Here is a 57,671-nt window from a genome sequence, read left to right as displayed (position 1 = left end):
ATCCCGCCTTCATCCGGCACAAGGCCGCCATCATGGCCGAGATGCGCGAAGCCCAGAAGGAACACGCATGACCAACCCCCGGATCAGCTACCGCCTGTCCGACGCGCGGCCGGCGCTGCCCGACTTCCAGGGGCGCCGGATCATCGCCCATCTGGTTGTCAACGTGGAGAACTGGCGCTTCGACGAGGCGATGCCGCGCACCATCATCACCCCGCCCCACGGGCGGGAGACGGTGCCGGACGTGCCGAACTTCAGCTGGGCCGACTACGGCATGCGCAGCGGCCTGCCGCGCATCCTGAAGCTGTTCCGCGACCGTGGCGTGCCCGCCTCGACCAGCCTCAACGCCGGGGTCATCGACGCCTACCCGCAGGCGGCCGAGGCCATGCTCGCCGCCGGCTGGGAGTTCATCGGCCACGGCATGCACCAGAAGGCGATCAACCACGCCGGCGACGGCGAGGAGGCGCTGATCGAGGCGGCGCTGGACCGCATCCAGCGCTTCACCGGCAAGCGCCCGCGCGGCTGGCTGAGCCCCGGCCTGCGCGAGACGGTGCAGACTCCCGACCTGCTGCGCCGCCAGGGCATCGACCATGTGTTCGACTGGGTGGTGGACGACCTGCCGAGCTGGATGCGCACCGCGCACGGCCCGCTGCTCGCCATGCCCTACAACCTGGAGATCAACGACTCCATCGTCTACGCCATCGAGAAGCACGCGACGGGCGAGATGCTGAGCCGGCTCGGCCACACCCTGCGGCTGTTCGAGCGGGAATGCGCGGAACACCCGCGCGTCCTGGCCATCGGCCTGCACCCGCACCTGATCGCGGTGCCGCACCGCCTGCACGAGCTGGAAGCCATGCTGGACCTGTTGCAGGCCTCGCCCCACGTCGCCTTCGCCACCGGCCCGGAGATCGCCGACTGGTACGCGGCGGCGGAGCCGGCAGCGGAATCGGCAACGGAATCGGGGGAGGGCTGAGCGATGGATTTGAACCTGTCCGGCAAGCGGGTCCTCGTCACCGGGGGCTCCAAGGGGATCGGCCTCGCCTGCGCCGAGGCCTTCGCCGCCGAGGGCGCCCTGCCCGTCCTGGTCGCCCGCGACGCGGCGGCGCTGGAGGCGGCGGCAGCGGGCATCCGCGCGCGCCACGGGGTGGCGGTCGAGACCATGGCCGCCGACCTCGCCGACGGGGAGGCCCGCGAACGGCTCGCCGCGGCGCTTCCCGGAATCGACGTGCTGGTCAACAACGCCGGGGCGATCCCCGGCGGCAGCGTCCTCGACCTCGGCATGGCCGAATGGGAAGCGGCGTGGCAGCTGAAGGTCTTCGGCTACATCCACATGACGAAGCTGTTCGTCGAGGCGATGCGGCAGCGCGGTGGTGGCACCATCGTCAACGTCATCGGCATGATGGGCATGACGCCACGCTGGGACTACGCCTGCGGATCGGCGGGCAACGCCGCCCTCATCGCCTTCACCCAGGCGGTGGGCGCGCGCAGCACCGACTGGAACGTCCGCGTCTTCGGGGTGAATCCCTCGGCGACGCGCACCGACCGGGTCGCGGCCGTCTACCGCAAGCGGGCCAAGACGCGCTTCGACGACGAGGAGCGCTGGGCCGAGGCCCTGGGCGATCTTCCCTTCGGGCGCCTCGCCGAGCCGTCCGAGATCGCCTCCCTCGTCACGCTCCTCAGCTCGCCGCGCGTCGCCTACCTGTCGGGATCCGTGGTGGACATGGACGGCGGCGGACGGTTCCGCTGAACCGGATCCCGCGACGGCCCTCCCCGGTCACCCCGGACGGGCCGCGTGGGAACGCACACGCTCCGCCAGCGCCTCCGCCAGTTGGGCGACGGCCGGTTCCCAGTCGCCGGGGGCGGGCTGGTGGAACAGCCGGAGCGTCGGGTACCAGGGGCTGTCCTTTCGGTGTTCGAGCCAGCGCCAGCAGCCGGAAAAGCGCGACAGCACCCAGACCGGCAGGCCCAGCCCGCCCGCCAGATGGCAGACCGACGTGTCCACGGTGACGATCAGGTCCAGGCAGCGCATCAGCGCCGCCGTGTCCGCGAAATCCGTCACCGCGTCCATCGGGTCGATCAGCGCCATGCCGGGCGGCGGGTCCTTGGCCTGCTCGGCGGGGGTGCCCTTCTGCAAGCTGACGAACAGCGCGTCCCCGGCGGCGGCCAGCGGCGCCAGGGCGGCCAGGGTCAGGCTGCGCCGCCGGTCCACCGCGTTGGCCTTCGGGCTGTGCGGCCGCGGGTCGCCGGACCACACGAGCCCGACCTTGAGCCGCCCGTCCGCAGGCAGGCGCGCCCGCCACCGCTCCACCTCGGCCGGATCGGCGGAGAGGTAGGGGACGGCCGCGGGGATGCTGCCAAGCTCCGTTCCGAAGGCCCGCGGCAGGCTGAGCAGCGGGCAGTGGACCTCCGTTGCCGGCAACCCGCCATAGAGGTCGTACACGCCCTCCAGTCCGGGGATGCGCTGCATCAGGCGCCGCAAGCCGTTGTGGACGGCCAGATGGACCCGGCCGCCCCGCTCCGCCACCAGCGGGGCGTAGCGCACGAATTGCAGCGTGTCGCCATGGCCCTGCTCGGCGTGCAGCAGGATGCTGCGGCCCTCCAGCGGCTCGCCGGTCCACAGCCGGCCCGGCGCCTTGGGAACCGGAATCTCGCCGATCCGCCAGCGCTCCTCGTAATGCTCCCACCCCTCGCGCAGGCGGCCGCCGGTCAGCAGGACCAGCGACAGGTTGAAGCGGGCCTGGGCGCTCTCCGGGTCCCGCCCGATGAGGGTACGGAAACCGGCCTCCGCCTCCTCCAGGCGCCGCAGGTCCAGGCACAGCACGGACAGCGCGTTGAGGGCGGCGCCATGGTCCGGCACCAGCGTCAGGGCGCGGCGGCACAGCGCCTCCGCCGTCCGGAAATCCGCCAGCCCGGCCGCCGATGAGCGGATCGTCTCGCCCATGTTCGCGTAGGCCACGGGATGGTCGGGGGACAGCGCCACCGCGCGCCGGTAATGATCCAGGGCCAGGGCGGTGTCGCCGCGCTCCTGCAAGGCGCTGCCGGCGTTGTTCCAGGGGTCGGGATAGCCGGGGCGGAGCTGGATGGCCCGGCGGTACTGGCGCCCGGCCTCCTCGCGGCGCCGCAGCCCGAGCAGCGCGCCGCCGAGGTTGTTGAGCGCCTCCGGAAAATCGGGGGCGAGGGCGAGCGCCCGTTGCAGCATGGGCAGGGCGACGGCGTGCCCACCCCTCTTCAGACACAGATCGGCCCGCTCGCGCCACGCCGCCGCCGATTCCGGGGCGAGGCGCAGGACGCGCCCGAGCAGCCGCTCCGCCAGATCCCGGTCGCCGCGCCGTCCGGCCAGGCGCGCGGCGTGGCCCAGCGCTTCCCCATCGGTGGGCAGGAGCGCCAGCGTCCGTTGGGCGGCCCGTTCGGCCACCACGGCCTCGCCCTGCTCCAGAGCCGCATGGCCGAGGCTGCGCCACGCGTCCGGCAACAGGGGCGACAGGCGCACCGCGCGCCGGGCCTGCCGGGTTCCGGTCCCTGGCCGGCCGGCGGCCACCGACAGTTTGGCGAGGTTGACCTGCGGCTCGGCATAGGCGGGATCGAGCGCGACGGCCTGCCGGCAGGACCGCCCGGCGGCCTCCACCCGGTCGGCGGAGCGGTGGCACTCACCCAGCGAATTGCGGAAGACCGCGCGCCCCGGCTCGACGGCGACGGCGCGGTCGAGCCAGCGCCCGGCCCCGTCCTGTACGGCGCCGGCCAGCCCCGTCAGCCCGAGAAGATGCAGCGCGTCGCCCTTCGCCGGATCGGCGGCGAGCGCCCGGCGGTAGCCGGCGGCGGCCTCGCCCAGGCGTCCGGAGCGGTGGGCGGCGAGCGCCGCCGCCAGCCCGGCGCCCAGCGGGTCCGGCGCCGGTTCCGCAACCCGCCGGGTCTCCGGCCCAAGGGCGCGGCGGCCGGCGGACAGGGCGGTCAGCGCGGCGGCCAGCCGGGCGATGGGAGCCTCCCAGGCGCCCGGCTCCTCCTGGTAGAACAGGCGCATCGTCGGGTACCAGGGGCTGTCCTCGCGATGGCCGAGCCAGCGCCAGCAGGCGTCGAACCGCGACAGCACCCAGACCGGCTTGCCCAGCCCGCCCGCCAGATGGCAGACCGAGGTGTCCACCGTCACCACGAGGTCGAGTTCGGCGATGAAGGCCGCGGTGTCGGCGAAGTCGCGGATGTGGCCGGTCCAGTCGATGACCTCCATCCCCGGCGGCGGCGCCTTGGCCTGGGCGCCCGCCCCGCCGATCTGCAGGCTGTAGAAGACGGTCCCGGTCGCGGCGGCCAGCGGCGCGAGGGCGGCCAGCGTCAGGCTCCGCCGCCGGTCGACCGAGTTGGCCTTCATGTCCTCCTTGCGCGGCTCGCCCGCCCAGACCAGACCGACCTTCAGCCGCCGCTCCCCGGCCAGCCGCTCCCGCCACGCCGGGCGGTCGGCCTCGTCGGGCCGCAGATAGGGCATGGCGGCGGGAACGCTGTCCAGCCGGGTTCCGACGAGGCCGGGCAGGCTCAGCAGCGGCGCGCACAGGTCGCAGGCCGGTGGCTCCTCGTCCATCCCGTACACCGCCGCGACGCCGGGGGTGTTGGCGAGCAGGCGCTTCAGCAAGGGTTGGACGTGCAGGACGACGCGCCCGCCGCGCTCGGCCAGCAGGGTGGCGTAGCGCACGAACTGCAGCGTGTCGCCGTGCCCCTGCTCGGCGGTCAGCAGGATGCTCCGCCCGTTCAGCGGACCGCCGTCCCAGGCCGGGGCGTGGCGCGGAAAGGCGTTGCCCCACATCGACCAGCGCGCCTCGTAGAGCGCCCAGCCATGGCGGAAATCGCCGTGCCGGAGCAGAGTCAGCGACAGGTTGAAGCGCCCGACGCTGCTGTCCGGGTCCAGCCGCAGGGCGCGCTTGCTCCAGCGCAGGCTGGCCGCCCCGTCGTCCAGCGTGTGCCGGAACAGCGCCGCGTTGACCAGAATCCCGGAATTGCCGGGGTCGAGCGTGACGGCGCGCCGGATCGCCGCGTCGCCGCGCCGGAAGTCGCCCATCATCATCCAGGCCAGGGATTCCTGCGCGTCCGCCGCCGCCGCCATCGGGTCGATGCGGCGGCACCGCGACGACGCCAGCAGGGCCCCGTCGCAATCGCCGGCATGCATCAGGCCGTAGGCGAGGTGGCCCAGAGGCTCGGCCTCACCCGGAGCCAGCGCGACGGCGCGGTGCAGCGCCTCCACGGCGCGGCGGGTCTCCTTGATCTCGCACAGGGCGACGCCGTGGGCGGCCTGGACGCCGGTGTTGCCGGGATCGGACAGCGCCGCCCGGCGCATCAGCCGGACCACGGTGTCCGGCTGGTTCAGGGGTTGGAACAGCATCGCCAGATTCCGCCATCCCGTGGCGAAGGCCGGGTCGGCGATCAGGGCGCGGACGGCCAGACGGCGCGCCACGCCTCCCGTGCCCTGGTCCTGCATCATCATGGCGAAGGCCGTCAGCGCCTTCGGGTAGTCCGGACGGAGCCGCAAGGCCCGGCTGAAGGCGATGGACGCCCGTCCCTTCCGCCCGGTCAGGCGCAGCGCCTCGGCCAGATTGTGCATGGCCTGCGCCCGGTCAGGGGCGAGCAGCATGACGCGCGCGAAGCAGCGCGCGGCGCGGCTGTGACGCCCCTCCTTGAGCGCGAGGCCGCCCAGCCGGAGCCACGCCTCCTCGTTGCTGCCATCGACGGCCAGGATGCCGCGCAGCACGGCCTCCGCGCTTTGGGGGGCGGTTTGGGCGGCGGGATATCCGGGATCGGCGGGAGTCGGCATGGCGGCGACGAATCGGGACTCGCGGGGTTGGAGCGGCGGGTGGAGTACAGCACATCCGCCACCGCCAACGCACGCGACTTCGGGTCCGCGCCGACGCCCACCTCCACGACACCGCCCGTCAGGACGCGCCGTCCCTGCGGTCAGCCGCCGGAGCGGCGCTCCCGCCACAGCAGGGCCAGCGTCACCACCAGACCGGTGAACAGCACCGCCACCGCCGGCGACGGCGCCCACCCGAGCCATCCGGCCAGCCCCCGGATCCCCGTGGACACGTCCTGCGCCCGTTCGGCGAGGTCCTGCACCTGCTGGGTCACCTGCAGCACCGGCGCCAGCACCTCGGCCACCACGCCGAGAGACCCGCCGACCGCCAGCGTCCCCGCGGCGGCGCGGACGGCGCCGGCAGGAACGGAGGGCGCCGCCGGTTCGACCGTCTGCGCCATCGGCCCATCATCCAGGGCGCGCCGCCAGTCCGCCCCGCGGAACAGCAGCTCCTCGGCGCGCCGGCGCCGCACCAGACCGGGCAGCAGCCGGCCGCCACCATGGACCCACGCGCCGAATTCGCCGGCGGCGCCCTCAGCGTCACCGGCGTTCAGCTTGCGCAGCAGGGTGGAGGGCTTTCCGCTGCGCAGACGGACGAAGCCGTCCTTCCCCGGGTCCTTGCCCTTCCTGGCCCGCCCCGGCCCGACGTTGAAGACGAAATCGATCAGCGCGGCCCGCTGCCCGTCGGTCAGCGGCACGGTCACGGCGCCATTTACCACTGCGGCGGCCTCGGCCAGATCGTCGGCGAGCAGGCGCTCGGCCTGTTCGGTCGTGACGGTGTCGCCGGGGGTGACGGCCTGGGTGTGGCCGTAGCCGATGGTCCAGACTCCGGCGGGGCAGCGGTAGGCGGTTCGGGACAAGCCCTCGAAATGACGGGCCAGATCGAGCGCGGCGGGCGGCGGTGCCGCCCGGAGGGTGGTGGTCATGGTCGCTCCTGCGAAGGGTCGGGACGGGTGTCGCCGGCGGAGAACACGGCCGAAAACGACGACGCCCGCCACGGCGGAGCCGGGCGGGCGCAATTCGGGTGCTGACGCCAGTCAGTAAGGATTATTTTCCTTTTCTTGTAAAGCGCTTTCTTTCCCCGGAGCCGGGCTAAGCGAACACCATGTCCGGCACCGCCAGCGCGGCCAGCTCCGGCAGATCGCGCGAGCGGGCGTCGGTGACCAGCGTGTCGATGCCCTCCACCGGGCAGAAGCTGACGCGGCTGGCCTGCCCGATCTTGCTGTGGTCGGCCAGGATCACCGTGCGGCCGGCGTTGGCGACCATGGCGCGGGCCACCTCCGCCTCGCGCGGGTCGAAGCTGGTGGCGCCGTAGCGGGGGTGCAGCGCCACCGGCGACAGCAGCGCCATGTCGGCGCGGTAGCGGTGGATCTCCGCCACCGTGCCCTCGCCGAAGGTGGCGGGCAGCCCCTCGTCCACCCGGCCGCCCAGCAGGACCACCCGGCTGCGGTTCTGGTTGGCGACGGTCTGCGCCACGTCGAAGGAGTTGGTGACAATGGTCAGGCCGGGCAGGCTCGCCAGCTCCTCCGCCAGGGCCGACACCGTGCTGCCGAAGTCGAGGAACAGCGTCTGGCCGGGCGAGACCAGCCGCGCCGCCGCCTTGGCGATGGCCCGCTTCTCCTTCAGGCGGACCTGGCTGCGCACGGCGATGGGTGGTTCCGGCTCCGGCCCCACGGCGACGACGCCGCCATGGACCCGGCGCAGCTCGCCGCGCGATTCCAGCTCCACGATGTCGCGCCGCACCGTCTCGCGCGACACGCCGAGGTCCCCGGCAATGCGGTCGGTGGACACCCGGTGCAGCGCCGTCAGCAGGGCGCGGATGCGCTGGTGGCGTTCCTCCTGAAGCATCGCTCAGGCCGCCTTGCGCCGGGTCGCCAGCGACAGGGCGCCGCGCATCGCCAGCGCCGCCGCCGCGACCGCCGCCATGATGCAGGTGGAGAAGGCCGCCGCCTGCGACACGAACCCCGCCTCGTCCAGCCGCATCACCGTCACCGCGGCGAGGTTTGTCGAGGGGGTGACCAGGAAGATGATCGCCGACAGCGTGACCATGGAGCGCATGAACAGGAAGAAGAAGACCGACAGCAGCGTCGGCACCATCACCGGCACCACCACGTCGCCGAGCACCCGCAGGACGCCGCCGCCGAGGCAGCTCGCCGCCTCCTCCAGCGCCGGGGGCACGGCGCGCATTCCGGTGACCATCGTGAGGAAACCCTGCGTGTGGTAGTGGTAGAAGTTGCACAGCGCCAGCAGAAGCACCGTGCCATACAGCATGTGCAGCGGCGTTCCCGCAAGGTTGAAGGCGAAGATGTAGGACAGGCCGAGCACCAGTCCGGGCACGCCGACCGGCAGGACGGCCAGCAGATAGACCGCCTTCGCCACCCCCGGCGGCATCCGCCGCAGCCCCAGCACCAGGGCGAAGAGCAGCGCCGTGCCGATCGCCGCCGCCCCCGCCGACACGGCGAGCGAGGTCCACAGCGGGTCGTAGCCGCCGCTGAGCGTGATCGAGTAATGCTTGAGCGTGAGGTCCAGCCGGTAGGGCCACAGCCGGACGAAGCTGGCGAAGACGACCGTCGCCACCACCGCCACGATGGACAGCGCCAGCGTCATGGTGGCGAGGAACAGCGGGATGTCGCGCAGCGGCACGTAGTCGGGCACCGGCGGCAGGGCGCTTTCCGAGGCGGTGCCGAACTGGCGCTGGGCGGCCACCCGCTCGATGTAGACGGCGATGCCGGTGGGCAGCAGCAGCAGGATGCCGACCGCGGCGCCGATGCCGAACCTCATCTGGCCGGTGACCTGGTTGTAGATCTCGGTCGCCAGGACGGAGAAGTCGCCGCCGATGGTCACCGCGTTGCCGAAATCGGTGATCGTCACGGTGAACACCACGAAGCCGGCGCTGAGCAGGCCGAACTTCACGTTGGGCAGGGTGATGCCGAGGAATTGCTGCCAGCGCGTCGCCCCCATCACCTCCGCCGCGTCGTAGTAGCGGGCGTCGGACTGGCGCAGCGCCGCCTGGATGATCAGCACCGCCTGGGGCAGCGCATAGAGCACGTTGGCGATCAGCAGCCCGGGGAAGCCGTAGATGTTCAGCCGCGTGCCGATCAGATTGCTGACCAGCCCGTTGCGGCCCAGCAGGAAGATCAGGCCGAGACCCAGCACCAGCGAGGGCGCCAGCAGCGGCAGCGAGAGCGCCGCCGAGACGAAGCGCTTGCCCGGGATGCGGGTGCGCTGCACGGCGTAGGCGACCATGAAGCCGAGCAGCAGGCAGACCGCCGTGGTGGCAGCACCGACCAGCAGGCTGTTGCCGACCGCGCGCAGGATGCCCGGCGTCTGGAACAGGGCCAGATAGTTGGCGAGGCCGACGCCGCCCTCCTCCTCCAGGACGCTGCGCCAGACGATGGTGCCCAGCGGCAGCAGGAAGAACAGGGCCAGCGCCACCACCGGCACCAGCACGCAGGCGCCGTAGAGCAGCCGCTCGTCCAGCGGGCGGTGCAGGCGGCGGGGCCGGGCCGTGTTGGGCGTCTTGCCGGGAAGGGTCAGGGCGGGCATGGTCATGCGCGCACCCAGGCGCAGGCGTCCGCCGCCACCGACACGTCCACCGCCGCGCCCGGACCGACGCCGGGGTCCTGGTGGGTCTCGGCCAGCAGCTCCCGCCCCCGCCAGGACAGGCGCAGCCGCCGGATGTTGCCGAGGAAGGTCAGGTCGATCACCCGCCCCTCCCCCTCCGCCGCCGCGGCGACGGCGACCCGCTCCGGGCGGACGCAGGCCTCATAGGCGTTCTCCGCCCCGTCCGGACGGCCGGACAGCAGGTGGGGCATGGCGTCGCGCACCCAGCCGGTCGGCAACAGGTTGCTGCTGCCCATGAAGTCGGCCACGAAGCGGGTGCGCGGGCGCAGGTAGAGGTCCTGCGGCGTGCCGACCTGCTCGATCAGCCCGTGGTTCATGCAGACCACCTTGTCGGCCAGGGTCAGCGCCTCCTCCTGGTCGTGGGTGACCATGATGGTGGGGATGCCCAGCCGGCGCTGCACGTCGCGGATCTCCGCCCGCAGGTCGGCGCGCACGCGGGCGTCGAGCGCCGACAGCGGCTCGTCCAGCAGGATCAGCGACGGATCGACGGCCAGCGCGCGGGCCAGCGCCACGCGCTGCTGCTGCCCGCCGGAGAGCTGCCAGGGGTAGCGGTCGGCAACCTGCGGCAGCTTGATCAGTTCCAGAAGCTCCTTCACCCGCGCGGCGATGCGGCCGCCGGGCGCCTTGCGGATCTTCAGGCCGTAGCCGATGTTCTCGGCCACCGTCATGTTGGGAAACAGCGAATAGGACTGGAAGACGATGCCGAAACCGCGGTCGCGCGCCGGCACGGCGCCGAGGTCCCGTCCGCCCATCAGCAGCTCCCCCGTGTCGTAGGGCATCAGCCCGGCGACGATGCGCAGCAGCGTGGTCTTGCCGCAGCCGCTCGGCCCCAGCAGGCAGACGAATTCCCGCTCCTCCACGGTCAGGTTGATGCGGTCGAGGGCGACGAAGCCGTCGAAGGTCTTCAGGAGGTTCTTGATCTGCAAATCCATGGCGCGGCCATCTGGAGCGGGGGCGAAAGGCCCGTTTGTCTTTCCTCTCCCCTCCGGGGAGAGGGTCAGGGTGAGGGGGCAGCACAGGCACAGCCTGTGCCAGGGGATTGCCAAGGGGCAGCATGCCCCTTGGCGGTGCGCCTGTGGCGCACCGGCCCCCTCACCCTCCCCAGAGGGGCGAGGGAGAGGGAAACCGGGCCTCAGCGGCCGATGCTGCCCTGCCAGGTCTTCAGGATGGCGTCGCGCTCCGCCGCGGACTTGGCGAAGTCCATCGGGTAGAGGACCGTCCGGACGTCCGCCGGCAGGCCGGCCTCCTCAGCGGCCTTGGCGACCGGGGCGCCGGGGATCGTCACGATCTCCTTGTACTTGGTGTAGAGCGCGGCGGCCTTCGGCGACAGGGTCCAGTCGAGGAAGCGCTTGGCGTCCTCCTTGTTCTTCGACGTCTTCATCAGAGCCGACGCCTCAAGCTCGTAGCCGGCGCCGTCGGTCGGGATGACCATCTTGAGCGGGAAGCCCTCCTCGACCGACTTGATGGCCGCGAAGGCCAGCGAGGTGCCGATGGCGAACTCGCCCGAGCGGGCCGACTTGCAGGGCTTGGAGCCGGACTTGATGTACTGGGCGATGTTGCCGTCCAGCGTCTTCAGGAACTGCCAGCCCTTCTCGTTGCCCTGGCTCTGCAGGATGGCGGCGATCTGGAGATAGCCGGTGCCCGAGGAGACCGGGTTGGGCATCACCACCTCGCCCTTGTAGACCGGGTTGGTCAGGTCCTTCCAGGAGGTCGGGACCGGCAGGTTCTTGGCCTTCAGAAGCTCGGTGTTGACGCAGAAGGCGGCCATGTAGCCGGTGGCGGCGAACCAGCTCGCGTCCGCCCCCTTGTAGGCGGCCGGCAGCACGTCGGAGCCCTTGGCGGCGTAGGGCTCGACCAGCGCCATGACGCGCGGGTCGAGCATGTTGGTGACGGCCCAGCCCCAGATCACGTCGTGCTGCGGGTTGGACGCCTCGGCCAGCATGCGGGCGCCGAGGTCGCCGGTGGACAGGCGCAGCACCTTCAGGTCGATGTCCGGCAGGTCCTTCTTCGCCGCGGCCACATAGTCGGCGATCTCGTCCTCCTCCAGCGCCGTGTAGACGGTCAGCGTCCCGGCCTGCGCGACGGTCGGCAGCACCGCCGCGCCCATCAGGACCACGCCGGCCAGCAGCGACTTCCCAGCAAACTCCACCATCGCCAATCCCCTCTGTTCCGCATGCCCTTTCCCGGCGCCCCGGCCGGTGGCGAGCCCCTGCCCGCCGTGGATTTAAGTGGAGGTTTGCACTTCTGTGCGTTTGTGTCTACCATGATTGCACAGTTGGCGTGCATTTGCGCAGCCGCACAAAAATAAGGCAAATCATGAGCCCCATCACCAAGGACGCGACCATCGACCGTGCGGCGTTGACCGGGGACCCGGCCGGGGAGTTGGCCGGGGAACTGGCCAGCTTCGCCGCCGCCCTGGCGGACGAGGCGCGCGTCCTGTCCCGCCGCTGGTTCCGCACGCCGGTCGCCATCGACACCAAGCCCGACGACAGCCCGGTGACCATCGCCGACCGCGAGGTGGAGGCCGCCCTGCGCCGCCGCATCGCCGAGCGCTTCCCGGACCACGGAATCTTCGGGGAGGAGCATGGGCGCGACCGCCTCGACTCCGAGATCGTCTGGGTGATCGACCCCATCGACGGCACGCGCAGCTTCATCAGCGGCTGGCCGGTCTACGGCACGCTTCTGGCGGTGCTGGAGCGCGGGGTCCCGGCGGTCGGGGTGATCGACATGCCGGTGCTGGGCGAACGCTGGACGGGACGCGCCGGCGCCCCCACACTCTACAGCGACGGGACGGGAGCGGAGCGGCCCTGCCGCGCGCGCGACTGCCGCCGGCTGGCCGACGCCACGGTCTACACCACCTCGCCCGACGCCTTCGACGCGGCGGGGCTGCGGGTGTTCGAAACGGTCAGCCGGCAGGCGCGGACGCGGCGCTTCGGCGGCGACTGCTACATCTACGGGCTGGTCGCCGCCGGCCTCATCGATCTGGTGATCGAGGCCGGGCTCCAGCCCTATGATTATCTGGCCATGCAGCCGGTGATCGAGGGGGCCGGCGGGGTCATCACGGACTGGGAGGGCAAGCCGCTGACCATGGACTCCGACGGGCGCGTGGTCGCCGCCGCCACCGCCGACCTGCACGCCGAGACCATCGCCGCCATCGCGCGGGCGGCGGGTTGAGCGGACGAACCGAGGAGGGGGAGAGGGGACGCCATGGCATTCGCCCACACTCTGGCCGGGACGCGGTACGGGTTTCACGATCTGAAGACTCTGCTCGCCCGCGCCTCGCCGCCGCGCTCGGGCGACGCGCTGGCCGGGCTGATCGCCGCCAGCGCGGCGGAGCGGGTGGCCGCGCAGATGGCCCTGGCCGACCTGCCGCTGCGCCATTTCCTGAGCGAGGCGGTCGTCCCCTACGAGGCGGACGAGGTGACGCGGCTGATCGTCGACGGCCATGACGGCGCCGCCTTCGCCCCGGTCGCCCACCTGACCGTCGGCGGCTTCCGCGACTGGCTGCTGTCGGAAGCGGCGGACGCGGCGGCCCTGACGGCGCTCGCCCCCGGCCTGACGCCGGAGATGGCGGCGGCGGTGTCGAAGATCATGCGGCTGCAGGACCTGATCGCCGTCGCCGCCAAGACCCGCGTCGTCACGCGCTTCCGCAACACCATCGGCCTGCCGGGGCGCCTCTCCACCCGCCTGCAGCCCAACCACCCGGTGGACGACCCGCGCGGCATCGCCGCCAGCGTCCTCGACGGGCTGATGTACGGCAGCGGCGACGCGGTGATCGGCATCAACCCGGCCACCGACAGCGTCGAGGCGATGACCGCCCTGCTGGAGATGCTGGAGGAGCTTCGCCTGCGCACCGGCGCGCCGATCCAGTCCTGCGTGCTCGCCCATGTGACCACGGCGCTGCGGGCGATGGAGCGCGGGGCGCCGGTCGATCTGGTATTCCAGTCCATCGCCGGGACGGAGGCCGCCAACCGCGCCTTCGGCGTCTCGCTGGCCCTGCTGGACGAGGCGTGGGAGGCAGGAAAGGCGCTGAACCGCGGCACGGTCGGCGACAACCTGATGTATTTCGAGACCGGCCAGGGCAGCGAGCTGTCGTCCGGCGCGCATGAGGGGGTGGACCAGCAGACGGTGGAGGCGCGCTGCTACGCCGTCGCCCGCCGCTACCGGCCGCTGCTGGTCAACACGGTGGTCGGCTTCATCGGGCCGGAATACCTCTATGACGGCAAGCAGATCACCCGGGCCGGGCTGGAGGACCATTTCTGCGCCAAGCTGCTCGGCCTGCCGATGGGCTGCGACGTCTGCTACACCAACCACGCGGAGGCCGACCAGGACGACATGGACGCCCTGATGACCCTGCTGGGCGTCGCCGGCTGCACCTTCATCATGGGGGTGCCGGGGGCCGACGACATCATGCTGAACTACCAGAGCACCTCCTTCCACGACGCGCTGTATGTGCGCCAGGTGCTCGGCCGCCGCCCGGCGCCCGAGTTCGAGGCGTGGCAGCAGGCCGCCGGCATCGCCGATTCCGCCGGGCGGCTGCGCTTCGACCCCGCGGCCTCCTCCCTTCTGCCCGCCTTGCCCCTGCCGGAGGAGCAGCCATGACGGAGTTCGAACCGGTGCCCCTTCCCTCCCCGGCCCAACCGGACCCGGCCCAACCCGATCGCTGGGCGCATCTGCGCCGCTACACCGACGCGCGGATCGCGCTGGGCCACGCCGGGAGCGGCCTGCCGACCGCCGCCCACCTCGCCTTCCAGGCCGCCCACGCCCAGGCGCGCGACGCCGTGCACACCCCGCTCGACGCCGCGGCGCTGCTGGCGGCGCTGGAGGAGCGCGGCTGGCCGGCGGTCCCGGTGACCAGCGCGGCGCCCGACCGCGCCGCCTACCTGAAGCGCCCGGACCTCGGCCGGCAATTGTCGGAGGAGTCGCAGCGCCGCCTGTCGGAGCCGGTCCGCGCCCCCGACGTGGTGCTGGTGGTCGGCGACGGGCTGAGCGGCACCGCCGTGCAGGCCAACGCCGTCGCGGTGCTGGAATCCCTGATCCCGAAACTCCAGGCGGCCGGGCTGCGCGTCGGGCCGGTGGTGGTGGCGGAGCAGGCGCGGGTGGCGCTGGGCGATCCGGTCGGCGCGCTGCTCCAGGCGCGGGCGAGCGTCGTCCTGATCGGCGAGCGGCCGGGGCTGAGCGCCGCTGATTCGCTGGGCCTCTACCTGACCTGGGAGCCGCGGCCGGGACGGGTGGACAGCGAGCGCAACTGCATCTCCAACGTCCGAGTCGGCGGCCTCGCTCCCGCCGCCGCCGCCGCCCAGGCGGCCGCCCTGCTCGCCGCGATGTTCGCCCAGCGGCGGTCGGGCGTCATGCTCGACAGCGCGGCTCCCGCCACCCTGCCGGACCTGCCGGGCGGCGGCGCTCCGTAACCGATCCGCACCGGTGTGGCGACGGAATGTTCGCTTTCGTCTTAATCCCATTGCGACGATCGGCGATGCCAAGCACAATCCCCCGGCAAAACAACCGGGGGCTCGGGGTGGCTGCGATGGGAAAGACGCGTGTGCTGGTGCTGGGCGGCGGGCTTGGGGGCGTGTCCGCCGCGCTGACTCTCACGGCGACCGAGGCGTTGCGCGAGAAGTTCGACGTGACGCTGGTCAGCCACGGCTGGCGGCTGGGCGGCAAGGGGGCCAGCGGCCGCAACGCCAAGCAGGGCCAGCGCATCGAGGAGCACGGGCTGCACATCTTCCTGGGCTTCTACGACAACGCCTTCCGCATGGTGCGCGGCGCCTACGCGGAGTGGGACAAGCCCGCCGACTACGCCTTCCAGACCTGGCAGGACGCCTTCCGCCCGCTGTATCAGGTGACGCTGATGCAGGACATCCCGCGCTTCGGCAAGACCCGCTGGCACTCCTGGAACCTGAACTTTCCCGAGCGCTCCGGCACGCCCGGCGACCCGCGGTCGCTCGGCCCGAACGGCTTCGCGGCCTTCCTGATCGGCGCGCTGCAAAATCTGGTCGCCAAGCACGACCATCTGCCCGGCCATCTCACCGCGAAGCTCGGGCTGGACGCCCTTGAGAAGGCGCGCGCCCACATCGCGGAGGCCGACGACGGCGCCCTCGACCACGGGCTGATCGTCGATCTGCTCAAGATCGTCCAGAAGGGCTTCCAGACGGTCCTGGAACCGCTGCTGAAGCTGTCGGACGAGGGCTGGGAATTCGCCTGCTTCGCCGATTTCGGCCTCGCCTTCGCCATCGGCTGCTTCGCCGACGTGCTGCCCTACGGCAAGGACGGCTTCGACCGCATCAACGGCGAAGACTTCCGCGAATGGCTGCAGAAGAACGGGATCTCCGACACCTTCGCGTGGTCGGCCCCGGTGCGCCTGCTCTACGACATGTGCTTCTCCTACAAGAACGGCGAAGCGACCGACGGGCCGGAGAACGCGCGCTTCGCCGCGGGTGCCGCGGCGGAGATCCTTCTGCTGATGGGCTTCGCCTACAAGGGCGCGCCGCTGTGGAAGATGAACGCCGGCATGGGCGACACCGTCTTCACGCCCGCCTGGTTCGTGCTGAAGCAGCGCGGGGTGGACATCAAGCTGTTCCACCGCCTGACCAAGCTGGAAACCTCGGAGAACGGGGCCTGGGTGGAGCGGGTGCGCCTGAACCGGCAGGTCGATCTCGTCAACGGCGCCTACGACCCGTTCGTCAAGGTCGGCTACGGCGACGACGGGAAGTGGCTCTACTGCTGGCCGTCAGAGCCGGACTGGAGCCAGATCGTCGACGGCGACAAGATCCGCGACGCCGGCATCAACCTTGAATCGGTGTTCTGCCACTGCACCGCCGGGGAATCGGTGCTGGAGATCGGCAAGGATTTCGACCTCGTCGTCCTGGCGATGCCGCCCGCCGCGCTGGCCGAGCCGGCGGCGGAGCTGATGCAGGCCGACCTGCGCTTCAAGCAGATGGTCGAGGTGACGCCGGCCGTGCCGACCCAGGCGGTCCAGCTCTGGATGACGCCGAGCATCGAGGAGATGGGCTGGAAGGCCGGTCCGACCGCCATGACCAGCTATGTCGAGGAGTTGGACAGCTGGGGCGAGATGAGCCACCTCATCCCCGCCGAATCCTGGCCGCCCGGCACGGTCAAGGCCGTGGAGTATTTCTGCGGCACCGCCCGCTGGCCGGCCGGCGCCCCGCCCTACGCCTGCGGCCTGCCGCAGCGCATGGCCGCGAACGTCCGACGCGACGCCACACAGTGGCTGAACGCCAACATCGGGGTTCTGTGGCCCAACACGGTCAAGGACGGCGTGTTCGACCAGAGCCAGGTCTATTCCTCCTACTACCGCTACAACCTCGACCCGTCGGAACTCTACGTGCAGTGCTTCCCGGCGACGGTGGAGACCCGGCTGAAGCCGGGCGACAGCGGTTTCGTCAACGCCTTCCTGGCTGGCGACTGGACGCGGACCTGGTTCAGCGCGGGCAGCGCCGAGATCGCCGTCCTGTCCGGAAAGCAGGCCGCCGAGGCCATCGCCCGCCAGTCCATCGACCTCACCCCGTCCGACTGAGATTTCTGATTCGATGCGCGTCTTTGCAGCTTTCGCCGCGGCGGCCACCCTGGCCGCCGCGTTTCCGTCCCATGCCACCGACGTCTACACCTTCGAAGGGTTCGGGGCCGTGTCCATGGGCATGGGCGGCACCGGAGCGGCGTCCGACATCGGCGGCGCCGCCATGATCCTCAACCCGGCGACCCTGACGCAGCGCTCCTCCTCCTATCTGGAGGGCGGGCTGGTGGTCGCCGCCCCGACCGGGCTGCGCGCCACGCAGACGCGGACCGGCGAGGTCGCGCACGGCAAGGACACCTTCCCCTTCCAGGGCTACTACATCCCGCAGGGCGGCTTCGTCTGGCGGCACGAGGGTCTGGCCCTGGGGCTTGGCGCCTACGCCCAGGGCGGCTTCGGCACCGATTACGGCGAGGGCGCCTTCATGGCCCGCCTGCCGTCCGGCGTCGACAGCGGGCTGCGCACCAGCAGCGAGGCGATGTTCATGCGCGTCCCGCTGGCCGCCGCCTGGGACGTGACGCCCAAGGTCACGGTGGCCGGCGCCATCGATTATGTGCGGGCGGGCCTCGGCTTCCGCGTCCTTCAGGGGGCGGACCAGCTCGGCGCGCTGGCCGCCACCGGGCGGCTGACCGGCCAGGGGCCGATGCTGCCGGCGGCCAGCGCCATCGTCGGCATGGGCGGCGGCGTCTATTTCGACATCTTCGACCCGTCGATCGCCCGCGCCGGGGTGGAGGGCGACGGGGTCAGCGGCCGTCTCGGCCTGACCTGGAAACCGCAGGCCGATACCACCGTCGGCGCCTTCTACCAGTTCCGCACGGCGCTCAACAATCTGACCGGCGACGGCTCGGTGATCGTGCTGGCGCCCGACGGCACCCGGCTGACACAGCCCGCCAAGTACACGCTGGGGAATTTCCAGCTCCCCGCCGAGGTCGGCATCGGCGTCAGCCACCGGCTGCGGCCCGACCTGACCCTCGCCTTCGACTACCGGCGGGCCTTCTGGGCTCAGGCGCTGCGCCAGTACAACATCCGCGTCGACGTGCCGGGCCTCGGCACGGTGTGGGAGACGCTGCCGCAGCGCTACCGCGACATCAACATCGTCGCCATAGGCGGCGCTTACCAAGTGACCGACGCGCTGACCCTGCGCGCCGGCTTCCGCTGGGCCGGCAAGACCGCCCCGGCGGAGGACATCGTCTCGGTCATCCCGGTGGTCATCACCAAACACGCCAGCTTCGGCGTCGGCTACGCCTTCTCCGAGACGCTGCGGCTGGACGGCGCCTTTTCCCACGGCTTCCAGGAGTGCGTGAGCAACGGCACGCCGCCCAACGGCTCCGCGGTCAATCCGGGGAAGTTCTGCAACGGCACCGACATCGTGGCGCTGAGCCTCAGCGCCTCGTTCTGACGGTCTTTCATGACACGAACGGCGCCGGCCTTCCCTCGGGCCGGCGCCCTTGTCCTCATTCCGCCTGCCAGACCACCCGGCCGGGGTTGGCGCGGAAGTCCATGTGGATCTGCAGGGCGAAATCCACATGGACGGTGGCGCTGCCGTCCGGCCCGGCCGCGAAGCCGAAGTCCGAGATGACCTGATGGCTGGCGTAGTCGGCCACCCGCAGCGTCCAGTCGCCCCGCATCGGCCACGCACCGCGGAAGCGGTCGACATGCATCGGGCAGTCGATCAGCGCCTGATAGCAGGCCCGTTCGCTGTCGGGGGCGTCGCGGAACTGCTTCAGGTTGATGACCGGCACGATGCCGGCCAGCAGCGATTCCACCGCCTTGACGGCGACTTCCGCCCCCTCGACCAGACCGCCGGGGCGCAGCAGCGCCTTCAGCGCGTCGCCGAGGTCGGCGGCGAGATCCTCAAGGCTCTGCCACGCCGAACCGGGGGTCCACGGCCCGCCCTCCACCGTCAGCAGAGGCGCAAACACCCCCTCGCAGTCGGAGGACAGGGTGCGGAACAGCGTCGTCTCGCAGACGAAGCGCGGCGCCTCGGCCCCCTCCTCCGGCAGCGTGATGCGGCCCAGCGACTTGGCGAAGCCCCAGCCTTCCCGCCCGCAGACCAGCGGAATGGTCGCGTCCGGGAAGACGTAGGGCATCCACAGCACCAGCCGCGGCCAGTGGCCGGGCCGATGCTCGATCAGCGGCAGCCACAGCGAGGCCTCCCGGTAGGGAATCCAGCCGAACGGCTCGGTCGGGCTGGTGCAGCGCCCCACCGACAGGAAGGTGCACAGCGCGACCGGACCGGCCACCGTGTAGCGCACCGCCCCGGCGGGCGCCGCGTTCAGCAGCTTGTCGACCAGCGCCTGGGTGTTCACCGGGTTGCTGCGCACGACGAAGGCGGTGGCGAGGCTGTCGGTGAAGACGCCCGGCGCGGCGATCGACACCTCGCCGTGCCCGGCGAAGGAGACGTAGCGGGGGGCGGTCACGACGGCGCCCCGTTCAGGAAGTTCTCACCGGAGATGAACAGCGGCGTTCCGGAGATGGCCCGCGCCGCCTGCATGCCGGACATCACCGTCGCCTCGATGCAGGAGGTGTTGAAGCCGGTGCGGACCCAGCAGCCGGCCAGGAACAGGTTGTAGAACCCGCTCGCGTCGGTGCGCAGCCGGTACTGGGTGGAGCCGGCGGCGCTGCCCGGCAGCGTTTCGGTGGGATCGACGTTGGCGCGGATGATCTGGTGCGACAGCCGCTCCCGCCCGGTGCCGTTCCATGGATCGTAGAGGACGTTCCAGTTGAAGCCGACGCCGCCATGGCCGGAAACCGTCGCCTTCGGCCAGAAATTGCCCATGTAGGCGTCCAGCCACTCCGCCGCGCTGTTCGTGACGTTGTCCAAGGCCTCCTGCGGCACCGCGAGGTCGGTGGTCGGACGGGCGACCAGACCGGTCTGCCAGACGCCGCAGATGTAATGCACCGACTTCGGCGCGCCGGTCTCGCCGGGGCGGAACTCGTAGGGCAGCGTCTGCCCCATCTCCGCCCAGATCGACCACGGCTCCGGCCCGGCGACGGCGGCCGGCTGCCCCGGCTCCCAGCCCAGCCCCTGGAGGTCGGGACCGCACCACAGCTGCATCGACAGCGTCGGAATGATGCCGATGTTGCTGGTCATGGCGTTGAAGGCCGGCGAGGCCGCCTGCAGCTCCGCCGCCAGGGTCGGCTGGTCGTTCATCGCCTTGAAGCCGCCCATGGAGATGCCGAGGACGGCGATGTCGAAGTCGCGGCCGCGCTGCAGCGTCTCGCTCCCGACCGGCTCCCACGCGCACCAGTGCGATTCCAGCGAGGAGTTGTTGGTGGCGAGCGCCGCCTGGACCTTGTCGGCGTCCTTGATCTGGTCCCACAGCGGCTCCAACGGCCAGGCCAGCAGGAACTTCCTGTCCTCCAGCGGCACGGTGATCAGCGGCTGGTAGTCGTCCGCGCCGTCGACGAGATCGACCTGACGGGCGAGGCGCACGGTCTCGACCAGCGCGCGGTCGTCGGACAGGCCGATGTCCTCGACGCGGCGGAAGAACTTCACCTTCACGCCGTTCTGGAGCAGGGTCTGGTAGATGGGCGCGATGATGACCTCGCCCATGCCCGCTTCCATGTTCCACATCACCGATTCACGGCAGGTGGCGAACATCCGCACGCAGGACAGCGCCGCGACGCCCGCGCCCCAGTTGGGCTGCCGGTAGTCGCCGTCCTTGTACTGCATGAAGGTGTCGTAGCAGGTGCGCAGCGAGCAGCTCTGCTTCAGCGCCTCGGCGTCGCCGCCATGGCGGATCAGCCAGTCGGTGAATTCCAGATCGTCCAGGGAGTCGGCGGTGCGCTTCTCGATCCCGAAATCGGCGATGATGCCGACGGTGAAGGGAAGCACGAAGGCCAGCAGGTCGCGCGCCACGTGGTTGCGCGGCAGGGTGGCCGCCGCGGCCTCGATCAGCCGCAGAAGCTTCATCAGGTCGTGGAAATGCTCCACCGGCGGAGTCGCCGCCCCAGTGGTGGACGGCGTGGACGGCTGCCCGTCGGCCAGCGCCCGGATCAGCCGGTGGGCGGCCACGGCGGCGTCCTTCGCGGTGGTCACGGCGGCGCCCTTCAGCAGCGCCTCGGCCTGCGCCAGATGGCGGACCTCGCGGTCCTTCCAGCCGCGGATCGCGTCGGCGAAGCGGGTGGCGAGGGGCGCCGGCAGGACCTGCTGGTCGGCCGGCAGGACCGGCATCGGCGCGACGGTGCGGCCGTCGATGTGGACCAGCTTGCCATCGACGATCAGGCCGCTCAATTCGTCCCAGTTCTCGAAGACGTCGCGCACCACGCCGACCAGCGACGCGATGGCCTGCGGCAGGGTCGGCATGACGTTGGCCGAGCCCGGCTCGCCGCCCAGCACCGGCCAGGTCAGCGGCCAGTAGGCCGGCTTGCCGCCGTCCAGCACCATGCCGATGGGGGTGAAGCGCTGCGGCTTCAGCACGTCCCGCCAGGACTGGAAAGTGTTGTCCGGCGAGCGCTTCCACACGTCGAAGACGTCCTGAAGCATCTTGAAGGCGTTGTTGTAGAAGCCGAACCAGACATGCAGCCCATGTTCCTGGATGCGGTTCCACTGGTCGCGCCCGGTGGCGCCCTTGCCGCCCAGCCGCCAACCCATCTGATAGATGGTGACGTCGTAGCGCGCCCGCTTCTCGTCCGTGTCGGACAGGAAATGCGCCGTGGTGAGGGCGCCGACGCCACCACCCAGAATTGCAACCCTCGTCTTCGCCATGCTCTCCCCCCGCAGATCCGGCATCCCCGTGACGGCGCCACGCTCTTTCGCGGTACTCGTCAGAAATTGCGGGCGAGGTTAGCATAAATTGTCGTACCGCAATTGAACTATTGCGCCGTTTCGCCGATGATGCCGGCCTATGCGCCGTACGATCGCCAAGCAAAAATCGTGCAAAAACCCGGCCGGCACGCCCTGCGCTTGCTCCACCGTGGCGCGACCTTCTATAACGGATACCGCAAACCACGCGACATAAGGATGCTGCGTCGTGATCGGGGCCATCCCCACCGCAACCTTGCCCGCGTTACCGGGCTTCCGCGTTGTCGAGACGCTGCATGTGGGGTCGCGCTCCACCGTGCTGCGCGCCATCCGCCGCGACGACGGCCTGCCGGTCATCTGCAAGCTCCTGTCCGGCGCGGACATCGGCGGGGAGGAGAAGGCGGCGTTCCTGCGTGAGTTCGCCATCACCCGCCGGTTGCGCCACGCCGGGGTCGTGGAGGCGCTGGACTGCGTGCCCCACGGCAGCGGGCTGATGATGGTGTTCCGCGACATCGGCGGCACCGCCCTGGACGGCCTCCCGGACGTGCGGACGGAGGACGTCGCGGTCTTCCTGCGGATGGCGCTCCAGGCGGTCGACGCGCTGGCCGCCGTGCACGACGCCGGGGTCGTCCACAAGGACATCAGCCCCGGAAACCTGATCTGGAACCCGGCGACCGGCCAGTTCAACCTCATCGATTTCGGCATCGCGTCGGAGCTGTCGCGCGAAGAGGCGGGCGACCCGGACGTCGGCACCATGGAGGGCACGCTCGCCTACATGGCGCCGGAGCAGACCGGGCGGATGAACCGGTCGGTGGACTACCGCGCCGACTTCTACGCCCTGGGCGCCACCTTCCACGAGTTCCTGACCGGCCAGCCCCCGTTCCCCTCCGGCGACCCGCTGGAGCTGGTGCATTGCCACATCGCGCGGACGCCCGTCCCGGCGCACAAGCTCAACCCGCTGGTGCCCGAACCGCTGGCCGCCATCGTGGCCCGGCTGATGGCGAAGAACCCGGAGGAGCGCTACCAGAGCGCCTTCGGCCTGCGCGCCGACCTCGAACGCTGCCTGACCGAATGGCGCGCCCATGGCCGCGTCGAGCCCTTCACGCTGGCCAGCCGGGACGTCCGTCCGGTGCTGCGCATCCCGCAGAAGCTCTACGGCCGCACCGCGCAGTTCCGCGTGCTTCTCGACGCCTTCGGCCGCGCCGCCGGCGGCGGGTTCGAAGCCCTGCTGATCTCCGGCTATTCGGGCGTCGGCAAATCGGCGCTGGTCCGCGAGCTGCACAAGCCGGTGATCGCCCGCCACGGCTTCTTCATCACCGGCAAGTTCGAGCCGCTGAAGCGCGACATCCCCTACGCCCCGGTGATCGAGGCCTTCAAGACCCTGGTGCGGCAGACCTTCGCCACCGGCCCGGAGTCGCTGGCGCGCTGGCGCGCCCGCCTCCTCGCGGCACTCGGTCCCAACGGGCGGGTCATCACCGACGTCATCCCGCACGTCGAACGGCTGATCGGCCCCCAGCCGCCGGTCCCGGAGCTGGGCCCGGTGGAGGCGCACGAGCGCTTCATCTACGTCTTCCGCAACTTCGTCCGCGTCTTCGCCGGGGCGGGGCACCCGCTGGTGCTGTTCCTGGACGACCTGCAATGGGCCGACCTCGCCACGCTGAAGCTGCTGGAGGGCTTGGCGGGCGATCCGGACCTCGGCCATTTCCTGCTGGTCGGCACCTGCCGCGACACCGAGGTCGACGCGCTCCACCCGCTGCGCCACACGATCCAGACCTTCGGCGAGCGCGGCGTGCCGGTGCGCGACGTCAATCTCGGCGGGCTCGACGCCGACGCGGTGGTCGCCCTGCTGTCCGACACGCTGCACGCGGCCCCCGACGACGTGCGCCCCCTGGCCGAACGGCTGATCGCCAACACGCTGGGCAACCCGTTCTTCCTGGGCCAGTTCCTGGAATCGCTGGAACAGGGCGGGCTGATCGCCTACGACAGCCTCGCCGGGGTGTGGAACTGGAATCTGGAGGCCATCGAGTCCCAGCGGATGGAACGGATGGTCGACGACGTCGTCACCTTCGTGGTCCGCCGCATCCGCGAGCTTCCCGCCGAGACGCTTTCCGTCGTCCAGACCGCCGCCTGCATCGGCAGCGCGTTCGATCTCGCCACCCTGGCCGACGCCGGCCGGCGGACCTCCGCCGCCACGGCGGCGGCGCTGTGGCCGGCCCTGCGCAGCGGGCTTGTCGTCCCGGTGGGCGACGCCTACCGCTACGCCGACATGGACAGCGTGTCGCCGCGCGCCACCTATCGTTTCGTCCACGACCGGGTGCAGCAGGCGGCCTACAGCATGCTGCCGGACGCCGAAGCCCTGGCCTGCCACCTCGCCGTCGGCCTCGTCCTGGAACGCAGCCAGGACCTGGCGGGAGATCGGGCGGGAGATCGGGCGGGAGATCGAGCGGGCGACCGGCTGTTCGCCATCGCCAACCAGTTGAACCGTGCCGTGCCCCTGCTGTCGCCGGAGCAGAGGGAGCGGCTGGCCCGCTACAACCTGCTGGCCGGGCAGGCGGCGCGCGCCTCGGCGGCGCTGGGGCCGGCCTTCGACTACCTCATCACCGGGGTCGGGCTGCTCCCCGAGGACGGCTGGTCGCGCCTGTACGATCTGGCGCTCAGCCTGCACGCCGAAGCGGCGGAGATCGCGGCGGTGAACGGCGACGTCGCCGCGGCGACGCCGCTGGCCGGCGCCATCGAGGCCAACGCCCGCACCGTCCTGGACCGCGCGCTGGCCTACGAGACGCAGATCCAGATGCATGTGTCGCGGCAGAACCTGCCGGCGGCGCTCGGCGCGTGCCGCACCGCTCTGGGCCAGCTCGGCAGCCCGATCCCGGAGCGGGCGGACACCCGCCATGTGCTCAAGGAACTCGCCGCGACCAAGCTGGCGTTGCGCGGCAAGGGCGAGGAGGATCTCGTCAACCGCCCGCCCCTCTCCGACCCGCGCCTGCTGACGATCGGGCGCATCGTGTCGCGCGTGCTGGCCAGCGCCTATCTGCACGACACCAACCTCTACACGGTGCTGCTGCTGCGCATGGTCCGGCTGTCGGCGACCGAGGGGATCCTGCCGGCCTCCGGCATCACCTACGCCACCTACGGGCTGCTGCACTGCGCGATGCTCGGCGACGTTCCGGCGGGCGCCATGTACGGGCGGGTGGCGTTGCGCGTGCTGGACCGGCTGAACGCCAACCAGGGCCGCGCCCAGACGCTGTTCGTGGTCAAGCTGTTCATCGAGGTCTGGCACCAGCCGGTCGCGAAGGCGCTGTCCGGCCTTCTCGACGCCCACCGGATCGGCCTGGAAACCGGCGACATCGAGTACGCCGCCTATTGCCTCAACAACGCGGTCGCCCAGGGGCTGTTTCTCGGCCACCCCCTGCGGCAGCTCCAGCAGACCGCGGCGAACCACGCCGCCGCCATCGCGCGCCTGAACCAGCAGACCGCGGCGGGGGTGTTGCGGCCCCACCAGCAGCTCATCGCCAACCTGCTGGGCGAATCCGAGGACCCCACCGTCTTCGCCGGCCCCCACATCGCGGAGGCGAGCGACGTTCCGGCGCTGACCGCCAGCGGCAATCTGCTTGCCCTGGACACGATGCACAGCCACCTCGCCTATCTGAACCTGCTGTTCGGCCGGATCGACGAGGCCCGCCGCTGCATGGCGAAGCGCCGCCCCTTCGCCGGCGCCTCCATGGGCATGGTGACGAACCTGCGCATGCGGGTGATCGCCCTCCTGATCGACTTCGCGGCCTGGGACCGCCTCCGTCCCGCCGAGCGGCTGCGGGCGCGGGCGGCGGCGCTCGGCCTGGAACGCCGGCTGCGCGGCGCGGTGCGCCACGCGCCGACGAATTTCCGTCATCTGCTGGCGCTTGTGGTGGCCGAGCGGCTGCGCGCCACCGGGCGGCTGGACAAGGCGCACCGGCATTATCAGACCGCCGCCGAGAGCGCCCGCGAGCAGGGCTTCACCCACGACGAGGCCTTCGCCTGCGAGCGGGCCGGCGAGGCCGCGTTATCGCGCGGCGACCGCTTCACGGCGAAGGCGATGCTGTTCCAGGCCCGCCACGCCTACCGGCGCTGGGACGCGCTGGCGAAGGTCCGGGCGCTCGACGCCCGGCTGGCGGAGCTGTTCGGCGAGACGGCGGTGGACCAGAGCCCCGTCGACGACGGCTTTCCGCCGCAACGCCCGGTCACCGCCTCGTCGCGGCGCCGCTCCTCCTCCGGGTCCAGCTCGCACATGGTCGATGTGGAGACGGTGATCCGCACCTCGCGGGCGCTGGCGCAGGACATCCGGCTCGGCGACCTGCTGTGGACGCTGATGAAGCTGGTCATCACCAACGCCGGGGCGACGCGGGGCTGCCTGCTGCTGCCGACCGACGGCGTATGGCGGATCGAGGCCGACGCCACGAGCGAGGGCGACGCCGCGGAGGTCCTGCAATCCCGCCCCCTCGACGACGCGGCCCCGGTCCTGGTGCGCGGTGTCGTCGATGCGGTCATCCAGACCGGGGAGCCGGTCGTTCTGGCCGACGCCGCGAACGAGGGCGATTTCCAGTACGACCCCTACACGCGGCAGGCGCAGCCGCGCTCCGTGCTGTGCCTGCCCTTGCGCAACCGCAACCAGATGGTCGGCATCCTCTATCTGGAGAACAACCTCGCCGCCGACATCTTCAGCCCGGAGCGGCTGGAGCTGCTCGACCTGCTGTCGGTGCAGATCGCCATCTCCATCGAGAACGCCCGCCTCTACGACGGGTTGGAGCGGCTGAACCGCACCCTGGAGGCCCAGGTCGCCGAGCGGACCCGCGAGGTGGCCGAGCAGTCGCAGCTTCTGCGCGCCACCCTGGCCAGCATGTACGACGGTCTGGCCGCCTTCGACGCCGAGGAGCGGCTGCGCGTCTGGAACGAGCGCGCCATGGCCCTCTTCAGCCTGCCGGAGACGCTGCGCCGGGTCGGGCTTCCGTACCGCGAGCTGAGCGCCGCGGTGAACGCCTCCGGCCAGCTCCTGACGGCGCTGGTGCCCTCGCCCCTGAAGAGCAGCCCCAGCGAGATCGAGTTCGCCGACGGCCGCGTCATCCAGGTCCGCAGCAACCCCATGCCGGACGGCGGCATGGTGCAGGTCTATGTCGACGTGACGGTGGACCGCAGCCGCGAAAGCGAGCTGCGCGACGCCCATGAGCAGCTTCACGCCGCCCACGACCAGCTCAAGGCCGCCCAGCAGCAGCTCGTCCAGGCGGAGAAGATGGCCTCGCTGGGGCAGCTCGTCGCCGGGGTGGCGCACGAGATCAACACGCCCATCGGCATCGTGATGACCAGCGCCTCCTATCTCGGCGAGAAGATCAGCGCGCTCGAAACGCTGTCCGACACCGGAAAGATGCGCCGGGCCGATTTCCAGGACTTCATGCAGGCCGCGCGCGACGCCGCGACGCTGATGATCAGCAACGCCACCCGCGCCGCCGATCTGGTGCAGAGCTTCAAGCAGGTCGCCTCGGACCAGACGCGCAGCGACCGGCGCCGGTTCGACCTGCGCGGCTATCTGGAGGAGGTCCTGGTCAGCCTGCGCCCGACCTGGCACCGCCCCGGCCACGAGGTGGGGCTGGACTGCCCCAAGGGCATCGAGCTGGACAGCTATCCCGGCGTGATCGCCCAGATCGTGACCAATCTCATCACCAACTCGGTCAACCACGCCTATCGGGACGGCGAGAAGGGCCGGATCGCCATCACGGCGCAGGCGCTGGAGAACGATGGGGTGCGGCTGGTCTATCAGGACGACGGCTGCGGCATCCCGGCGGAGAACCACGGCAAGGTGTTCGAGCCCTTCTTCACGACGCGGCGGGGCACCGGCTCGACCGGCCTTGGCCTGCACATCGTCTTCAACCTCATCACCGGCCAGCTCGGCGGCACCATCCAGCTGGACAGCCGGCCCGGCGAGGGAACGCGCTTCACCGTCGAGTTCCCCAGCCGTGCCCCCGGAAAGGCTCCGCCGCACTGAGTGGCGGTGCTTACGCCGTCTCGGGGTGGCGCTTCTCGAACTCCCAGACGCGCTCGAAGCCCATCAGGCGGGTGAAGTCGGGGAAGGGATAAAGCTCCCCCCGATACTCGGCGCTCGACCCCTTGGCGAGGATTTCGCCGTAGGCGCTGCGCAGCGCCGCGGCCATCGCCAGGAAGCCGGTGGCCGGGAAGATGGCGATGCGGTAGCCAAGCTCCTCCAGCCGCGCCCCGGTCATCACAGGCGTACGCCCGCCCTCCACCATGTTGGCGATCAGCGGCTTGCCGATGGTCCGGCAGATCCGCTCCATCTCCGCCTCGCTCTCCGGGCTCTCCACGAAGATGATGTCGGCCCCCGCCTCGGCGTAGGCGTCGGCGCGGCGCAACGCCTCGTCGAGGCCGAGCGTCGTGCGCGCGTCGGTGCGGGCGATGATCAGGAAGTCGCTCGACGAGCGCGCCTCGCAGGCGACGCGGATCTTGCGCACCATGTCGGCCATGGGGATGACGCGGCGGCCCGGCGTGTGGCCGCACTTCTTCGGGAATTCCTGGTCTTCGAGCTGGATGGCGGCGGCCCCGGCCTCCTCATAGCCGCGGATCGTGAAATCGACGTTCAGCAGGCCGCCGTAGCCGGTGTCGCCGTCGGCGATCAGCGGCGTCGAGGTGCCGCGCGCGATGGCGCGCACCCGGCCGACCATGTCGCTGTAGGTGGCGAGACCGGCGTCCGGCAGGCCGAGATGGCTGGCCACGGTGCCGTAGCCGGTCATGTACAGCGCGTCGAACCCCATGCCGTCCGCCACCTTGGCCGAGATCATGTCGAACACGCCGGGGGCCGAGATCAGGCCCGGCTGCGACAGGCGCTGTTTGAGGGACTTGGGCTTAAGGGGTTTGGGCTTAAGGGAAGTGGTCATGTCGTTGGAATCTCCGGAAGTCTTTACGAGGCACGCCGGTGCATGCGCCGGTCGATGTGCAGCAGGCCGGCGCTGATGAGCACGGCGGTGGTGGCGAGGATCAGCACCACCGCCATCATGGTGCGCACGTCGTGCCCGCCGATGGCGTTCATGACGAGGTAGCCGAGGCCGCGCTGCGAGGCGAACATCTCGCCGATCAGCACGCCCAGCAGGGTCAGCGAGAAGCCCACCCGCAGGCCGGACACCAGCTCCGGCAGCGCCGCGGGCAGGATGATGGTGGAGACGAGCTGCGGCGGCGACAGGCGCATCACCCGCGCGCTGCGCAGCATCACCGGCGGGATGGTGCGGACCGCGTTCATCGTGAAGATGATCACCGGGATGATGCCGTGGATCGTCCCGAAGGCCACCTTGGCCGACAGGCCCAGCCCGAAGGCGAGCAGGATCACCGGGTAGAGGGTGATCTTGGGCAGCGAATAGAGCGACACCAGGATCGGCTCCGCCACCTCCCCGGCCAGCCGGTTGATGCCGAGAGCGATGCCGATGGTCAGCCCGCCGAGCACCGCCAGCAGCAGCGAATAGAGCAGCGCCACGCCGGTTTCCGCGACGTGCGGCCAGAAGGTGGCGGAGCCCAGCAGTTCCACGGCGCGGGCCAGCGTGTCGGCGGGCGAGGTCAGGGCGACGCTGCCGACGATCCAGTGCAGGACCTGCCACAGGGCCACCAGCGCGACGATGACGAGAAGCGTATCGGTCTTTCTGTGCATGGCCGTCAGCGCCTCCGCCGCTGCATGATCCGGCGCTCCCAGGTGAAGAGCACCGCGTTGAGCACCGTCACCAGGACGATGATGAACAGCATCAGCGCGTACATCCGCGCATTGTCGAAGTTGTTGAAGGCATAGGCGATGCTGTAGCCGATGCCCGAGGAGGACATGATGAACTCTGCCGCGATGACGCCGATGAAGCAGTAGGCGATGGCGAGCTTCGCCCCGGTGAACAGGAAGGGCGCCGCGCTGGGCAGCTTGACCATCAGCGCCGTGCGCACCGGATCCATGCCGTGGACGCGCGCGGTCTTCAGCAGGACGCGGGGAATCCGGTCCAGCCCGTTCAGCGTGTTGATCAGCATCGCCACCACGCCGAACAGCGTGCCGATCACCACGATGGGCGCCGCCCCCAGCCCGAAGATCACGATCAGCACCGGGTAGAAGACGAAGAAGGGAACCGCGTAATAGGTCGCCAGGAAGGGATCGAGCGCCCGGCGCACCCGCGGCATCGCGTGGATCGCCACGCCGCCGACGAAGCCGAGCAGGATCGAGGCGATCACCGCCATCGCGACGTTGCCCAGCGTCTCGCCGATGTCGGCGCTGGCCGCACCCGAGGCCAGAAGGCGGTAGAGATCGCCGGCCATGACGCTGGGCGCGGGCAGAACCGTCTTTGCGATGACGCCGGCCCGGCACAGCACCTCCAGCAGCAGGACGGCGCCGGTCACCACGATCAGCCGGAGCCAGCCCGCCCAGCTCATGACCCACCCCCGGCGAGGCCCGCCGCCTTCAGGCTCTCCTCGCGCAGCAGGCGCCACAGCCGGGCGGTGATCTGGCCGAAGGCGTCCTCGCTGGCGATGCGGGAATCGCGCTCGCGCGGCCAGCCCGTCTCGATCTCCTCGATGATCCGTCCGGGCCGGGACGACATCACGCCGATGCGGTCGGACAGCATGGCCGCCTCGTCCAGCGCGTGGGTGATCAGCATCACCGTGGCGCCGGTCTCGCGCCACAGCTTCAAAAGCTCGTCGCCCATGATCAGGCGGGTCTGCGCGTCGAGCGCGCCGAACGGCTCGTCCAGCAGGATCAGGCGCGGGCGCATCACCAGCGTGCGGGCGATGCAGACGCGCTGGCGCATGCCGCCGGACAGCTGCACCGGATAGGCCTTGGCGAAGTCCTTCAGCCCGACGAAGCCGACGGCGTAGTTCACCCGCCGCTCGATCTCCGCCGGATCGACGCCCGCCCGGCGCAGGCCGAAGGCGATGTTGTCCCACACGGTCAGCCAGGGGAAGGTGGCGTCCTCCTGGAACACCACCCCGACGCCGTCCGGGACCTTGCCGGCCACCGGCTTGCCTTCGAAGCTCACCGACCCCTCGGTCGGCACGGACAGGCCGGACAGCACGTCGAGCAGCGTGGACTTGCCGCAGCCCGACGGCCCGACGACGGAGAAGAACTCCCCCTGCCGCAAGGTCAGGTCGACGGGGCCCAGCGCGTGGACCCCGCCGTGACCGGGAACGCCGTAGATGCGGCTGACCCCCTTCAGGTCGGCGTGGACGGCCGGGGCGGGGTTGGCCCCCGCCTCCTCGTGCAGGTCGCGTTTGGCGGCGACGTTGGCTTTCATCGGGGGCTTCCTCCCGGTCATCGGATGTCTTCTGGCGGATTATTTCAGGAACGAGGCGTCGACATGCTTCGACCAATCGACCTGGCCCTTGACCTCGCCGATGATCTCCAGGCCCTTGATCAGGTTGTTCATGCCGTCATACTCGAAGTCGCCGGCGCTCCAGTATTTGATGGTCGCCAGATTCTTCAGCGCCTGCAGCGCGACCGCCTCGTCGATGTCGTAGTATTTCGTCATGATCTTGGCGGTCTCTTCGGGGTTGGCGTAGACGAAGTCCACCCCCTTGCGCCGCGCCTCGATCAGCTTCTTCAGCTTGTCGCCGTTCTTCGCGGCGAATTCCGGCGTGGTGACGCCCACGGTCTGCACCATGGTGGGCAGCTCGGTCTCGACCGCGAAGACCATGCGGTACTTGTTCTGCACGCGCGCCCAGATCGGGTCCATCACCGGGGCGGCGGCCACCCCGCCCTGCTCCAGCATGGTCAGGCCGCCGCCGATGCCGCCCGCGGACACGCCGTCCACCGTGATGCCGTGCTTGTCCTTCACCATGGTCAGCAGCATGTCGGTGACCGACTTCGGGCTGGTGAAGGCGACCTTCTTGCCGTCCAGGTCCTTGGCGGTCTTGACCGGGGAGTCCGGCTTGGTCACCCACAGGATCTCGCCCGCGGTGCGCACGCCGGTGTGGATGATGCGCACGTCGATCCCCTGGTTGATCGCCGCCACCGCCGCCGACAGGGCGACCTCGCCATAGGGCATCGGCGCCGCCATGACGTTGCGCATGGTCGTGCCGCCGCCCTTGGAGGTCAGGACGCCGGTGATGTCCAGCCCCTGCTCCTTGTAGTAGCCCTTCTCCATGGCAACGGCGTAGGGCGCGCCGTACATCAGGACGCCCCAATGGGTGACCGTGATCTCCTCGGCCTGCGCCGGGACGAGGGTGGCGAGCGCCACTCCCATGGCCGTCCCCATGGCCGCCGCCCCCAGGACCGCCTTGCGCTTCATCGTGGTCATGAACGACATCGCTGTTCCTCCCAAATTGCCGCTGGCCTTTCCGGCCATGCGCGTTGATCCGGACCCGTTCAGGCGGTAGGCAGGGCGTGAATCCACGGGCGCCGCGCCCGGTCGCGCGCCTCGAACGCCGCCATGGCGTCGTCATGGCGCAGGCTGGCCCCGATCTCGTCCAGCCCTTCCAGAAGCGCCTGCCGCCGCGCCGCCTCCATCGTGAAGGGGAACTCCCGCCCGTCCGGGGCGGTGACGCGGCAAGCCTCGATGTCCACCGTCGTGGCGGCGGCCGGCCTTGAACCTGAGGGCGTCGCCTGGGCGCAAGCGACCAGATGAGCGAGCGCGGCCTCGTCCAAAGTCACGGCGGCCAGACCGTTCTTCTGGCAATTCTCATGGAAGATGCTGGCGAAGCTCGGCGCGATCACGCAGCGGATGCCGAAGTCCATCAGGCTCCACACCGCGTGTTCGCGCGACGAGCCGCAGCCGAAATTCTCGCCGGCCAGCAGAATCGTCGCCTCCCGCCAGGGGGTCTGGTTGAGGACGAAGTCCGGCCGTTCCCGGCCGTCGTCGTCGAACCGCCATTCGGAGAAGAGGCCGGCGCCCAGCCCGCTGCGGTGGATGGTCAGCAGATGGGCCTTGGGGATGATCGCGTCGGTGTCGACGTTGGCGCGCGGCAGCGGTGCGGCGATCCCGGTGATGCGGTTGATCGGTTCCGGCATGTCAGGCGCTCCCTTCCAGGCTGTGGGCTTCCAGACTGCGGACATCGACGATGCGCCCGGCAACGGCCGCCGCCGCCGCGGTGGCGGGGCTGGCGAGGTGGGTGCGCGCGCCCGGCCCCTGGCGCCCTTCGAAATTGCGGTTCGAGGTGGCGACGCAGCGCTTGCCCGGCGGCACCCGGTCGGCGTTCATGCCGGCGCACATCGAACAGCCCGGCTCCCGCCATTCGAAGCCGGCGGCGGTGAACACGCGGTCCAGCCCCTCCGCCTCGGCCTGTCGGCGCACCTGCCCGGAGCCGGGCACGACGAGCGCGCGCAGGCCGGCGGCTACCCGCCGTCCCTTCAGCACGGCGGCTGCGGCCCTCAGATCCTCAATGCGGCTGTTGGTGCAGGAGCCGATGAAGACCATGTCCACCGGCAGGTCGCGGATCGGCGTCCCCGGCTCCAACCCGATGTAGTCCAGCGCGCGGCGCATCGCCTGACGGCGTTTGGGGTCGGCCTCGCGCTCCGGATCGGGAACGGTGTCGCCGACGCCGATGCAGTCCTGCGGGCTGGTGCCCCAGGACACCTGCGGCGTGAGGCTGGAGACGTCCAGCTCGATCTCGGCGTCGAAGCGGGCGCCGGGATCGCTCGCCAGGGCGCGCCACGCCGCCACCGCCGGCTCCCACAGATCGCCCGCCGGGGCGAAGGGCCGCCCTTTCAGATAGGCGAAGGTGACCTCGTCGGGGGCGATCAGGCCGAAACGCGCGCCCAGCTCCACCGACATGTTGCAGACGGTCATCCGCTCCTCCATGGAAAGCGCGCGGATGGCCGGGCCGGCGTATTCGACGCCGTAGCTCGTCGCCCCGGCGGTGCCGATGGTGGCGATCAGCTTCAGCACCATGTCTTTGGCCGACACGCCCGCCGGGCGGGTGCCGCCGACGGTGATGCGCATGGTGGGCGGGCGGCGCAGGATCGCCGTCTGCGTCGCCATGACATGCTCGACCTCCGACGTGCCGATGCCCCAGGCCATGGCGCCCAGCGCGCCGACCGTGCTGGTGTGGCTGTCGCCGCAGACCAGGGTGGCGCCCGGCAGGGCGATCCCCAGTTCCGGCGCGATCACATGCACGATGCCCTGGCGCACGTCGCCCAGGTCGAACAGCGCGACGCCGGTGGCCTCGGCGTTGGCGCGCAGGGCGCGGATCATCTCCGGCCCGCCCGGCACCGTGTCGTCGGTGCGGCCGTTCTCGGTCGAGACGATGTGGTCCGCCGTCGCGAAGGTCAGGTCGGGGCGGCGCAGCCGGCGCCCGGCGGCGGCCAGCCCGGCGTAGGCCTGCGGGCTGGTGACCTCGTGCAGCATGTGGCGGTCGATGTGGAGCAGCACCCGCCCGTCGCCCAGATCGGCGACGACGTGCTGGTCCCAGATCTTGTCGATGATGGAACGCGGCGTGGTCATGGCGTTGCCTCTCCTCACTCGGCGGCCCGGTAGGCCTGTTCCCGCTCGTAGTAGTCGGGGAAGCCGACGAGGGTCTTCAGCGCCTCGAAATCGGCCTGGGCCACGTGGCCCTCCCGCCCGTCCGCCACCGCGGCCAGGGCGCTGCGCATGGCGTCGATGGCCGCCGACATCAGGGTCAGCGGATAGGCGGCGAGCTTGAAGCCCAGCGCCTCCAGCTCGCGCGGCGGCAGCATCGGCGTCTGGCCGCCGCGCACCATGTTCGCCATGGCCGGGCGGTCGACGCCCGCGCAGAAGGCGGCCATTTCCGCCGCGTCGTGCGGGGCCTCCATGAAAATGATGTCGGCGCCCTCCTCCACGAAATCCCGGCAGCGCTCCAGCGCCGCGTCGAAGCCGTGCACGGCGCGGGCGTCGGTGCGCGCCAGGATCAGGATGTCGTCGGCCCCCGAGCGGGCGGCATCGACGGCGGCGCGGATCTTCATGCGCGCCTCCGCCCGCCCGATGACCTGCTTGCCCTTGGTGTGGCCGCAGCGCTTGGGGCTGACCTGATCCTCGATCAGCACGGCGGCGGCGCCGGCGCGGGCGTAGTCGCGCACGGTGCGCTGCACGTTCATGGCGTTGCCGTAGCCGGTGTCGCCGTCGCCGATCACCAGCAGGCCGGGGGCCGCCTGACAGACGTTGCGGAGCTGGTCGAGCATCTCGGCGAAGGAGATCAGCCCGGTGTCGGGCATCCCCAGCCGGGTCGCCGAGACGGCGAAGCCGCTCATCAGGCTGACGCGGAAACCGGCCTGCTCGATCAGCCGCGCCGACAGCGCGTCGAAGCAGCAGGGCATCAGGTGAAGGCCGGGAGCCTCCAGCAACGTTTTCAGGCGTTGTGCGGGTGTCGTCACCGGTTGTATCCCTCCCTTGCCGCCGCTTCCGCTGTCGGCTTCCGCCAAAGCGCACCGGAAATGGGCGATTAATTTGTTGTGCCTACGAACATAGTGCGCCATTGTATACAACGCAACCCGAAAAAATTCGGCTTGCCGAGCAGAAGGGCAAGGGAGGTCAGCATGGCGGACAGCGCCGGGGCTCTGGCGCCCCAATGGGACAACGGCTTTAGCGGCGGCTCCAACCGCGCCGCCGACCGCGCCTACCGCTTCATCCGCGAGGGCATCCTGGCCAGCCGCTGGCCGCCGGGCGCCCATCTGCGCGAGCAGGAGCTGGCCGAGCTGACCGGGGTCAGCCGCACCCCCGTGCGCGAGGCGCTGCGCCGGCTGTCCGCCGACGGGCTGCTGCAGCTCGTGCCCAACCTCGGCGCCAAGGTGAACGCCTGGACGATCCAGGATCTGGACGAGATTTTCGGGCTGCGCGCGACGCTGGAAAGCCAGGTGGCCGGCCTCGCCGCCAGCCGCGCGGAGCCGCACCACCTGGCGGAACTGGCCTCCCTGTGCGACGCGATGGAGGCGGTGGTGGGGGACGGCGAGGCGGTGGATTTCTCCCGCATCACGCCGCTGAACGACCGCTTCCACGGCCTTCTGATCGACATCGCCGGGGATCGGCGCCTGGGCCAGATGATCCGGCAGGTGGTGGAGATGCCGCTGGTGCTGCGGACCTTCGCCCGCTACAGCCGGCGCGACCTCGCCCGCAGCATGAACCACCATCGCGAGATCGTCGAAGCCCTGACCGCCCGCGATGGGGAATGGGCCTCGTCGGTGATGCGCGCGCATGTGCGCGCCGGGCGGGCCGTCTTCACGGTGCCGAAAACCGAGTGAGCGTCATTGTATACAACGTCGGTGTATACAATGACGCCGCGCCGACGCGGGCGAGCGGATCGCCCATCCGCGCAGCACAATGGTCCCGGCGCCCTGAGGGACGCCGGGACAAAGTTTTCAGGACGCTATCGGTGCAGGCCGGTCAGGCGACCAGGAAGCCGGCGCCGACCGGATCGTTGCGGTCGATGACCCAGCGGGCGGTGCCGAGGATGCTGGCCGTGCCCTTGACGGTCGGGCGCACGGCGCGCACGCCGTTCAGCCGGGTCTCGCCAAGCAGGCTGCCCTCGAAGGTGCCGGTGCCGAGCAGGCCCTCGGAGCGGATGGTGTCGCCGATCGCCATCTTCCCGCGCGCCTCGAACATCGCCATCATCGCGCTGGTGCCGGTGCCGCCCGGCGAGCGGTCGAGCTGGCCGGCGCTGAAGACGTGGACGTTCTTGTAGAAGGCGCCCTCGATGGTCGGCTCGTGCCAGAAGGTTACGAAGTTGAAATTGTTGATGTGCGCCGACGCCGGGTGCTGGATCGCCACCTTCTGGCGGAGCTGCTCGCGCGCCAGGATGCCGTAATGCGACAGGGCGGTGCCGTTCTCCGCCCCGATGCGCAGCGAGGTGCCGGTCAGGTCGATGATGCCGAAGTAGTTGCCGCCCCACACGATGTCGGCCTTCAGCGGGCCGATCTCCGGCAGCTCGAACTCCACGTCCTGAGCGGCGACGTAGGCCGGGACGTTCTCGAACTTGGTCCACAGCACCCGGTCGCCCTCATGCGCCACCTCGGCGACGACGAGGCCGGCGGTGGTCTCGAAGCGGATGGTGGTGCGCCCGTTCTCGCCGCGGCGGACGAGGCCGTTGGCGACCATCGCCATGGCGACGGCGATCGTGCCGTGGCCGCACATGTGCGAATACTGGGTGCCGTCGATGTAGATCAGGCCGGCGTCGTAGTCCGGGCCGGACGGCGGGGTCAGGAAGACGCCGAACATGTCCTTGTGGCCGCGCGGCTCGCGCATCAGGGCTTCGCGCAGCCAGTCGTAATGGGTCTCCAGGAACTGGCGCTTCTCCAGGATGCTGGAACCGGCCGGATAGGGGATGCCGCTGTGGATGATGCAGAGCGGCTCGCCCTCGGTGTGGGTGTACAGGACATCGAATGCGTCTTGCATGCGCATGGAAGGACCCTTTCGTGGATCGGATTCAGTGTTGGATCGGGGGATGAAGCGGGGGTGTCGGGACCGGTCAGCGCCGGTCCGACAGAAGGTGCAGCCCGACGGTGAGGTCGAGGAGGATGATCGCCAGGGCCGCCACGCCGATGGTGATGGAGGACACCGCGGCGATGACCGGGTCGATCGTGTACTGGACGTAGTTGAAGAGCTTGACCGGGATGGTCGTCATCTCCGCCGTGGTGTTGAAGATGCTCAACTCGACGTTGATCCAGGAGGAGATGAAGGCGAAGATCGCGCCGCTCGCCAGGCCGCTGCGGATCTGCGGCAGCGTGACGAGGAAGAAGGTCTCCATCGGGCGGGCGCCCAGGTCGGCGGAGGCCTCCTCCAGCGCCCGCTGCTCCGGCGTCAGCTGCGGCAGGACGGAGCGCAGGACGAAGGGCATGATGATGACGATGTGCCCGACCAGCAGCGCCGTGAAGCTGCGCATCAGGCCCAGCGCCGCGCAGTACTGCAGCAGGGCGGCGCCCAGCACGACGTGCGGCAGGACCAGCGGCGACATCAGCAGCGACAGCAGGAACTTCTTGCCCGGAAACTCGCAGCGGGCGATGGCCAGCGCCGCCGGAACGCCGAGCAGCAGGGCCGCCGCCGTGGCGACCAGGGCCAGCAGGGTGCTGGTGCCGAAGGCCGCCAGATAGGAATTGTCGGCGAGCATCCGCCCGTACCAGTCGAGCGTCAGCCCCTGCGGCGGGAAGGCGAGGTAGCTGGTGGCGGTGAAGGAGGAGCCGACGATGACCAGGAGCGGCAGGATCAGGTAGGCCATCACCGACCAGGACACCACCCGCAGAAGAAGCCGGGCGATCATTGGGCTTTCCTCCCCGTTGCGCTGGCCCCGGCGTTGCCGATCCAGCCGGCCAGACCGACCAGGACCAGGGTCATGACCAGCAGCGTCATGCTGAGCGCGCCGCCGTAGTTCACGTCGAAGACCGTGCTGTACTGCTGGAAGATCAGCATGGGGAAGACCGTGATCTTGCCGCCGCTGAGCAGGGCCGGCGTGACGTAGGCGCTGACCGCCAGGGTGAAGACCATGACGATCCCCGACATCAGCCCCGGCAGGCAGAGCGGAAAGGTGACCGTCCGGAAGGTGTCGAAGGGCGTGGCGCCGAGGTCGGAGGAGGCGTCCTCCAGCGCCGGGTCCACCGCGGCCAGCGCGTTGCCGACGGCCAGCACGATGAAGGGCAGCAGGATGTAGACCAGCCCGATCACGATGCCCAGCTCGGTGCCGAGGAAGCGCATCGGACGGTCCAGGATGCCGACCCCGACCAGCGCGTCGTTGACGAGGCCGTTGCGCCCCAGCAGCACCATCCAGCCGAAGGAGCGGACGATGTTGCTGGTGAACAGCGGCAGCACCAGCAGGATGACGCAGGTCCGCCGCAGCGCCGGCGACTTGACCACCCGCACCAGATAATAGGCCAGCGGGTAGCCGAGCAGCGCGCAGGCCACCGTGGTCAGCCCGGCGATGCGGAAGGTCGCCGCCAGCACGTCCCAGTGATACTGGTCGAACAGCACCCGCGCGTAGTTGCCGAGGGACGGCACGCCGCCCGCCATCAGGCTGGACGACACGACCACGATCATCGGAACGGCGAAGAAGGCGACGAAGAAGGCGACCGGGGCCGCCAGCAGGGGCAAGGCTCGGTTCATGGCGGCGCTCATGGTCGTGCTCATGGTCCGGACCGGTGCGAAGCCGGCTCGGCGATGATGTGGACGTGCCCCGGACGGAAGCCGACGAAGACCGGCGCCCCCGGATTCAGCCCCTCCCCCGCCATGCCCAGCCGGCGGCTGGCCAGCAGATGCTCGCCGACGCGCACCGTCACGACGGTCTGGCCGCCGGTGTCGATGACGTCCTCGACGAAGCCCTGGTCGGTGATCAGGCCCGGCGCCTCCGGCTGGCTCAGCAGCTCGACATGCTCGGGCCGCAGCACCGCGGTGTAGCGCTGCCGCGTGTCGGCGCCGAGATGGGGCAGCAGCGCCGACCCCACCGCCAGACGCACCCCGGCGTCGCCCTCCGCCGTTCCCGGCAGCAGGTTGGCCTCGCCGATGAAGTCGGCGACGAAGCGGCTGGCCGGACGGGTGTAGATCGCCCGCCCGTCGCCGACCTGCTCGATCACGCCGCGGTTCATGACGACGATGCGGTTGGCCATGCTCATCGCCTCCTCCTGGTCGTGGGTCACGAACACGAAGGCGATGCCGAGCTTCTCCTGGAGGTGCTTCAGCTCGATCTGCATCCGCTTGCGCAGCTTCAGGTCGAGCGCGCTCAGCGGCTCGTCGAGCAGGAGGAGCTTCGGACGGTTGACGAAGGCCCGCGCCAGGGCGACGCGCTGCTGCTGGCCGCCCGACAGCTCCCGCGGGAAGCGCCCCGCCGCGGAGTCCAGCCCGACCAGTTCCAGCGCCTCGCGGGCGCGCTCCAGCGCCTCGCCCCGTGCCACCCCGTGACGGCGCGGCCCGTAGGCCACGTTGTCGAGGATGTTCAGGTGCGGGAACAGGGCGTAGTGCTGGAACACCGTGTTCAGCGGACGCCGGTGGGGCGGCAGCCGCGTCACGTCCTCCCCGCCGATCCGGATGGCCCCGGAATCGGGGGAGAGGAAGCCGGCGATGCAGCGCAGCAGGGTCGTCTTGCCGCAGCCGCTCGGCCCCAGCAGGGCGACGAACTCGCCATGGGCCACGTCCAGCGACACGTCCCTCAGCGCATGGTATGTGCCGAAATGCTTGTCGATGGAGCGGATGGAGAGCAGGGCGTCGGGCTTGGGCGTCGCGGACATGGAGGGGCTCCCCGGCTGGCTGCGGTTCACTGGCGGGCGAGTTCGCGGTTCCAGGCGTCGGTGATCGCCGCGCGGTCGCGGTTGATGTCCGCCCAGTTGAAGAGCTGGAGGTTCTTGACCGACCCGCCGACACCCCAGGGCAGCTTGCGCTCGACGTCCGGCGACACCGACACGTTCTGCACCGCCGGGCCGAGATAGAGCTTCTCCGCCAGACAGGCCGACGCTTCCGGGGTCAGGGCGGTGTCGATGAAGCGCTGGGCGTCGGCCTTGTGCGGGGCGTTCTTCACCAGATGCAGGCGGGCGTCGGTGGCCCAGACGCCTTCCTTCGGGACGGCGAAGCCGATGGGCAGGCCCTTGTCCGCCAGATCCCAGGCGCCGACGTTGAAATGCGCGCCGATGATCGCCTCGCCGCTCTGGTAGGCGTTGCTGGCCGCCCCCGAGCTGTCGAAGTAGAGCGCGGTCTTCAGCGTCTTCAGCTTCTCGAAGGTCTTGGACAGGTCGCCCGGCGGGTTGCCCCACATCCGGTTCAGGAACATGACGAAGGGCACGCCGGAGGAGTTGGCCGGCGACGGGATCGTCACCGTGTCTGCGAACTCCGGCTTCCACAGGTCGTTCCACGAGGTCGGCGGGGTCTTGATCTCCTTGGTGTTGTAGGTCAGGCCGAGCGAGTAATAGCCGGACCCGACGGCGAAGATCGACCCGTCCGCCTTGTAGATCGCCTCCGGCAACGCCTTCGCCAGGTTCGGCACGCCCGTCGGGTCGATGGCGTCCAGCACGCCCGCCCCCTGCGCCATCTCGCTGATGCCGCCGTCCATGTAGGCGACGTCGAGCGTCGGCGCGTCCTTCTGCTGCTGCAGCTTGGCGAAGGTCACGGTCGAGGTGCCGATCTCCGGAACGACGCGGACGCCGGTCGCCTTGGTGAAGGGCTCGGCGACGCAGGTGCGGAAGGCCTCGCCCCAGTTGCCGCCGTACCAGGCGACGCGGATCTCGCCCTGGGCCGCGGCCGGCAGGGCGTACAGGGAAACCCCGGCCGCCAGGACGGCGGTCAGGGCGGCAAAGCGTGAGACGGTGCGGGTGGCGGCGCGCGTATGGGTCATGACCGGTTCCTTCGTGGTGTCGGTCCAGCGGGCGTCAGAGCCGTGGTTCGTTCGAAAGCTAATTGTTCCAACGTATTTTCCGATAGAAGAATGCTGCCGAATCCTTGAATATTTCCGACATGCTGACGCCCAGACCCGACATGCCGGACGCCCTTGACCGCGAAGCCCTTAACCGCGACGCCCTCGACCGCGACGCCTCCTGCGCGTCCGATCCCCGTTTGCGCATCGGCTTCGTGCTTCTCGACCAGTTCACGCTGACCGCCTTCTCCGGGTTGATCGACGCGGTGCGGCTCGCCGCCGACCTCGGGGGACGCAGCCGGCAGATCGACGCGAGCTGGACGGTGATGAGCGTCGGCGGGCAGCCGCGCCGGTCGAGCTGCGGCGTGCTGGTGACGCCCAACAGCGACCTGCTCGCCCCGGCGCCCTTCGATTACGTGGCGGTGTGCGGCGGCAACGATTACCGGAACGAGGTGCCGGGGTCGGTCACCGCCTATCTGCGCACCGTGGCGGCGCAGCGGGTGCGGCTTCTCGGCATCTGCACCGGCACCTTCGCCATCGCGCGCGCCGGTCTCGTCGGCACGCGCCGCGTCTGCGTCCACTGGAACGTGCTGGACACCTTCCGCGAGCGCTTCCCGACCGCCAACGCCTCGGTGGACCATCTGTTCATCGACGAGGGCGACCTGATCACCTGCGCTGGATCGACGGCGGCCATCGACCTCGGCCTCTACCTCGTCGGGCGGCACTGCGGCGGGCAGAAGGCGCGGCAGGCCGTCCGCCACATGATGCTGCAGGACATCCGCCCCGGCGCGCTGCCGCAGGCCCATTTCTACGCCAACCTCGACGGCGTGACCGACGCCCGCGTCCGTCAGGCGACCCATTTCATCGAGCAGCGGCTGGACTCCCCGCCCTCCGTCGAGGCCATCGCCCGCTACGTCGGGGTCAGCGCCCGGCAGCTCGAACGCTCCTTCCAGGCGGCGCTGGGGATCTCGCCGTCGGCTTTCCAGCGCCGGCTGCGGCTGGATTACGGGCGCTGGCTGCTGGAGCACACGCGCCGGACGATCACCGAGATCGCCTTCGACTGCGGCTTCGCCGACGCCGCCCATTTCTCCCGCGATTTCAAGACCCAGTTCGGCGAGATGCCCAGCCGGGCGCGCAAGGGCAAGGGCGGCGGGGCGTGAGGCGGCCTCGGTGTCCCGGACCGGTGGAGGGGGCCGGCCCGCCCGTGCCGGAGTTGGGGGAGAAATCCCGCCCGGAGTCGAAACCGGCGGATGAACGTGTCCGGCGGAAGTGGCCGTCGAGCTTGCGCTGTGCCAAGATGATCAACCGCCCCTGATCCAGGGCGGCGGCTCGGACAGGGTGGGGGCATGAAGGGGCGTTTCAGAACAAAGATCATCATCGGCATGACCGCGGTACTGGCTGTGGGAGCGGCGGCGGTCACATCCGTTTCCCTGCTCCTGTCGCGCGACGCGGCGGAGCGGGCGGTCACGACCCTGGTGGCCGAAACCGCCGACCATCACGGCGCGCGGGTGGCCGCCGACATCTCCGCCGCCCTGGCCGATGCCCGCTCCGCCGCCGCGCTGGTGGAGGTCGAGCGCTCCACCGGCTCCCCACGCCGGGAGACCGTCAACCGCTACCTCAACCGCCTGATGGCGGTCGGTCCGCTCTACGCCGGGGTGTGGGTGGACATGGCCGACGACGGATTCGACGGCCGCGACCGCGAGGTCGCCGGGCTGGACCGCAACGGCGAGATCCTGGGCCTGCCCGGCACCGGGCGGATGAGCCTGCTGTGGCTGCCCGGCCCGAAGGCCGACGACAGCGAGGGCTATCCCTTCTCCGACGTGAGGGAGAAGGAATATTACCGGGCCGCCGCCGCGGCCGGGAAGCCGGTGCTGACCGAACCTTATCTGGACGATCTGACCAAGGCTCTGATGACCAGCGCCGCCGCGCCGGTGAAGGACGGCGACCGGGTGATCGGAGTCGCCGGCGTCGATTTGACGCTGAGCGGCCTCACCGATCTGGTCCGCCGGGTGAAGCCCTACGGCGACGGCCACGCGGCGGTGCTCACCGGCGCCGGGGTCTATGTGGCCCATCCCGACGCCGGCCGCCTGTCCCGGACCGCCGACGACCTGCCCGCGGAGGCCCGGCGCGCCATCGCCGAGGGGCGGGCCTATGACGGCGTCGTCACGCTGGCCGGCGCCCCCCATTACCTGCGCCTGTCGCCGGTGCGCTTCACCGGCGCGGACGGCGCGTGGTCGTTCCTGGTCGCCGCGCCGCAGGCCAGCGTGATGGCCGACGCCAACCGGCTGACCCTGTTGACCGTTCTGGTCGGAGCGGGCTGCATCCTGCTCGGCGGCCTGGTGGCGTGGCGGGTGGGCGACGGCATCGCCCGGCCGGTCGCCGGGCTGACCGCCGCCATGGACCGGCTGGCCGCCGGCGATCTGGACGCCGCCATTCCCGGCGCCGACCGCAGGGACGAGGCGGGCGCCATGGCGCGCGCGGTCGGGGTGTTCAAGCAGGGGCTGGTGCAGGCCCGTGACCTGGGCCGCCAGCAGGAGGCGGAATGGCGCGCCAGGGAGGCGCGGACCGCCGCCCTGCTCGACCTGCAGAGCGGCTTCGAAGGGCGGGCGGGCGGCCTGACCGGGGCGCTGGCCTCGGCGGCGCAGCAGCTCGAATCCACCGCCCGCGCCCTCACCGGCATCGCCGAGCAGACCCACGGCCGGTCGGAGCGGATGACGCTCTCCGCCCATTCCGCCGCGGACAACGTGCAGACCGCCGCCGCCGCGACCGAGGAGCTTTCGGCCTCGGTCGAGGAGATCGGGCAGCAGGTGGGCGAGTCCGCCCGCATCGCCGAGGCGGCGGTGGCCGATGTGAAGCGCGCCGACGCGGCCGTCGTCGTGCTGGCCGACAGCGCGGAGCGGATCGGCGCCGTCGTCGGCCTGATCAGCGACATCGCCGGCCAGACCAACCTGCTGGCGCTCAACGCCACCATCGAGGCGGCCCGCGCGGGCGAGGCCGGAAAGGGCTTCGCGGTGGTCGCGTCGGAGGTGAAGCAGCTCGCCAACCAGACCGCCCGCGCGACCGAGGACATCGTCGGCCAGATCAACGGCATCCGCGACGCGACGGGCGAGGCGGTGGCGGCGGTGCGGGGCATCAGCCAGACCATCGCCCAGGTCAGCCGCATCGCGTCCGGCATCGCCGCGGCGGTGGATCAGCAGTCCGCCGCCACCCGCGACATCGCCCGCAGCGTCCTGCAGGCCGCCGACGGCGCCCGCGAGGTCAGCGGCGGCATGGGCGAGATCCGGGCCGGGGCGGGCGACACCGGCGCCGCCGCCGACCAGCTCCTCGCCGCCGCCGCCGGCGTGGCCAACCAGTCCAAGGAGCTGGCGCGCGAAATCGACCGCTTCATCGCCGGCGTCCACAAAGCCTGATCCGTAGGGCCTGATCCGTAGGGCCTGATCCGCGGGGCCTGATCCGCGGATGGAGGGAGCCCGACCGCGGCGGCGGCCGTCAGGACGGGGTCCGCTCCCGCGCCGTCAGGCCGCCAGCCCGTGGTCGATGGCGATGCGGATCAGGGCGCGCGTGCTGTCGGCGCCCAGCTTGTCCTTGATCTGGGTGCAGGCGTTGGCGACGGTCTTCTGGCTGATGCCCAGCGCCTCGGCGATGGCCGCCGCGGTCAGGCCGCGGCCCACCAGCGCCAGGATTTCCCGCTCGCGCTGGGTCAGCACCGCCAGCGGGTCGTCGGTCGGGGTCAGCGCCATCAGCGCCAGTTCGCGCGCCAGCGCGTGGTCGAGATGCACCCGGCCCGCCAGAACGCAACGCACCGCCGTCACCAGCGTCTCTGGCGCGTCGTTCTTGGTGACGTAGCCCTTGGCGCCGGCCTTCAGCGCCCGCGCGGCGATGGCGGGGTCCTCGTGCATGCTGAAGATCAGCACCGGCACCGCCGGGTTCTCCGCCCGCAGCACCCGCAGCACCTCCATTCCGCCGCCATCCCTCCCCCCGGCGCCCCCCGGCAGGTTGAGGTCGAGGATGACCACATCCGGGCTTTCCGAACGCCACAGCGCCAGCGCCGCCGCCACGTCGGCGGCCTCGACCACGCGGCCGAGCCTGGCTTCGGCGAGCAGGCTCTGGCAACCGGCGCGCACCACCGGATGATCGTCCACCAGGAGGATGGTCGGGGTCATGCCACGCGCTCCAGCCCGGCCGGGACACAGGGAAGGCTGGCGGCCACGCGGGTGCCCTGCCCACCGTCCGCTCCGATGGACAGCGTGCCGCCCAGCGCCCTCACCCGCTCCGCCATCCCGGAGATGCCCAATCCGCCACGCTCCGCCTCGTCGCTTGCCAAGACCGGCCCCTCCGCGAACCCCGGCCCGTCGTCGACCACCATGACCTCGACCCGGTCGGTCCGGCGCCGCACGGACACCGACACGCGGGTCGGCCGGGCGTGGCGGAGGGCGTTGACCAGCGATTCCTGCGCCAGCCGGAAGACCGTCAGGCTCAGCACTTCGTCCAGCCCGTCGATGCCGTCCGGCGCCCCGTCCTCGGCGATGTCCAGCGACCAGCACACCTCCGGCTCCCGCCGCGCCCATTCGTCGATCAGCCCGGACAGCGCCTCGCCCAGCGGCAACTGGTCGAGCAGGGCCGGGCGCAGGCGGACCAGGATGCGCCGGCTCAACCGGTGCACGTCCGCGGCCATCGACAGCACGGCGCGGGCCCGCCCGGCGATCTCCACCCGCTCGCTGATGAAAGCCTCCGGCTTCGGCTCCTCGCTCAGGCGCAGGATGCGCCCGGCGTCCACCTTGATGGCGAACAGCGCCGCCCCCAGCTCGTCGTGGATTTCGCGGGCGATGTCCCGCCGCTCGCGGTCCTGCGCCTCGATCAGCCTCTGACCGAGCCGGCGGTTCTCCCGTCCCGCCGCGGCCAGCTCCTCGGCCAGGGCGGTGATGCCGGTGCCCAGCCGGGCCAGTTCCGGCACGCCGCCTCCGGCAAGGCCGTCCCGCGGTCCGGGCCCGTACACCCCTTCGCGCAGGCGCTGCACCGCCGCCTCGATGCGGCCAAGGGGGGCAAGCGCCCGGCCCACCGCCACCCAGGCCGCTCCCAGCAACAGCAGCCCCGCCACCAGCATCGCCAGGGCAAGGTCCCGCATGTCCTCCCAGACCTCGGCCACCTCGTCCTCCGGTTCGGCGACCACCGTCAGGAGGACGCGCCCATCGGGGCCGGTCAGCGCCTGGGCCTGCGGCGCCACGCCGATCAGCGCCGCGAACCAGCCGGGCGCGGAGGCGTGACCGGCGTCGTGGTCCCCGAACGGCTCGGCGGACGCGGCGCCCGCGATGAAGCGCAGGTGGCGCAGCCCCAGCCGGTCGAGCGACGCGGCGGCGTCCGGCGCGGCATCCCGCCCGGCCTCCGCCCGCCCGACGGCGATGCCGAGATCGAGGGCGGACGCCATCTCCGCGCGGACGGCGTCGCGCGCGTTGGCGATCATCACCGCAGCGCCGGCCCCCGCCAGCAGCGCCAGGAACAGCCCGATCAGGGCCAGCATGCGCACCCGCAACGACACCGCCGTCCGATCCTTCCGACAGGGCCCATAGGACCAACGACGGAATGTTAGCGAAACACCCGGTTGCCCCGCCATGCATCCTTCGACCAAGGACAGGCGGCCGGGCGGGCCTTTTGCCGCAGCGTCGGGATTTTTTCCTGCCCTCTCCAGGAAGCTTTCCCGGCCGTGTTGCCAGAGTTTCGTCCCCGTATCGTCCAATGGAACCGGAGAACCGCCAAGACGAACATGCAAGGCGCAAGCAGTGGTGCCGGAACCGGGGCGGATCGGGCGGACGATCCGCCCCGGCAAAAACGGACTTTCACGGGGGAAACGCATGACTTCATCCTTGCACACCAAGTCGGGAACCAAAGCCGAACGAGTTCGGCGCCGAATTCTCATGGCGGCGGTTGCCGGATTCCTGGCCTCCACCGCTCCGGCGGCCTGGGAAGGCGCCCAGGCCGCCAATGTCACCTGGGACGACATCGCCAACGACGCCAAGTCGGCCGGCGACGTGCTGATGTACGGCATGGGGGTGGAGGGCAAGCGCTTCAGCCCGCTGAAGCAGATCGACACCAACAGCGTGTCGCGGCTGGTCCCCGCCTGGTCCTTCTCCTTCGGCGACGAGAAGCAGCGCGGGCAGGAGACGCAGGCGCTGGTGCATGACGGGGTGATCTACGTCACCGCCTCCTACTCGCGGATGTTCGCGCTGGACGCGCGCACCGGCAAGCGGCTGTGGACCTACGCCCACCGCCTGCCCGACGACATCCGCCCCTGCTGCGACGTGGTCAACCGCGGCGCGGCGATCTACGGCGACAAGGTGTTCTTCGGCACGCTCGACGCCTCCCTCGTCGCGCTGAACAAGGACACCGGCAAGGTCGTCTGGCGCAAGAAGTTCGCCGACCACAAGGTCGGCTACACCATGACCGGCGCGCCCACCGTCGTGAAGGACCAGAAGACCGGGCGCATGCTGCTGATCCACGGCTCGTCGGGCGACGAGTTCGGCGTGGTCGGGCGCCTGTTCGCCCGCGATCCCGACACCGGCGAGGAGATCTGGATGCGCCCGCTGGTCGAGGGCCACATGGGCCGGCTCGACGGCAAGGACAGCACCCCGACCGGCAACGCCAAGGCGCCGTCCTGGCCGCGCGACAAGGACGGCCAGCTCGTCGAGGCCTGGAACCACGGCGGCGGCGCGCCCTGGCAGAGCGCCACCTTCGACGTGGAGAGCAACACCATCGTCATCGGCACCGGCAACCCGGCGCCGTGGAACGGCTGGGCGCGCTGGCCCGGCGACAGCCTCTACACCTCCGGCCAGGCCTACGTCGACCCGACCACGGGCGAGCTGAAGGGCTTCTACCAGCACACCCCCAACGACACCTGGGACTTCTCCGGCAACAACGAGCTGGTGCTGTTCGACTACAAGGACGCGTCGGGCAAGACGGTGAAGGCGACCGCCCACGCCGACCGCAACGGCTTCTTCTACGTCACCGACCGGACGAAGCTGGCGACGGCGGGCGGCGAGGCGAACAAGCCGAACAGCGTTCTGGCGGCCTTCCCCTTCGTCGACGGCATCACCTGGGCCAAGGGCATCGACCTGAAGACCGGCCGCCCCATCGAGGTCGAGGGCCAGCGCCCGCCGCCGCCCGCCGAGGGCGAGAAGCGCGGCAAGTCGGTCGAGGTCTCCCCGCCCTTCCTCGGCGGCAAGAACTGGAACCCGATGTCCTACAGCGAGGACACCGGCCTGTTCTACATCGCCGCCAACCATTGGAAGGAGGACTACTGGACGGAGCATGTCGGATACAACCCCGGCTCCGCCTATCTCGGCATGGGCTTCCGCATCCACAAGATGTTCGAGGACCATGTCGGCGTCCTGCGCGCCATCGACCCGACGACCGGCAAGATCGCCTGGGAGCACAAGGAGGAGCTGCCGCTGTGGTCCGGCACGCTGGCGACCGCGGGCGGGCTGGTCTTCACCGGGACCGGCGACGGCTACGTCAAGGCGTTCGACGCCAAGTCGGGGGCGGAGCTTTGGAAGTTCCAGACCGGCTCCGGCATCATCTCCTCCCCGGTCACCTGGGAGCTGGACGGGGTGCAGTATGTCGGCATCACCACCGGCTACGGCGGCGCCGTGCCGCTGTGGGGCGGCGATCTCGCCGACCTGACCACCCGCGTGACCCAGGGCGGCTCCTTCTGGGTGTTCAAGCTGGCCGACGTGAAGGTCTCCAGCGCCAAGTGACCGCCGCCCAGTGACCGCCACCAAGTGACCGCCCGCCGGGGCGGGGAAGCGGGCTCGACCGGCCCATTCCCCGCCCCGGCCCGCGTGCTCAAGCCTTCCAGCCTTGCAGCGATGGGAGTTCTCCCTCATGAACCGCCTCTTCCGGCCCGCCTTCGCCCTGTGCGCCCTGCTGTCCCTGTCCGGCCCGCTCACCGCCCCGCTGGCGGCGGAGGTGGAGACCGCCAGCCTCGGCGGCGGCGAGGAGGAGCGCGTCACCGAGGTCGCCGGCTGCGTCCTGACGGCCAAGGCCGTCTGCCCCGGCATCGATCTGCGCCACCGCAACCTGCGCGGCCTGTCGCTGGCCGGCGCCGACCTGCGCGGCGCCAACCTGATGCGGGCCGACCTGCGCCACGCCGACCTGCGCGGGGCCGACCTCAGCGGGGCGATCCTCGACGGCGCCGATCTGCGCACCGCCTTCCTCCAGGGCACGCGCCTGTCCGGCGCCCGCCTGCGCGGCGCCAACCTGGAATTCGCCCGCGCCAACGGCGCCGACCTGCGGCAGGCCGACCTGACCGCCGCCAATCTGGAGGCGCTGCGCGCCGACAAGGCCGACCTCACCGGCGCCAACCTGGAGGGCGCCAACCTCCAGGAGGCCAAGCTGTCCCTGACCAACCTGTCGCAGGCCAACCTGGAAGGCGCGAAGATCCGCTTTGCCATCTTCCAGGACGCGCTGATGACCGACTGCCGGTCCTGCCCCACCGACTGGTGACCGAAAGCCGCCGCCGCTGTCACCGAGGCGGCGGCTTTTATCAAACTGTCACGACTCCATCATTCCCGCTTCACGCAACGCGCCTACACGGGTGGCGTTGCGGCTTTGCATACGCATGCAAAGCCGGCGGGGATGAGGGAAAACCGGTGACATGGCCGATCTGACCATCGAGACTTTGACCGTCGCCTATGGCGGCACCCAGGTGCTGAACGGGGTCAGTCTGCAGGTCGCCCGTGGCGAGTTCGTGGCCCTGCTCGGCTCCTCCGGCTGCGGCAAGACGACCCTGCTGCGCGCGGTGTCGGGATTTGTGCCGGTGAGCGGCGGGCGGATCGCCATCGCCGGGCGCGACGTGACCGCCACCCCGCCGGAACGGCGGGACACCGCCATGGTGTTCCAGTCCTACGCGCTGTGGCCGCACATGACGGCGGCGCAGAACATCGGCTACGGCCTCAAGCTCCGCCGCACGCCGCGCCCGCGGATCGAGGAACGGGTGGCGGAGATGCTGCGCCTCCTCAAGCTCGACGGGCTGGCCGGGCGCAACGTCACCCAGCTCTCCGGCGGGCAGCGCCAGCGCGTGGCGCTGGGCCGCGCGCTGGCGATCAGCCCGGACATCCTGCTTCTCGACGAGCCGCTGTCCAACCTCGACGCCCGCATCCGGCTGGAACTGCGGCACGAGATCCGCGCGCTCCAGCAGCGGCTGGGCATCACCGCCCTGCACGTCACCCACGACCGGGAGGAGGCCATGGTGATGGCCGACCGGATCGTCATCATGAACGCGGGCTCCATCGCCCAGGCCGGCTCGCCGGAAGAGGTCTACCACCGCCCCGCCAGCCCCTTCGTCGCCAGCTTCATGGGGGCCGACAACGTCGTGGCCCTGCGGGCGCAACGGGACGGCGGCACGCTGTCCATCGCCGCCGGCGCGGACCACGAGGCCGCCCGCCTGCCGGTCGGGCAGGAGGTCGGCGACGGCGGCCTGCATCTCGCCGCCGAAACCGCCACCGGCCCCGGCGGCCCCATCACCGCGCATTTCCGCAGCGAGGCGGCCCGGCTGGCCGGGTCCGGCGAGACGCCCGAGGGCGCGCTGGTCCTGCGCGGGCGCATCACCCAGACCGCCTACCCCGGCGGCCGCTGGCGCTACGGCGTGGCGGTCGGCGGCACGGCGTTCCTGGTCGACGACGGGGAGCGCCGCGCGGTCGGCGACGCCGTCGGCATCGTCATCCCGCCTTCGGCCCTGCACTGCTACCCGCTCCGGGACGCGGCCTGACGCCGACGGCTTCTGCAAATCCGGGAAAGAGGTCCATCCGATGAAGCTGAGCACCCTGTTCGCGGGCGCCGCCGGTCTGGCGCTCGCCGCCGGCCTGATGGCCGCCCCCCTGAAGGCCGACACCGTCCTGAACGTCGTCACCGCCGGCGACCAGAACATGGTCGACTACGTGAACGACTATCTCGGGCCGAAGTTCGAGAAGGAGAATCCCGGCGTCACCGTGCGCGCCGCGGGCACCGGCCCCGGCGACGCCGGCTCGCAGAAGATCTACGAGAAGCTGAGCGCCCAGGACAAGGCCAGCACCGCCGTCTGGGACATCGACGTCGCCGTCCTCCACCAGAAGATGGCCGGCCAGATGGCCGTCGAGAAGCTGCTGAGCCGCTACGCCGACCGGACGGCGAGCGCGAAGCTCGCCACCCGCGACACCGCGCGCAACGCGCTGGGCGCCGACGTCGCCGGCTATGTGCTGCCGATGTTCCACAGCCAGATCGCCCTGGCCTACAACCCCGACCTGCTGAAGACCCCGCCCAGGACCTACGCCGAGCTGGCGGAGTGGGTGAAGGCCAACCCCAAGGCCTTCGGCTACAACGGCATCAAGGGCGGCATGTCCGGCGTCGGCTTCGTCACCGGCTGGGTTTCGGCCAACATGGACGACGCGGCCCGGCTGGAACAGGGCGCCTACGACGCCGGCCTGAAGCCGGCCATCGACAAGGCGCTGTCGGGCCTGAAGGACTTCAACCGCAACGTCACGCTGACGCCCGGGAACGCCGGCACGCTCGACATGCTGAACCGCGGCGAGATCGCCATGGGGCCGGTGTGGGTGGACATGTTCTACACCTGGCAGGCCGACGGGCGGCTCGGCCCCAACCTGAAGCTCCAGCTCATCGGCCCCGGCATGCCCGGCCAGCCAATGTACTACGCGGTGCCGGCCAAGGCCGCCAACCCGGAGGCGGCCCGCAAGTTCATCGAGATGGCGACCAGCCCCGAGGTGCAGGCCGAGGGCATCGTGAAGCGCTTCAACTGGTATCCCGGCATCGACGCCCAGCATGTCCAGGCCAAGCTGGACCAGAAGACCTGGGCCCGCCTGTTCACCGACGTGACGCCGGACGAGCTGGCCGCCAAGGGCAAGCCCTTCCCGCTGACCGGCTATTTCTCCGACATCATGGAAGCGTATGAGCGGACCGTTGCCAACTGACGCCGTCCTCCGATCCGAGGCCGCCTCCCGCGACGGCGGGGGGCGGTCCGGCGCCCGCTTCGGCGCCATCTTCGGCGGAGGCGCCGCCTGGGGCCTGATCCTCGTGGCGCCCGCCCTGGCGATGGTGGCGCTGTTCTTCCTCTATCCCCTGGGCTATTCGGCGGTCAGCGCCTTCCAGGACCGCGGCGGCGCCTGGACCCTGGCGAACTTCGCCAAGGCGTTCGAGCTGTACCGGATGGACATCCTGTTCACGCTCGCCATCGTCCTGCTGTCCTCGCTGCTCGTCGCCCTGCTGTCCGTCGCCATCGGCGGCTACCTGACGCTGGGCGGCAACCGGGTGGCGGTGACGCTGCTGCGCTGGCTCTACCGCTGGCCGCTGTTCATCCCCTTCATCGTGGCGAGCCAGATGATGCGCTCCTTCCTCGCCAAGAACGGGCTGATGAACAACGCGCTGATCGGCGCCGGGATCATCGAGCCGTTGCAGGCGGCCAGCCTGCTCGACTGGCGCGGGGTCGTCGTCACCTTCGTGTGGAAGCAGACGCCCTTCGTGGCGCTGATGGTGGCGGGTGCCATGGCGTCGCTCGACCGCTCGACCATCGAGGCGGCGCGCGACCTGGGCGCCGGGCGGCTGCGCATCCTCGCCGAGATCGTCGTTCCGCAGGTCCGTCCGACGCTGGTCGTCGGGCTGATCCTCAGCTTCGTGACCATGCTGTCGGTGATGTCCGTTCCCATGATGATCAACCCCAACAGCCCGACCATGATCACCGTGGACATGGCCTACCGCATCAACGCCCACGGCGATTACGGCGTGGCGAACGCGCTGGGCTTCGTCTCCTACGCCATGGCCGGTTTGGTCGGCTGGATCTACCTGCGCCACGGCGTGCGCCAGGGGGGCGGGCGATGACGTTCCGTTCGTTCGGCTGGCTTCCCCGCGGCCTTCTGCTCGGTCTGCTCGCCTTCGCGGTGTTCGGGCCGCTGACCAACCTCGGCCTGTGGGCGGTGGCGGAGAAATGGTACTTCCCGCACGCCCTGCCCCTGCAATACGGCTTCTCCTTCTGGGAGCGGGTCTTCGCCCCGCGCTCCAACGCCATGGCGTCGCTGGCGACCAGCGTCACCATCGCGCTGTTCACGGTCGCCGCCTGTCTGGCGGTGTCGGTTCCGGCGGGCTACGCGCTGGCCCGGCTGCGCCTGCCCTGGCGGGGGGCGATCCTGCTGGCCTTCCTGCTGCCGCAGGCCTTCCCCAGCGTCGCCGTCCACATCAACGTGGCGCGCATCTTCTACGCGGTGGGGCTGAACGGCACCGTCGCCGGGGTGGTGCTGGTGCACACGGTGCACGGGCTGGTCTTCTCGGTGTGGATCACCGCCGCCGCCTTCGCCGCGGTGGACCGCTCGCTGGAGGAGGCGGCGCGCGACATGGGCGCCTCGCCCCTGCGGACCTTCCGCGACGTGACGCTGCCGCTGGCCGCCCCCGGCGTGCTGGCCTCCTCGATCTTCGTGTTCCTGGAATCGCTGGACGAGTTCACCGGGACCTATTTCGTCGGCGTGCCCGACGTCACCACCCTGCCGCTCCTCATGTTCAACGCGGGCATGGGCGGCAACTACCAGATCGCCGCGATCACGGCGCTGATCCTGCTGGTCCCCTCGGTCGGATTCATGCTGGTGATCGAGCGTTTCCTCAAGGCCGACGTTCTGGCCAAGGTTGGACACTGAACCCCATGGACATCTTCGTGCTGGGCGTCGGCGAGGCCGGCGACCCCGACTTTTCCAACTCCTCCGTCGCGGTGACGGCGGACGGCTTCCGCCTGCTGATCGACTGCGGCCATTCGGTGCCGCCGTCGCTGTGGCGGGCGCTGCCCGATCCGGACGCGGTGGACGCCGTGTACTTCACGCACCACCACCCCGACCATTGCTTCGGTCTGGTGCCGGTGCTGATCCGCTGGACCGACGACGGGCGCCGCAAGCCGCTGGAGATCGTCACCACCGCCGAGGGCCGCCGCCAGCTCACCCGCCTGTTCGAGGCGGGCGGCATCGATCCGGAGCGGGCGCGGCGGTTCCCCCTGGTCTGGCGCGAGACGCCCGGCGAGGGGACGGAGGGACGGATCGGCCCCTTCGCCGTGCGCAGCGCGCCGACCTTGCACGCCGTCCCCAACCACGCGATCCGGCTGGAGGCCGGCGGGCGGAGCTTCGCCTATTCGGGCGACGGCCGCCCGACGCGGGAGGCCGAGGACCTCTACCGGGGCGCCGACCTGCTGTTCCAGGAGTGCTTCACCCTGAAGGCCGACCCCACCCAGCCCTTCCACGCCGCCCATGAGGCGCTGGCCGGCTGGCCGGAGCGCCTGGGCATCGGCGCGGTGCGCCTCTACCACGTGCGCCGCGACCAGCGCGGGGCGCTGGCCGCGGCCTGCTCCGGCGACGGCCGGATGGGGCTGGCGCTCCCCGGCGAGCGGATACGGCTCGGCTGACGGGACGGCGCCTTTACAGCGCCGTCAGCACCTCGTCCAGCGTGGCGAGGAACAGCTTGGCGTCCTCGGACGAGAAGACCAGCGGCGGGCGGATCTTCAGGATGTGCCCCTCCTGCCCGGTCGCGCTGATCAGCACCCGGCGCTGGCGCATCCCGTTCACGACGCGCGCCGTCTCCTCCGACGCCGGGGTCTTCAGCTTGCGGTCGCGCACCATCTCGACGCCGATGAACAGCCCGCTGCCGCGCACGTCGCCGATCAGGTCGTGCTTGGCGGCGAGCGCGCGCAGGCCGTCGATCATTTCCGTGCCGACCGCCAGGGCGTTCTCCTGCAGGCGGTCCGCCTTGATCACGCGCAGCACCGCCAGCGCCACCGCGCAGGACACCGGGTTGCCGCCGAAGGTGTTGAAATAGCGCTGGCTCTTGCCGAACGCCTCGATCACCTCCGGCCGGAAGACCGCGCCCGCCACCGGGTGGCCGTTGCCCATCGGCTTGCCGACCGTGACGATGTCGGGCACCAGCCCATGGCGCGCGAAGCCCCACATGTGCGTGCCGAGCCGCCCGAAGCCGGGCTGCACCTCGTCGGCGATGAAGAGGCCGCCGGCCTTGCGCATCACCTCCACCGCCGGGGCGAGGAAGCCGGCCGGGTCGGTGAAGACGCCGCTGCTGGAGAAGATGGTGTCGACCAGCAGCGCCGCCGGGGCGATCCCCTTCTCCCGCAGGTCGGCGATGGCCGCCTCGACGGAGCGGGCGAAGGCGGCGCCGACCTCGGCCTCCGGCAGGCGGTAGCCGTCGGGCGCCGGCACCACGCGGACATGGTCGCCCAGCTTCACGGCGGCGCCCAGCGAAGGCGACATCTCCGCCAGCGCCGAGGTCACGCCGTGGTAGGCGTTGTGCGCGATGACGACGCCGGTGCCGCCGGTGTGGACGCGGGCGACGCGCAGGGCCAGATCGTTGGCCTCGCTGCCGGTGCAGGTCAGCATCAGGTGCGACAGCGCCGCCGGGAATTCCGCCAGGAAGGCTTCGGCGAAGTCGAGGATGCCGTCGGTCAGATAGCGCGTGTGGGTGTTCAGCACGGCCGCCTGCCTGGCCATCGCCTCCACCACCTCCGGCCGCGAATGCCCGACCGAGGCGACGTTGTTGTAGGCGTCCAGATAGCGGTTGCCCTCGGCGTCATAGAGGGACGAGCCCTCCCCGCGCACGACGTGGATCGGGTCGGCGTAGAACAGGCGGTAGGCCGGGCCGAGCAGCTTCTCGCGGCGGGCGATCAGGGCGCGCTCACGCTCCGGCAGGGTCCCGGCGGAGTCGGGCGCGTAGGCGTTGATCATCGTCATGGCGGTTCACACTTTCTGGCAGGCGAGATGGAGCAGGCGGCGGGCGGTGGCGGCCTCGTCGCCGGTCAGCCGGTCCAGGCCGGCGAAGGCGCGTTCGGCGTTGCGCAGGATGTAGGCGGCGTTGGCCGGGTACTCGGCCGCCCGCCAGCCGGTGATGCCGATGGTCAGGGCGAGGCGGCCCGCCACCAGATCGGGCAGCAGTTCCACCTCCTCCGCCGTCAGCGGCAACACGGCGTTGTAGGCGCGGGTCATCTCGACCACGGAGCCGAAGGGCGTCTCGCCGCTGGTGACGTGGTAGGCGAGCGCCGTCGCCAGATCGTTGACCAGCGGCGCCCGCAGCGCATCGCCGAAATCGATGATCCCGGTGACCGCCTCATGCCCGACCGGATCGACCACCGCGTTGTGGGGGTTGAGGTCGTTGTGGATCACCTGATGGCGCAGGGCGGGCAGCCGGGGGGCGATCTCGTCGGTGAAGCGGGCGACGAAGCGCTCGACCATCCCGCGGCGCCGGTCGTCCGCCACATAATGCAGCCGGTCGGCGACGCCGGCGGTGCGGGTGATGTCCCACAGCAGGTCGCGCTCCGAGCCGGGATGCTCGTAGTCGGCCAGCGCCCGGTCCAGCCGGGCCAGCGTCGTTCCCAGCGCCCGCATCAGCCCCGGCGAGGCCGGCGCGGCGTGGAGCGGCGTCCCTTCGAGATAGGTCAGCAACCGCAGAACCATGGCGCTGCCGTCGATCCGGACCGTCGCCTGGGCCTCCCCGTCCAGCGTCGGCACGACCCGCGGCACCGGCAGGGCCGGGTCGCGGGCGGCCACATGCTGCATCGCCCCGGTCTGGAAGCCGGTGACGAGCGGCGGCTCCGCCGGGTTGGTGAACTTCAGCACGTAGCCTTGCCCATTCGGCGTGGCGATGTGGAAGTTGCGGTCGCGCTCGCTGCTCAGCTCGCGGACGGTGCCGGACACGCCGAACCACCGCTGCAGGATGGCGCCGGCCTCCTCCGTGGAGACCGCCGGCGCGGCGGTGGTCAGAACATCACCCGGTGTCGGGGCCGGTGTCATCGCCGGTGTCTCCTCGTGGTTCGAAGCAGTCAATGTTTGATGCATCATATTGGCGGCTGGGTCGGCCTGGGCTGCGGTTGAGTTCGGCATGGGATCAGACGGCGAGCGCCTCGGGACGCACGCCGTCGATCCTCTCCAGGATCGGGCCGCTGGCCAGCAGGATGTCGGCCTGGATGGCGCGGGCGGCGGCGGGGCCGTCGTGACCGCGGATGGCGTCCATCAGCGGGTAATGGTGGTCGATCATCGTGCGCCCGGCGCCGCCATAGACGTCGGCGATCAACGGCCCCATCTGGAGCCAGAGCCGCCGCAGAATGTCGCCGAGCACCGGCATGTCCGCGATCTCGGACACCTTGAAATGGAAGATCTGGTTGAGTTCGGTGGCCAGCGCGGTGTCGCCGGCGGCCATCGCCTCCTCGTTGCGCTTGAGCAGGGCATCCAAGGCCGCGATCTGGGCGGGCGTGGCCTGTTCGGCGGCCCGCGCAGCGGCCAGCCCCTCCAGATTGACCCGGATGTCGCGGATTTCCAGGTAGACGGCGCGGGTCAGCATCGGAACGCGGATGTCGCGCGGCGAGCGCAGCACCAGGGCCTGATCCTGCACCAGCCGCAGGATGGCGTCGCGCACCGGCGTGACGCTCGTCCCCAGCCGGTCGGCGAGATCGCGGATCTTGAGGCGGTCGTTCGGCTTGAAGGCGCCCTTCATCAGGGCCTCGCACAGTTTCTGGTAAATCGTGCCGCCGAGATTGTCGTGTTCAAGAAGGGTGAGATCGAACCCGCTCATCCTCCGCCCTTCCCGCCGCTGCGCGTCATGCGATGTATGATGCATCATAATGCCGTGGAAGCGGCCGAAGGTCAAGACGGCTTAAAGGACCGTACGGC

At 70.9% G+C, this 57,671-nt stretch carries 45 protein-coding genes (1 of these 45 running past the window's edge); 19 read left to right on the top strand and 26 right to left on the bottom strand.

The window, feature by feature from the left end; genetic code table 11:
* The 3 genes in view from TSH58p_RS32085 to TSH58p_RS32075 are tightly spaced (at most 3 nt apart) and all read left to right on the top strand, a layout consistent with a single transcriptional unit that may run on beyond the window.
* On the top strand, nt 1-71 hold the 3' end of the coding sequence (locus tag TSH58p_RS32085) for an ABC transporter ATP-binding protein (protein ID WP_109069040.1). The gene continues 697 nt to the left of window position 1, outside the view; the window shows 71 of its 768 coding nt (coding positions 698-768); its start codon lies beyond the left edge, outside the window; it ends in the stop codon at nt 69-71.
* Nucleotides 68-970, top strand: coding sequence for a polysaccharide deacetylase family protein (locus tag TSH58p_RS32080; protein WP_109069039.1), 903 nt, complete (start codon nt 68-70; stop codon nt 968-970). The genes TSH58p_RS32085 and TSH58p_RS32080 overlap by 4 nt, the downstream gene beginning before the upstream one ends.
* A 3-nt stretch (nt 971-973) precedes the next feature.
* Nucleotides 974-1,744 (top strand): short-chain dehydrogenase/reductase, encoded by a 771-nt coding sequence (locus TSH58p_RS32075; protein ID WP_109069038.1) that lies wholly within the window; start codon nt 974-976, stop codon nt 1,742-1,744.
* 27 nt (nt 1,745-1,771) lie between these two features.
* On the opposite strand, the gene TSH58p_RS32070 is transcribed toward TSH58p_RS32075, so the two are convergent.
* From TSH58p_RS32070 to TSH58p_RS32045, 6 genes are all read right to left on the bottom strand, one after another.
* A complete protein-coding gene (locus TSH58p_RS32070) occupies nt 1,772-5,788 on the bottom strand; it encodes a tetratricopeptide repeat protein (RefSeq protein ID WP_158282574.1) in 4,017 nt (1,338 codons plus the stop codon).
* Between the two features lie 140 nt (nt 5,789-5,928).
* The gene (locus tag TSH58p_RS34765; RefSeq protein ID WP_109069036.1) at nt 5,929-6,750 is read right to left on the bottom strand and encodes a lysozyme; all 822 of its coding nucleotides are present in this window, start codon (nt 6,748-6,750) and stop codon (nt 5,929-5,931) included.
* 166 nt (nt 6,751-6,916) lie between these two features.
* Nucleotides 6,917-7,672: a DeoR/GlpR family DNA-binding transcription regulator gene (locus TSH58p_RS32060; RefSeq protein WP_109069035.1), complete on the bottom strand. Its 756-nt coding sequence runs from the start codon at nt 7,670-7,672 to the stop codon at nt 6,917-6,919.
* 3 nt (nt 7,673-7,675) lie between these two features.
* Nucleotides 7,676-9,376: an ABC transporter permease subunit gene (locus tag TSH58p_RS32055; protein ID WP_199230069.1), complete on the bottom strand. Its 1,701-nt coding sequence runs from the start codon at nt 9,374-9,376 to the stop codon at nt 7,676-7,678.
* Nucleotides 9,373-10,380 carry an ABC transporter ATP-binding protein gene (locus TSH58p_RS32050; protein WP_109069034.1) on the bottom strand — a complete coding sequence of 336 codons (1,008 nt, stop codon included), beginning with the start codon at nt 10,378-10,380 and terminating at the stop codon, nt 9,373-9,375. Before TSH58p_RS32050 ends, TSH58p_RS32055 begins: the two co-directional genes overlap by 4 nt.
* 200 nt (nt 10,381-10,580) lie before the next feature.
* Nucleotides 10,581-11,555: an ABC transporter substrate-binding protein gene (locus tag TSH58p_RS32045; protein ID WP_109069087.1), complete on the bottom strand. Its 975-nt coding sequence runs from the start codon at nt 11,553-11,555 to the stop codon at nt 10,581-10,583.
* 209 nt (nt 11,556-11,764) lie between these two features.
* On the opposite strand from TSH58p_RS32045, the gene hisN reads away from it, so the two are divergent.
* The 5 genes from hisN to TSH58p_RS32020 all read left to right on the top strand — a co-directional run bounded on the left by hisN (nt 11,765) and on the right by TSH58p_RS32020 (nt 18,378).
* The gene (gene hisN / locus TSH58p_RS32040; protein WP_109069033.1) at nt 11,765-12,622 is read left to right on the top strand and encodes a histidinol-phosphatase; all 858 of its coding nucleotides are present in this window, start codon (nt 11,765-11,767) and stop codon (nt 12,620-12,622) included.
* A gap of 33 nt (nt 12,623-12,655) precedes the next feature.
* On the top strand, nt 12,656-14,050 hold the full coding sequence (locus TSH58p_RS32035; RefSeq protein ID WP_109069032.1) for an ethanolamine ammonia-lyase subunit EutB: 1,395 nt from the start codon (nt 12,656-12,658) through the stop codon (nt 14,048-14,050).
* Nucleotides 14,047-14,859, top strand: coding sequence for an ethanolamine ammonia-lyase subunit EutC (gene eutC, locus TSH58p_RS32030; RefSeq protein WP_109069031.1), 813 nt, complete (start codon nt 14,047-14,049; stop codon nt 14,857-14,859). The genes TSH58p_RS32035 and eutC overlap by 4 nt, the downstream gene beginning before the upstream one ends.
* Before the next feature lie 116 nt (nt 14,860-14,975).
* Entirely contained in the window at nt 14,976-16,985 is a 2,010-nt protein-coding gene (locus TSH58p_RS32025) for an FAD/NAD(P)-binding protein (protein WP_247873921.1), read from the top strand.
* 13 nt (nt 16,986-16,998) lie between these two features.
* A complete protein-coding gene (locus tag TSH58p_RS32020) occupies nt 16,999-18,378 on the top strand; it encodes an OmpP1/FadL family transporter (protein ID WP_109069029.1) in 1,380 nt (459 codons plus the stop codon).
* Between the two features lie 55 nt (nt 18,379-18,433).
* On the opposite strand, the gene TSH58p_RS32015 is transcribed toward TSH58p_RS32020, so the two are convergent.
* A complete protein-coding gene (locus TSH58p_RS32015; RefSeq protein WP_109069028.1) occupies nt 18,434-19,399 on the bottom strand; it encodes an acetoacetate decarboxylase family protein in 966 nt (321 codons plus the stop codon).
* Entirely contained in the window at nt 19,396-21,690 is a 2,295-nt protein-coding gene (locus tag TSH58p_RS32010) for an FAD/NAD(P)-binding protein (RefSeq protein WP_109069086.1), read from the bottom strand. The genes TSH58p_RS32015 and TSH58p_RS32010 overlap by 4 nt, the downstream gene beginning before the upstream one ends.
* A gap of 265 nt (nt 21,691-21,955) precedes the next feature.
* Between TSH58p_RS32010 and TSH58p_RS32005 the strand changes: the two genes are divergently transcribed.
* Complete coding sequence (locus TSH58p_RS32005; RefSeq protein WP_109069027.1) at nt 21,956-27,739, top strand: AAA family ATPase; 5,784 nt, start codon at nt 21,956-21,958, stop codon at nt 27,737-27,739.
* Between the two features lie 10 nt (nt 27,740-27,749).
* On the opposite strand, the gene TSH58p_RS32000 is transcribed toward TSH58p_RS32005, so the two are convergent.
* The 8 genes from TSH58p_RS32000 to TSH58p_RS31965 are packed head-to-tail and all read right to left on the bottom strand — an operon-like array spanning nt 27,750 to nt 35,047.
* On the bottom strand, nt 27,750-28,643 hold the full coding sequence (locus TSH58p_RS32000; protein WP_109069026.1) for an oxaloacetate decarboxylase: 894 nt from the start codon (nt 28,641-28,643) through the stop codon (nt 27,750-27,752).
* Between the two features lie 23 nt (nt 28,644-28,666).
* Nucleotides 28,667-29,404 (bottom strand): ABC transporter permease, encoded by a 738-nt coding sequence (locus TSH58p_RS31995; RefSeq protein ID WP_094302773.1) that lies wholly within the window; start codon nt 29,402-29,404, stop codon nt 28,667-28,669.
* 5 nt (nt 29,405-29,409) lie between these two features.
* Nucleotides 29,410-30,159, bottom strand: coding sequence for an ABC transporter permease (locus TSH58p_RS31990; protein WP_109069025.1), 750 nt, complete (start codon nt 30,157-30,159; stop codon nt 29,410-29,412).
* On the bottom strand, nt 30,156-31,016 hold the full coding sequence (locus TSH58p_RS31985; protein WP_109069024.1) for an ABC transporter ATP-binding protein: 861 nt from the start codon (nt 31,014-31,016) through the stop codon (nt 30,156-30,158). The genes TSH58p_RS31990 and TSH58p_RS31985 overlap by 4 nt, the downstream gene beginning before the upstream one ends.
* A gap of 39 nt (nt 31,017-31,055) precedes the next feature.
* The gene (locus tag TSH58p_RS31980) at nt 31,056-32,027 is read right to left on the bottom strand and encodes an ABC transporter substrate-binding protein (protein ID WP_109069023.1); all 972 of its coding nucleotides are present in this window, start codon (nt 32,025-32,027) and stop codon (nt 31,056-31,058) included.
* A 59-nt stretch (nt 32,028-32,086) separates the two neighbouring features.
* Complete coding sequence (leuD, locus tag TSH58p_RS31975; RefSeq protein WP_109069022.1) at nt 32,087-32,728, bottom strand: 3-isopropylmalate dehydratase small subunit; 642 nt, start codon at nt 32,726-32,728, stop codon at nt 32,087-32,089.
* Nucleotide 32,729: 1 nt separating this feature from the next.
* Nucleotides 32,730-34,160, bottom strand: a complete 1,431-nt coding sequence (gene leuC, locus TSH58p_RS31970) for a 3-isopropylmalate dehydratase large subunit (RefSeq protein WP_109069021.1) — start codon at nt 34,158-34,160, stop codon at nt 32,730-32,732.
* Between the two features lie 14 nt (nt 34,161-34,174).
* Nucleotides 34,175-35,047, bottom strand: coding sequence for an oxaloacetate decarboxylase (locus TSH58p_RS31965; protein WP_109069020.1), 873 nt, complete (start codon nt 35,045-35,047; stop codon nt 34,175-34,177).
* Nucleotides 35,048-35,209: 162 nt separating this feature from the next.
* Between TSH58p_RS31965 and TSH58p_RS31960 the strand changes: the two genes are divergently transcribed.
* A complete protein-coding gene (locus TSH58p_RS31960; protein WP_109069019.1) occupies nt 35,210-35,911 on the top strand; it encodes a GntR family transcriptional regulator in 702 nt (233 codons plus the stop codon).
* Nucleotides 35,912-36,053: 142 nt separating this feature from the next.
* Here the strand turns inward: TSH58p_RS31960 and TSH58p_RS31955 are convergent, their stop codons facing one another.
* From TSH58p_RS31955 to TSH58p_RS31935, 5 genes are all read right to left on the bottom strand, one after another.
* The gene (locus TSH58p_RS31955; protein ID WP_035681829.1) at nt 36,054-37,067 is read right to left on the bottom strand and encodes a proline racemase family protein; all 1,014 of its coding nucleotides are present in this window, start codon (nt 37,065-37,067) and stop codon (nt 36,054-36,056) included.
* A gap of 67 nt (nt 37,068-37,134) precedes the next feature.
* On the bottom strand, nt 37,135-37,923 hold the full coding sequence (locus TSH58p_RS31950) for an ABC transporter permease (protein ID WP_109069018.1): 789 nt from the start codon (nt 37,921-37,923) through the stop codon (nt 37,135-37,137).
* Nucleotides 37,920-38,771, bottom strand: a complete 852-nt coding sequence (locus TSH58p_RS31945; RefSeq protein ID WP_162600114.1) for an ABC transporter permease — start codon at nt 38,769-38,771, stop codon at nt 37,920-37,922. The genes TSH58p_RS31950 and TSH58p_RS31945 overlap by 4 nt, the downstream gene beginning before the upstream one ends.
* 8 nt (nt 38,772-38,779) lie before the next feature.
* Nucleotides 38,780-39,877, bottom strand: coding sequence for an ABC transporter ATP-binding protein (locus tag TSH58p_RS31940; protein WP_109069016.1), 1,098 nt, complete (start codon nt 39,875-39,877; stop codon nt 38,780-38,782).
* 26 nt (nt 39,878-39,903) lie between these two features.
* Nucleotides 39,904-40,974: an ABC transporter substrate-binding protein gene (locus TSH58p_RS31935; protein WP_109069015.1), complete on the bottom strand. Its 1,071-nt coding sequence runs from the start codon at nt 40,972-40,974 to the stop codon at nt 39,904-39,906.
* Between the two features lie 119 nt (nt 40,975-41,093).
* Here TSH58p_RS31935 and TSH58p_RS31930 point away from each other — a divergent pair, with 119 nt between their 5' ends.
* Nucleotides 41,094-42,152 (top strand): GlxA family transcriptional regulator, encoded by a 1,059-nt coding sequence (locus TSH58p_RS31930; RefSeq protein ID WP_247873919.1) that lies wholly within the window; start codon nt 41,094-41,096, stop codon nt 42,150-42,152.
* 186 nt (nt 42,153-42,338) lie between these two features.
* Entirely contained in the window at nt 42,339-44,402 is a 2,064-nt protein-coding gene (locus TSH58p_RS31925; RefSeq protein ID WP_109069014.1) for a methyl-accepting chemotaxis protein, read from the top strand.
* A gap of 105 nt (nt 44,403-44,507) precedes the next feature.
* Here TSH58p_RS31925 and TSH58p_RS31920 read toward each other — a convergent pair whose 3' ends face one another.
* Both TSH58p_RS31920 and TSH58p_RS31915 read right to left on the bottom strand, forming a co-directional pair.
* Complete coding sequence (locus TSH58p_RS31920; protein ID WP_109069013.1) at nt 44,508-45,155, bottom strand: response regulator transcription factor; 648 nt, start codon at nt 45,153-45,155, stop codon at nt 44,508-44,510.
* A complete protein-coding gene (locus TSH58p_RS31915) occupies nt 45,152-46,528 on the bottom strand; it encodes an ATP-binding protein (RefSeq protein WP_247873918.1) in 1,377 nt (458 codons plus the stop codon). Before TSH58p_RS31915 ends, TSH58p_RS31920 begins: the two co-directional genes overlap by 4 nt.
* A 376-nt stretch (nt 46,529-46,904) precedes the next feature.
* Here TSH58p_RS31915 and TSH58p_RS31910 point away from each other — a divergent pair, with 376 nt between their 5' ends.
* From TSH58p_RS31910 to TSH58p_RS31880, 7 genes are all read left to right on the top strand, one after another.
* Entirely contained in the window at nt 46,905-48,740 is a 1,836-nt protein-coding gene (locus tag TSH58p_RS31910) for a methanol/ethanol family PQQ-dependent dehydrogenase (RefSeq protein WP_247873917.1), read from the top strand.
* 127 nt (nt 48,741-48,867) lie between these two features.
* Nucleotides 48,868-49,488, top strand: coding sequence for a pentapeptide repeat-containing protein (locus TSH58p_RS31905; protein WP_040137626.1), 621 nt, complete (start codon nt 48,868-48,870; stop codon nt 49,486-49,488).
* Between the two features lie 151 nt (nt 49,489-49,639).
* Nucleotides 49,640-50,752, top strand: a complete 1,113-nt coding sequence (locus TSH58p_RS31900; RefSeq protein ID WP_109069010.1) for an ABC transporter ATP-binding protein — start codon at nt 49,640-49,642, stop codon at nt 50,750-50,752.
* Nucleotides 50,753-50,792: 40 nt separating this feature from the next.
* Nucleotides 50,793-51,947 carry an extracellular solute-binding protein gene (locus TSH58p_RS31895; RefSeq protein WP_109069009.1) on the top strand — a complete coding sequence of 385 codons (1,155 nt, stop codon included), beginning with the start codon at nt 50,793-50,795 and terminating at the stop codon, nt 51,945-51,947.
* Nucleotides 51,948-52,068: 121 nt separating this feature from the next.
* Nucleotides 52,069-52,851 carry an ABC transporter permease gene (locus TSH58p_RS31890; RefSeq protein WP_109069084.1) on the top strand — a complete coding sequence of 261 codons (783 nt, stop codon included), beginning with the start codon at nt 52,069-52,071 and terminating at the stop codon, nt 52,849-52,851.
* Nucleotides 52,848-53,657, top strand: a complete 810-nt coding sequence (locus TSH58p_RS31885; protein WP_109069008.1) for an ABC transporter permease — start codon at nt 52,848-52,850, stop codon at nt 53,655-53,657. The genes TSH58p_RS31890 and TSH58p_RS31885 overlap by 4 nt, the downstream gene beginning before the upstream one ends.
* 5 nt (nt 53,658-53,662) lie before the next feature.
* The gene (locus TSH58p_RS31880; RefSeq protein ID WP_109069007.1) at nt 53,663-54,409 is read left to right on the top strand and encodes an MBL fold metallo-hydrolase; all 747 of its coding nucleotides are present in this window, start codon (nt 53,663-53,665) and stop codon (nt 54,407-54,409) included.
* 13 nt (nt 54,410-54,422) lie between these two features.
* Here the strand turns inward: TSH58p_RS31880 and TSH58p_RS31875 are convergent, their stop codons facing one another.
* The 3 genes from TSH58p_RS31875 to TSH58p_RS31865 all read right to left on the bottom strand — a co-directional run bounded on the left by TSH58p_RS31875 (nt 54,423) and on the right by TSH58p_RS31865 (nt 57,573).
* Complete coding sequence (locus tag TSH58p_RS31875; RefSeq protein ID WP_109069006.1) at nt 54,423-55,739, bottom strand: aspartate aminotransferase family protein; 1,317 nt, start codon at nt 55,737-55,739, stop codon at nt 54,423-54,425.
* 6 nt (nt 55,740-55,745) lie between these two features.
* Entirely contained in the window at nt 55,746-56,795 is a 1,050-nt protein-coding gene (locus TSH58p_RS31870; protein WP_109069005.1) for a phosphotransferase, read from the bottom strand.
* Nucleotides 56,796-56,889: 94 nt separating this feature from the next.
* Nucleotides 56,890-57,573, bottom strand: coding sequence for a GntR family transcriptional regulator (locus TSH58p_RS31865; protein ID WP_162600110.1), 684 nt, complete (start codon nt 57,571-57,573; stop codon nt 56,890-56,892).
* Nucleotides 57,574-57,671: the final 98 nt, after the last annotated feature.

Source organism: Azospirillum sp. TSH58 (genome assembly GCF_003119115.1).
Taxonomy (GTDB): Bacteria; Pseudomonadota; Alphaproteobacteria; order Azospirillales; family Azospirillaceae; genus Azospirillum.
Note: the sequence above shows the minus strand (reverse complement) of the source record. Positions and strands in the feature narration are given on the sequence as shown.

Bases quoted from the DNA above. Each gene is read 5' to 3' on its own strand.
- TSH58p_RS32080 (WP_109069039.1), top strand. From the start codon at position 68: ATGACCAACCCCCGGATCAGCTACCGCCTGTCCGACGCGCGGCCGGCG.
- TSH58p_RS32075 (WP_109069038.1), top strand. From the start codon at position 974: ATGGATTTGAACCTGTCCGGCAAGCGGGTCCTCGTCACCGGGGGCTCC.
- TSH58p_RS32070 (WP_158282574.1), bottom strand. From the start codon at position 5,788: ATGCCGACTCCCGCCGATCCCGGATATCCCGCCGCCCAAACCGCCCCC.
- TSH58p_RS34765 (WP_109069036.1), bottom strand. From the start codon at position 6,750: ATGACCACCACCCTCCGGGCGGCACCGCCGCCCGCCGCGCTCGATCTG.
- TSH58p_RS32060 (WP_109069035.1), bottom strand. From the start codon at position 7,672: ATGCTTCAGGAGGAACGCCACCAGCGCATCCGCGCCCTGCTGACGGCG.
- TSH58p_RS32055 (WP_199230069.1), bottom strand. From the start codon at position 9,376: ATGACCATGCCCGCCCTGACCCTTCCCGGCAAGACGCCCAACACGGCC.
- TSH58p_RS32050 (WP_109069034.1), bottom strand. From the start codon at position 10,380: ATGGATTTGCAGATCAAGAACCTCCTGAAGACCTTCGACGGCTTCGTC.
- TSH58p_RS32045 (WP_109069087.1), bottom strand. From the start codon at position 11,555: ATGGGCGCGGCGGTGCTGCCGACCGTCGCGCAGGCCGGGACGCTGACC.
- hisN (WP_109069033.1), top strand. From the start codon at position 11,765: ATGAGCCCCATCACCAAGGACGCGACCATCGACCGTGCGGCGTTGACC.
- TSH58p_RS32035 (WP_109069032.1), top strand. From the start codon at position 12,656: ATGGCATTCGCCCACACTCTGGCCGGGACGCGGTACGGGTTTCACGAT.
- eutC (WP_109069031.1), top strand. From the start codon at position 14,047: ATGACGGAGTTCGAACCGGTGCCCCTTCCCTCCCCGGCCCAACCGGAC.
- TSH58p_RS32025 (WP_247873921.1), top strand. From the start codon at position 14,976: ATGGGAAAGACGCGTGTGCTGGTGCTGGGCGGCGGGCTTGGGGGCGTG.
- TSH58p_RS32020 (WP_109069029.1), top strand. From the start codon at position 16,999: ATGCGCGTCTTTGCAGCTTTCGCCGCGGCGGCCACCCTGGCCGCCGCG.
- TSH58p_RS32010 (WP_109069086.1), bottom strand. From the start codon at position 21,690: ATGGCGAAGACGAGGGTTGCAATTCTGGGTGGTGGCGTCGGCGCCCTC.
- TSH58p_RS32000 (WP_109069026.1), bottom strand. From the start codon at position 28,643: ATGACCACTTCCCTTAAGCCCAAACCCCTTAAGCCCAAGTCCCTCAAA.
- TSH58p_RS31995 (WP_094302773.1), bottom strand. From the start codon at position 29,404: ATGCACAGAAAGACCGATACGCTTCTCGTCATCGTCGCGCTGGTGGCC.
- TSH58p_RS31990 (WP_109069025.1), bottom strand. From the start codon at position 30,159: ATGAGCTGGGCGGGCTGGCTCCGGCTGATCGTGGTGACCGGCGCCGTC.
- TSH58p_RS31985 (WP_109069024.1), bottom strand. From the start codon at position 31,016: ATGAAAGCCAACGTCGCCGCCAAACGCGACCTGCACGAGGAGGCGGGG.
- TSH58p_RS31980 (WP_109069023.1), bottom strand. From the start codon at position 32,027: ATGTCGTTCATGACCACGATGAAGCGCAAGGCGGTCCTGGGGGCGGCG.
- leuD (WP_109069022.1), bottom strand. From the start codon at position 32,728: ATGCCGGAACCGATCAACCGCATCACCGGGATCGCCGCACCGCTGCCG.
- leuC (WP_109069021.1), bottom strand. From the start codon at position 34,160: ATGACCACGCCGCGTTCCATCATCGACAAGATCTGGGACCAGCACGTC.
- TSH58p_RS31960 (WP_109069019.1), top strand. From the start codon at position 35,210: ATGGCGGACAGCGCCGGGGCTCTGGCGCCCCAATGGGACAACGGCTTT.
- TSH58p_RS31955 (WP_035681829.1), bottom strand. From the start codon at position 37,067: ATGCGCATGCAAGACGCATTCGATGTCCTGTACACCCACACCGAGGGC.
- TSH58p_RS31950 (WP_109069018.1), bottom strand. From the start codon at position 37,923: ATGATCGCCCGGCTTCTTCTGCGGGTGGTGTCCTGGTCGGTGATGGCC.
- TSH58p_RS31945 (WP_162600114.1), bottom strand. From the start codon at position 38,771: ATGAGCGCCGCCATGAACCGAGCCTTGCCCCTGCTGGCGGCCCCGGTC.
- TSH58p_RS31940 (WP_109069016.1), bottom strand. From the start codon at position 39,877: ATGTCCGCGACGCCCAAGCCCGACGCCCTGCTCTCCATCCGCTCCATC.
- TSH58p_RS31935 (WP_109069015.1), bottom strand. From the start codon at position 40,974: ATGACCCATACGCGCGCCGCCACCCGCACCGTCTCACGCTTTGCCGCC.
- TSH58p_RS31930 (WP_247873919.1), top strand. From the start codon at position 41,094: ATGCTGACGCCCAGACCCGACATGCCGGACGCCCTTGACCGCGAAGCC.
- TSH58p_RS31925 (WP_109069014.1), top strand. From the start codon at position 42,339: ATGAAGGGGCGTTTCAGAACAAAGATCATCATCGGCATGACCGCGGTA.
- TSH58p_RS31920 (WP_109069013.1), bottom strand. From the start codon at position 45,155: ATGACCCCGACCATCCTCCTGGTGGACGATCATCCGGTGGTGCGCGCC.
- TSH58p_RS31910 (WP_247873917.1), top strand. From the start codon at position 46,905: ATGGCGGCGGTTGCCGGATTCCTGGCCTCCACCGCTCCGGCGGCCTGG.
- TSH58p_RS31905 (WP_040137626.1), top strand. From the start codon at position 48,868: ATGAACCGCCTCTTCCGGCCCGCCTTCGCCCTGTGCGCCCTGCTGTCC.
- TSH58p_RS31900 (WP_109069010.1), top strand. From the start codon at position 49,640: ATGGCCGATCTGACCATCGAGACTTTGACCGTCGCCTATGGCGGCACC.
- TSH58p_RS31895 (WP_109069009.1), top strand. From the start codon at position 50,793: ATGAAGCTGAGCACCCTGTTCGCGGGCGCCGCCGGTCTGGCGCTCGCC.
- TSH58p_RS31890 (WP_109069084.1), top strand. From the start codon at position 52,069: ATGGTGGCGCTGTTCTTCCTCTATCCCCTGGGCTATTCGGCGGTCAGC.
- TSH58p_RS31885 (WP_109069008.1), top strand. From the start codon at position 52,848: ATGACGTTCCGTTCGTTCGGCTGGCTTCCCCGCGGCCTTCTGCTCGGT.
- TSH58p_RS31880 (WP_109069007.1), top strand. From the start codon at position 53,663: ATGGACATCTTCGTGCTGGGCGTCGGCGAGGCCGGCGACCCCGACTTT.
- TSH58p_RS31875 (WP_109069006.1), bottom strand. From the start codon at position 55,739: ATGACGATGATCAACGCCTACGCGCCCGACTCCGCCGGGACCCTGCCG.
- TSH58p_RS31870 (WP_109069005.1), bottom strand. From the start codon at position 56,795: ATGACACCGGCCCCGACACCGGGTGATGTTCTGACCACCGCCGCGCCG.
- TSH58p_RS31865 (WP_162600110.1), bottom strand. From the start codon at position 57,573: ATGAGCGGGTTCGATCTCACCCTTCTTGAACACGACAATCTCGGCGGC.